Here is a 57275-nt window from a genome sequence, read left to right as displayed (position 1 = left end):
AACCTGCCGCACGTGCTCGGTGGCCTGGGTGTCGCAATCCTGTCCACCTCTTCCGGCCTCTTGACTGACAAGCAGGCCGGCAAGAAGGGCGTGGGCGGCGAAGTCCTCGCTTACGTCTGGTAACGGGAAAGGAAGAGAATAATGTCACGTATTGGACGTCTCCCCATCACCGTTCCTGCCGGCGTTGAGGTCAAGGTTGACGGCTCTGTCGTCAGCGTCAAGGGTTCCAAAGGCGAGCTGAGCCACACTGTGGCCAGCCCGATCGAGGTCACCCTGGAAGAAGGCACCCTGACTGTCGCCCGCCCGAACGACGAGCGCGCCTCCCGTTCACTCCACGGCCTGACCCGCACCCTGATCTCCAACATGATCCAGGGTGTCACCGCAGGCTACGAGAAGAAGCTTGAAATCGTCGGTACCGGTTACCGCGTTCAGGCCAAGGGATCTGACCTTGAGTTCGCTCTCGGTTACAGCCACCCGGTCAACGTTTCGGCACCGGCCGGCATCACCTTTGCAGTAGAGGGGCCGACCAAGCTCTCTGTCTCAGGTATCAACAAGCAGCAGGTCGGCGAGGTCGCTGCCAACATTCGCAAGCTGCGTAAGCCGGACCCCTATAAGGGCAAGGGCATTCGCTACGCCGGCGAAGTCATCCGCCGCAAGGTCGGAAAGGCTGGTAAGTAACCATGGCCATCGCAATTAACAAGAAGCGTACGAACAAGAGCAAGTCTGCTTCGCGCAGCCGCCGCCAGCTTCGTATCCGCAAGCGCATCTCCGGAACGCCTGTACGTCCTCGTCTGGTCGTCAACCGCTCCGCACGCCACGTATTCGTCCAGGTTGTCGATGACACCAAGGGCCTGACCGTAGCTAGCGCGTCCACACTGGAAGCCGACCTTCGTGCATTCGACGGCGACAAGACCGCCAAGGCCAAGCGCGTTGGCGAGCTCGTAGCCGAGCGCGCCAAGGCTGCCGGGATCGAAGCTGTTGTCTTCGACCGTGGCGGTAACAAGTACCACGGCCGGATCGCCGCCGTCGCTGACGGTGCACGTGAAGGTGGGCTGTCACTGTGACGGAAGCAAACAAGGAAAAGGACACTGTGTCTGCAGATCAGAAGGCACCTGCTGCCGTAGCTGCTGAGGCCACTGAGACCACTGCCCCCGCAGCTGCCGACGACCGCCGTGGTGGCGCCCGTCGCGGCGAGCGTGGCGACCGTGGCCAGGGCCGCGGCGACCGTGGTGGCCGTGGCGGCCGCGACGGCGGCCGTGAAGCCGAGAAGAGCCAGTTCGTAGAGCGCGTTGTTACCATCAACCGCGTTTCCAAGGTCGTCAAGGGTGGTCGTCGCTTCAGCTTCACCGCACTCGTCGTCGTTGGTGACGGTAACGGTATGGTCGGCGTCGGCTACGGCAAGGCGAAGGAAGTTCCTGCCGCAATCGCGAAGGGCGTTGAAGAGGCCAAGAAGTCCTTCTTCCGCGTTCCCCGTATCGGCAGCACCATCCCGCACCGCGTTCAGGGTGAGGCCGCCGCAGGCGTCGTCATGCTGCGTCCGGCTTCCGCCGGTACCGGTGTTATCGCCGGTGGCCCGGTCCGTGCAGTACTGGAGTGCGTGGGCATCCACGACATCCTCTCCAAGTCGCTCGGTTCCTCCAACGCCATCAACATCGTTCACGCGACCGTTGATGCCCTGAAGCGCCTCGAAGAGCCGGCAGCAGTGGCAGCACGCCGCGGCCTCCCGCTCGATGAGATCGCTCCGCCGGCAATGGTGAAGGCGCTCATGAACCAGAAGGCAGGTGTCTGAGAGTCATGGCTAAGAACCTGATTCCGTCCGACGCTCAGTTGGAGATCACTCAGATCAAGTCCGCCATTGGCGGCAAGCAGAACCAGCGCGACACCCTGCGGTCCCTCGGCCTGAAGCGGATCGGACACACCGTTGTCCGCACCGCCGACGCCGTGACCGTTGGAATGCTCAACACGGTTCCGCACCTGGTAAAGGTAGAGGAGGCGAAGTAAATGGCAGAGAAGAAAACCGCTGAGGCCGCAGCTGCTGAGAAGCAGAGCGCGCTGAAGGTTCACCACCTGCGTCCCGCCCCGGGTGCCAAGACCGCCAAGACCCGTGTTGGTCGTGGTGAAGGTTCCAAGGGTAAGACCGCTGGTCGCGGTACCAAGGGTACGAAGGCCCGCTACCAGATCAAGGCTGGCTTTGCCGGCGGCCAGCTGCCGCTGCACATGCGCCTGCCGAAGCTGCGCGGCTTCAAGAACCCGTTCCGGGTTGAGTTCCAGGTTGTAAACCTGGACAAGCTCAACGAGCTGTTCCCGGAAGGTGGCGCTGTCACCGTGGAGAACCTGGTTGCAAAGGGTGCCGTTCGCAAGAACCAGCCCGTGAAGGTGCTTGGCACCGGCGACATCACCGTCAAGGTTGACGTCACCGTCCACGCCTTCTCAGCCAGTGCCGCTGAAAAGATCGCTGCAGCCGGCGGAACCACCACCGCCCTCTAAGGGATTTATCCCTCAGGGCGATGGGGCAGCTGCCCGTTGCACAAACTCCCGGCACGGGGGCCGAGGCCCCTGTGCCGGGAGTTTCCCGTATCCGCAGGTCGTCCGGATTGTTCGCATGGCGCAATCAACCGTTAGACTCGGTTGTTGGGTTTATTGACCTGCATCACCAGACTTATTAACTACTGAGGAGGACGCTTGCTTAGCGCATTCGGCCGGGCTTTTCGAACGCCTGATCTGCGACGCAAGTTGTTGTTCACGCTGGGAATCATCACAATCTTCCGCTTGGGAGCCTTCATCCCCTCGCCTGGTGTGAACTACCAGAATGTCCAGCAATGCTTGTCGACCGGGCAGACCCAGGGCGGGATCTACCAGCTCGTCAATCTTTTCAGCGGCGGTGCATTGCTGCAGGTCTCCATCTTCGCTTTGGGAATCATGCCGTACATTACGGCCAGCATCATTGTGCAGCTGCTCCGGGTGGTCATTCCCCGTTTCCAGCAGCTGTATGAAGAAGGCGCTTCGGGCCAGTCAAAGCTGACGCAGTACACGCGTTACCTGACAATCGCCCTGGGCCTGCTGAACGCCACCACGCTGGTTTCCCTGGCACGCTCCGGGCAGCTGCTGCCCGGCTGCAACCTGCCCATCATCCCGGACGCCAGCGTCATCACCACGATCCTGATCATCATCACGCTGACGGCCGGCACCGGCCTCATCATGTGGATGGGCGAGCTCGTGACCGAGAAGGGCGTGGGCAACGGCATGTCGCTGCTCATCTTCACCGCCATCGCAGCCGGCTTCCCCACATCGCTGGGCGCCATCTGGACCGCGCAGGGCCCGGGCACGTTCTTCCTCGTCCTCGCCATCGGCCTGCTGACCGTCGCGCTGGTTGTCTTCGTTGAGCAGTCCCAGCGACGCATTCCGGTCCAGTACGCCAAGCGGATGATCGGACGCCGCACGGTCGGCGGCACCAGCACCTACCTTCCCATCAAGGTGAACATGGCCGGCGTTATCCCCGTCATCTTCGCCTCGTCCATGCTTTACCTCCCGGCGTTGATCTCCCAGTTCAACCAGCCGAAGGCCGGGGAGCAGATGCAGCCGTGGGTTGAATGGATCAACAACAACCTGACCCGCGGGGACCACCCCATCTACATGGCGCTTTACTTCGCCATGATTGTTTTCTTTACCTACTTCTATGTCGCGATCACCTTCAACCCTGAAGAGGTCTCGGACAACATGAAGAAATACGGCGGCTTCATTCCGGGTATCCGTGCCGGCAAGCCGACCGCGGATTACCTGCAGTACGTCCTGTCGCGGATCACGCTGCCCGGCGCCTTCTACCTTGGCTTCGTGGCACTGATCCCGCTGGTGGCGCTCGTGCTGATCAACGCAAACCAGAACTTCCCGTTCGGTGGCACCTCGATCCTGATCATGGTGGGCGTTGGCTTGGAAACCGTCAAGCAAATTGACGCGCAGCTACAGCAGCGTCACTACGAAGGGCTATTGCGATGACCAGAATGTTGATTATCGGACCTCCGGGCTCCGGCAAGGGTACTCAGGCGGAACGCATCTCGGAGCGCCTCGGCGTCGTTGCGATCTCCACCGGCGACATCTTCCGCGCCAACGTGCGGGGCGAGACGCCGCTGGGCGTCGAGGCCAAGAAGTACATGGATGCCGGAGACTTTGTTCCGGACAGCGTGACCAACAAGATGGTCCGCGACCGCCTCAGCGAGGCCGACGTCGAGGACGGCTTCCTGTTGGACGGCTACCCGCGCACCACGGCACAGGTTGACTACCTCGACGAGATCCTGGCCAACGGTGACCAGAAGCTCGACGTCGTCCTCCAGCTGACCGCGGACGACGAGGAACTGGTCTCCCGCCTCTTGGGCCGCGCCAAGGAAACCGGGCGCAGCGACGACAACGAGGGCGTCATCCGCCACCGCCTGGATCTCTACCACGAGCAGACCGAGGCCGTTGTGGCTAAGTATGCCGAGCGCGGCATCCTGACCCAGGTTGACGGCATCGGCGGCATCGACGAAGTCACCGACCGCGTCATGCAGGCCATCAAAGAGGCTCAGGCAGCCTGATTTGTCCTAACGCTACGAGGCTCCTCCCGGTTCATTGGGAGGGGCCTCCGGCTTTTAGCCCCGAAGGGGGCCAGCGCCGCACGGCAGTTAAGCCGGCGGCCGCAATTTGAGAGGAAAAACCGCTGATGGCATTCGGCCAGCCCCGGATTGAATACAAGACGAACGCGCAGATGCGGACCATGCACGAGGCCGGACTGGTCCTGAGCCGCGCTCTGGACGCGGCTGTCGCCGCCGCAGCGCCTGGGGTCACCACGAAGCAGCTCGACGAGGCGTTCGCGGCTGTGCTCCTGGAAGCCGGAGCCAAGTCCAACTTCCTGGGCTACCACGGCTTCCCGGCCACGATCTGCACGTCGGTCAACGAGGAAGTGGTCCACGGCATCCCGGGGTCCAAGGTCCTGCAGGACGGCGACATCATCTCGATCGACGGCGGCGCGATCGTGGACGGATGGCACTCCGATTCCGCCCGCACGGTGATTGTGGGTACCCCTGACCCCGAGGACCAGCGGCTGTCCGATGTCACCGAGGCTGCCATGTGGCGGGGGATCGCTGCCCTCGCCACGGGCAAGTTCGTGGGCGACGTCGGCTGCGCCGTGGACGACTACGTGTCCTCAGTGCCCGGCAAGGCGCTGGGCATCCTGGAGGACTATGTGGGGCACGGCATCGGCTCCGAGATGCACATGGCCCCGGATGTGCTGAACTACCGCACCAGCCACCGCGGCCCGAAGATCCGCCCGGGCCTGTGCCTCGCGATCGAGCCCATGCTGGTGCGCGGCAGCATCGAGACGGCGGTGCTGGACGACGACTGGACTGTGGTCACCACCGACGGCAAGCGTTCCTGCCAGTGGGAGCACTCCGTGGCAGTCCACGAGAAGGGCATCTGGGTGCTTTCGGCGCCCGACGGCGGGGCCGCCCAGCTGGCGCCGCTAGGCGTGGTCCCGGTCCCGATCCCCTAACTCTCCCAAGTGACTCGCAGTTGTGGTCGTTTTGAGGGCTCAAAACGACGTTAACTGCGAGCTAGTTGGGTGGGGCGGGCTGTGTTGGCGGGTATGGGGGAGTCGTCAGGGGGCAGAATGGTGGCCATGGGAGCGATGGGATCCATCACTGATGTGCCGGGCCTGCGGGTCGGGCACCGGCAGAAGAACGACGGCGGCTGGCTGAGCGGCGTGACGGTGGTCCTGCCGCCGCCGGGGACGGTCGGCTCGGTGGACGTCCGCGGGGGAGGTCCCGGCACGCACGAGACCGATGCCCTCGACCCCACGACGCTCGTTTCCACCGTGGACGCCGTGGTGCTCACCGGCGGCAGCGCCTACGGGCTGGTTTCCGCCCACGGCGCCCAGCGCTGGTGCGAGGAGCAGGGCCGGGGCTTCGAAGTCCAGGGCGGCGTGGTGCCTATCGTCCCGGGCGCAGCCATCTTCGATCTCGGCCGCGGAGGCGACTTCAGCGCCCGCCCGGACGCCGGGATGGGCTACGCGGCAGCAGCCGCCGCCGGTGCTGAGGAGGACGGGCACGACGTCGAACGCGGCAACGTGGGAGCCGGCACCGGAGCGGTGATCGGGCGGGGCAAATTCAAGGGCGGAGTGGGGACGGCTTCGGTCACGCTGGAGAACGGCGTGGTGGTTGGAGCGCTGGCAGTAGTGAATGCGCTGGGCCTGCCGTTCGGCGAAGCTGTCGGTGACCCTGGCACATCGGAGCAGCGGGTGGAACCCGGCAGCGTGCGTCTAAGCGAGGAACGAGCGAGCACGCCGAGGGTTTCGGCCGCTGGGACGGAACCCGGCCCCGGTACCCAGCTCAACACCACCCTCGTGGTCGTCGCCACGAATGCCGCGCTCGACCCTGCCGAGTGCAAGCGCACCGCTTCCGCTGCCCACGCCGGGCTGGCCCGGGCCTTGAACCCTAGCCATACCCTTGCCGACGGGGACACGGTGTTCTGCCTGGCCACCGGAGCGGCCACCCTGGACCGGAGGACGGAAGCTGCCCGGCAGGTGAGTCTCATCACGCTGCAGAGTGCGGCAGCCGACGTCGTACGCCTGGCGATCCGGGACGGGATCGGCAGTGCAGAGGCCGTGACCACGGCGGCTGGCACTTTTGATGCGTATAGATTCTGATGCACGCGGATTTGATGCGTACGGCGGCGATCTGCGCTACCATGGCTGGATTTAACATTCCGGGCCAAATGCCGTAATGTTGCTTGTTGGTTGTCTGCCCTGCCACGCCCATTTGCGGCCGGAGGGCGACGGTCAATCAAATCAAAAAACGTCCGTAGTCATGCCCGGTGCAATCCGGAGGGCTGCGGCAAACAACAGTTAGCGGAGGATATGGCCAAGAAGGACGGGGTCATAGAGATCGAGGGCGTAGTGACTGAGGCGCTGCCCAACGCGATGTTTCGTGTTGAGCTCACCAACAAGCACGTCGTTCTGGCACACATCTCTGGAAAAATGCGTCAGCACTACATCAGGATTCTCCCTGAGGACCGGGTAGTGGTGGAGCTGAGCCCTTACGACCTCACACGTGGTCGTATCGTCTACCGCTACAAGTAAACGTTGGGCGGCCAGAGCAACTGCCGAAGGCCGGACCAACTGCTATCACGCAAAGGAACGCCATGAAGGTCAAGCCGAGCGTCAAGCAGATCTGCGAAAAGTGCAAAGTGATCCGCCGTAATGGCCGGGTCATGGTGATCTGCGAGAACCCGCGCCACAAGCAGCGCCAGGGCTAATTCCCTTCCGGGAACCCCTGGGTTGCTAACCCACGCAAGTAAATAAAAGGCAGCACAAGCTGAACTGGGACGTATGAGCCCGGACAGCTAACCCCCGGTCGGAGGCTGGGGCCGCACTGAAAGTGCGGGTGTACTGCCTACGACCTCCGGTTTATTCAAGGAGCACTGCCACTATGGCTCGTCTCGCTGGCGTAGACATTCCCCGCGAAAAGCGGCTGGAAATTGCGCTTACTTACATCTACGGCGTGGGCAAGACCCGTGCACACGAAACCCTGGCTGCCACCGGCATCAGCGCTGACGTTCGGGTCAAGGACCTGACGGATGCGCAGCTGGTAGAGCTGCGTGACTACATTGAAGGCAACTACAAGGTTGAGGGTGACCTTCGCCGCGAAGTAGCAGCAGATATCCGCCGCAAGGTTGAGATCGGCAGCTACGAAGGCCTGCGTCACCGCAAGGGCCTGCCCGTACGCGGACAGCGTACGAAGACCAACGCCCGTACCCGCAAGGGCCCGAAGCGTACCGTCGCCGGCAAGAAGAAGGCCCGTTAATCCCTGAGGGATTAACGGAGCGTTCCCCAATAACTTTCTGTAGGAGAAAAAATGCCCCCGAAGACTCGTGGCGCGGTTCGCAAGCCGCGTAAGAAGGACAAGAAGAATATCGCGCTTGGCCAGGCGCACATCAAGAGCACCTTTAACAACACCATCGTTTCCATCACGGATCCGAACGGTGCTGTCATCTCCTGGGCTTCCGCCGGTGAGGTTGGATTCAAGGGCTCACGCAAGTCCACCCCGTTCGCTGCACAGATGGCTGCCGAAGCTGCTGCCAAGCGTGCACAGGAGCACGGCCTGAAGAAGGTTGACGTGTTCGTGAAGGGACCGGGATCCGGACGCGAGACCGCCATCCGTTCGCTGCAGGCCGCTGGCCTCGAGGTTGGCTCGATCCAGGACGTCACCCCCGCCGCGCACAACGGCTGCCGTCCGCCGAAGCGCCGCCGCGTCTAAGGCCTTTCCGCAGTCGGAGCTTGCCCGGACCCTTGCCGGGTCCGGGCAAGCCCGCCGCGTTAAGTCTTCAGACCGATTTTCCACCACCTGTGTTGCGTCATATAGCGGATGCTCGCCGAAAGGAAACCTAAGTGCTCATTGCACAGCGCCCCACCCTCTCCGAAGAGGTCGTCTCCGATAACCGCTCCCGTTTCATCATTGAACCGCTGGAGCCGGGCTTCGGTTACACCCTCGGAAACTCCCTCCGCCGTACCCTGCTCTCCTCCATCCCCGGTGCCGCTGTAACCAGCATCCGGATCGATGGCGTGCTGCACGAGTTCACCACGGTTCCGGGTGTCAAGGAAGATGTCACCGAGATCATCCTGAACATCAAGAACCTGTCCGTGTCCTCCGAGCACGACGAGCCGGTTGTTGCTTACCTGCGCAAGCAGGGCCCCGGAGTCGTCACCGCCGCGGACATCGCTCCGCCGGCCGGCGTCGAGTTCCACAACCCGGATCTGCACATTGCCACGCTGAACTCGAAGGGCAAGTTCGAGCTCGAACTGACCATTGAGCGCGGCCGCGGCTACGTTTCGGCAGCTCAGAACAAGTCTGGCGACGCCGAGATCGGCCGTATTCCGGTTGACTCGATCTACTCGCCGGTGCTGAAGGTTACTTTCCGCGTGGAAGCCACCCGTGTTGAGCAGCGCACCGACTTCGACAAGCTCATTGTCGACGTCGAGACCAAGCAGGCCATCGCCCCGCGCGATGCCGTTGCTTCGGCAGGTACCACCCTGGTGGAACTGTTCGGTCTGGCCCGCGAGCTGAACACCGCAGCTGAAGGTATCGAGATCGGCCCGTCGCCGACGGATGCTGCCCTGGCAGCAGACATGGCCCTGCCGATCGAGGATCTGGACCTCACCGTCCGTTCCTACAACTGCCTCAAGCGTGAGGGCATCCACACCGTGGGTGAACTCGTTGCCCGCTCCGAGGCTGACCTGATGGACATCCGTAACTTCGGTGCGAAGTCCATTGATGAGGTCAAGGCAAAGCTGGTTGAACTGGGCCTGTCCCTCAAGGACTCGCCTCCCGGTTTCGACCTGGCCGCCCGCGCCGCAGCCATCGAAGAGGACGACGCCGCGTTCAGCGACGACGAGCTCTAACAAGCAGATCTTGGCCGGCGGGCTGGATGCACCATGTTGTGCGCAGCCCACCGGCTTCCATATGAGGAGAAACAATTATGCCTACCCCCACTAAGGGTCCGCGCCTCGGAGGCGGCCCGGCTCACGAGCGTCTCATGCTCGCGAACCTGGCAGCAGCACTGTTCGAGCACAAGCGGATCACCACCACGGTCACCAAGGCCAAGCGCCTGAAGCCGTACGCAGAGCGTCTGGTCACCTTCGCCAAGCGCGGCGACCTCGCTTCCCGCCGCCGCGTGCTCGGCCTGATCAGCAACAAGGGCGTCGTCCACGAGCTGTTCACCGACATTGCACAGGCAGTGGAGAACCGCGACGGCGGCTACACGCGCATCACCAAGATCGGCAACCGTAAGGGCGACAACGCTCCCATGGCTGTCATCGAGCTGGTCCTCGAGCCGGTTTCCGCCAAGCAGGCCGTCGTAGCCGAGGCTACGCAGGCTGCTGCCAAGGCTGCTCCGGCCGCCGAGGAAGCTCCCGCCGAGGCTGAGGTTGCTGAGACCGAAGCTGCTCCGGAAGCTGAAGCTGCTGAGACCGAAGCTGCTGCAACCGAAGAGGCTCCGGCCGCTGAGGCAGCTGCTGACGAGTCCGAAAAGGACGCGAAGTAATTCGCTGATTCCTTCGCATAGACTTAAGTCTATGAACGACCAAAAACCCGCGGCCCCCGTTTTGGGGGGCGGCGGGTTTTTGCGTATCCGGCTTGATTTGGCGTACGACGGCGGCCCCTTCAGCGGGTGGGCCCTGCAGCCGGGCCTCCGCACAGTCCAGGGAACCTTAGAGGCGGCGCTGGAGCTGCTCATCCGGCGTCCGGTCCGGGTCACGGTCGCGGGGCGGACGGATGCCGGCGTGCACGCACGGGGCCAGGTGGTCCATCTCGACCTCACGGAAGCCGAGTGGCTGGGACTGAACCGCGGTGCGGAACTCGATCCAGCCGTCGCGCTCTTGCGCAGGATCCGCGGCGCGCTCAGCCGGGGGCTGGGGGACCTGACGGGTGCGATCGTGGTTCACCAGGTCTCCATCGCCCCGGAGGGCTTCGACGCCCGGTTCTCGGCCTTGTGGAGGCGCTACAGCTACCGCATCGCCGACGGCCCTGCGCTCTGGGACCCGCTGGGCCGCTACGACACGCTGTGGCACAAGACCCCCCTGGATGTTGACCTCCTGAATGAGGGGTCGGTGCAGCTGCTGGGCCTGCAGAACTTCCTGTCCTACTGCAAACCGCGCGAAGGCTCCACCACCATCCGCGAACTGCAGCGCTTCGAGTTTGCCCGCGGCGAGGACGGCGTCATTGTGGCCACGGTCCAGGCGGACGCATTCTGCCACAACATGGTGCGTGCGCTGGTGGGGTCGGCGCTGTACGTGGGGGAGGGCGTGGAACCGCCGGGCTGGCTGCACGAGCGGCTGCTGGCCAGGAAACGCGACGCCCGTTCGGTGCTCGCGTCGCCGCACCCGCTGGTGCTGGAAGAGGTGGCCTATCCGTCCGACGACGAGCTGCTGGCCCGGGCCGAGCTGACGCGGGCCCTGCGGGAGTAAGTCCAAGTTAGCGCCTTCTGAGGGTCATGACTCAATTTCGCGAACGCAGATAGTAGGCTGAGGCGCAGTCTTTAGTCATGCGGTCCTTACAGGGGTAAGGGATGAATGATCGTCGCGTCGTCGTCGTTATTGAACAGGATGAGCAAGTCCGGGCCCTTTTGCGGGCCACGCTGGGGGATGCCGGTTTCGAGGTGCACTTTGCCGCCACCGGGGAGTCCGGGGTTGAGCTGGTGCGTGCCAAACAGCCGGATACCGTCACGCTGGATGTGGTGCTGCCGGATATGAACGGGTATGAGGTGGCGCGGCGCATCCGGGAATTCAGTCATACCTACATCATCATTCTCACGGCCCGCAGCGACCTCCGCGCCACCATCCGGGGCTTTGATGCCGGGGCGGACGACTACATCGTCAAGCCGATCCGTCCGCGCGAACTGCGTGCCCGCATTGACGGGATGCTGCGCCGGCCCCGCAAGTTGCGAACCGTTGCGCCGGTCCGGACGGCGACGGCCGGCTCCAGTTACGAGCACAACGGCCTGCGGATCGACAGCGCCACACGCGCCGCCAGCATCGGCGGCAGGTCCCTGGCGCTCACCCGGACCGAGTTCGATCTCCTGCGCATCCTGCTGGAAAGGGGCACGGGCGTGGTCACCAAGGCGGAACTGGCCGCTCTGCTGGGGCTGATGCAGCAGGAAGCCGTGCAACCCGGGGCGGCCGATGCCAGCACCCGCGACCCCGGACGAATCATCGAGGCCCACGTGGGTAACCTGCGGCGCAAACTGGGGGATGACGCCCGGCGGCCCCGTTGGCTCAAGACAGTGCGCGGGTCCGGCTACACGCTGGCCTGACGGGGCCGCGTGTCCGGACGCTCCGGATGCGCCCCTGCAAACGGGGGAGTGCCTGGGAAAAGCCTAAGAAAATGCCAAGGGCGCAGGCGCACCGTTGGAACATGAAATCACTATCAGGCGACGAAGTTGTCGCGGTCCGAGGCGTTCTTACCGATACGCATCCGGTCGATTTCTATGCGCTTGGCGTCGCGGGGGCGATTGACCGTTTGACCCTTCCGTTGCGCGAACGCGGGATCGCGGTGCATCTGGAAACACCCCACCATGGGATGGAAGTGGACCGGCGGTCCGCCACACTCCTGTACCGGGCGGCGCAGGAGCTTTTGAGCAATGTCCACAAATTCGCTGAGGCCTCCGCCGTGACCGTTCGGTTGGGCTGCGTCAGCCTTCCCGCTGAGAGCCACGCCGTTCAGCTCAAGGTGTTCGACGACGGCACGGGGTTTGATGTGCACGCAGCCACTCACGGCAGGCATTCCGGGATGGGGCTGCGGCTCATGCGGCTGGCCGTGGGCTCGGCGGGCGGTCAGATGGTCATCGACTCGTCCGCGGACGAGGGCACGTGCGTGACCATAACGCTGCCGCTGGACTGAGCATTCAGCCGGACTGAGCATTTAGCTGGACAGGCACCAAACCGGACTCGGCGCCTGGAGTGCAGCCCTCAGAGTGCAGCGGCGCCTTCCACCGGAAGGGTAACCGTGAACGTGGTGCCGGCACCGGGTGTGCTGGTGCAGGAAATTTTCCCGCCATGCCGCTCCACGATGGTCTTGGTGATGGAGAGTCCGAGGCCCACGCCGGGGATCTCCGCCTTCCGGGCGGCCTGGGTGCGGAAGAACCGCGTGAAGATCCGGGCGGACTCCTCTTCGCTGATGCCCATCCCGGTGTCCTGAACCTGCAGCTGCACCCAGCGATCATTGCTGCTGGCACGGACGGTCACCGCACCGCCGTCCGGCGAGTACTTGATGGCATTCGATACCAGGTTGTCGAGTGCCTGGGCTATGCGGAGCGGGTCCGCGTGCGCCCACAGGGGAACCGGAACATCGGCGCTGAGCGAGACGTTGGTGGCATCGGCCTGCGCTTGGGCGGACCCGATGGTGGTCTCGATCAACCCGGCTAAGTCAGTCCGCCGGGGATGGACGGCAAGCACGGTTGAGGCCGACACCAGCAGGTCCGACACAAGGGAGAGGAGCCGCTCGGCGTTGCGCTGCACCACCTCGAGCCGATGCACACCGTCGGAGGACAGGCCGTCCGCTTCTTCGAGCACCAGGTCCACGTTGCCGAGGACGGACATCAACGGGCTGCGGAACTCGTGGGAGACGTTGGAGATCAGCTCCTCCTTGGCCGTCAACGCTTCCACGAGGCCTGTTACATCGCTGTAGACGACGACGGCGCCACTGGACCCGCCGTCGTCGTTCTTGATAATCCGCGCAGCCGTTGAGACGGCGCGCTGCGCCGATCCCTCGCCGATCCACACCAGGTAGTCCGCGAACGTTTCGCCCGCCACCGCCCGGCGTATGGGCCGCTTATCGGCAGGAAGCGGCGTCACCTTGTCCTGACCGAACAGAAGCTGCTCGGATTCCGGGACTGGGACTGATGCGCCAGTGGATGCTGCCTGCTGGAAATCTTTCTGCTGTCCGTTGACCAGCACTTTCTGGCCGTCGGCGTCAACGGCGACAATGCCGACGTCGATCGTGTCCAGCACCGTTTTGAGCAGCCGCTCGCGGTTCCTGCTTTCGACGAGGAGTTCGCGGAGTTCGGCGTCTTTTTTCTCCAGCCGCTGGCGCTGCATCCGGACATTGGCGCTGGCGAAGCGGATTGCGAGGGATACTGCCAGCATCATGAGCGGAAGCAGAATTGCCGTGGCGATGTCCGAAGGTGAAATTTTGGGAAACTTTTGCACCACCGTGGGCATCGCGATGAGTAATGGCCCAAAGAAACTCAGGAAAATTGTCGTCCTTGCGTAGGCGCCCGATGCCGACAACCAGATCACGGGGAATATGGCCAGCACAGCGAGCCCGGCAACTGCCGGAACCGCTCCGTTGCGGGCGAGCCCGATCAACACAAGGTCAAGAATTGGTATTACGAGGTAAGCATTGGCTGGCAGCCGTTCCCAGGGAACCAGAAAACAGGAAAGGAACAATGCGCCCATCAGGATGATGGACGCGATAAACACGCCGTTGTCTATCAAGGTGGGCCAGACCGCCGGGGCCGCAATCGCCAGCGCGCCGAGAATGACTGTCACCGGGAGCTGGCAAAGAGCCACCTGCAAACGCGGCCCAAGGCGCCTGAAAAAACGGTCGGTGCCGTGGACCAGTAGCTGCTCACCCATTGCGCCGGCACCTTCTGTTCTGTTTTTTCGCATCACAGGACCACGCCTGCATAAACCATGACATGAAGCCCATTATGCACGGCAATTCTTCAGCGATTGTAGAGCTCGTTGCTTCCGAGGGGTATCCGGCTAAAAGTTATCGCGAATAAAGGGTGTCCGGGCCCCTGCAGGTTGTAGCCTGATATTGCTTCCCGCGTTGCGCTGGGCAATGCGGTGGTGTTATTGGATATGGGGATGGTCTTGGGCGATCTTGGTGTGGCCGTTGTGATTGAGGATGATGATGACGTTCGCAACCTCCTTGACGCGGTACTTCAGCAGGCCGGCTTCGAGGTGCACTCTGCAGCCACGGGCCGCGACGGCGTGGACGTGGCCCGGCTGCGCCAAGCCAATGTGATCACGCTCGACGTCGGTCTTCCGGACATCGACGGCTTCGAGGTGCTTCGCCGGATCCGGCAGTTCAGTGACGCCTACGTGGTGATGCTGACGGGCAGGAACGAGGAACTGGACACCATCACGGCGCTTCAGGGCGGCGCGGACGATTACATCGTCAAACCGTTCCGGCCGCGCGAACTGCGGGCGCGCATTTCAGCCATGATGCGCCGGCCGCGGCAGGGCGCAGTTGGTGAGCCTGAGGCATCGGTCGGGCCGCCGTCGGAGCCGGGCTCCGCTGCCGCAGGCGGTGCCCGCCGTGGGGGAACAGTGCTGCATCACAACGGACTTGCCCTGGACACTGAAACCCGGACCGTGGCCCTCCGCGGGACGCCGCTGGGGCTGACCCGGAGCGAATTCGACCTTCTGCATGAACTGCTGCGCGGCACGGGGGCCGTGCGCACGCGGGCGGACCTGGTGCGTGTGGTGCGCGGCGAGTACTACCGCGAGGACACCTACATCAGTGAGGCCGATGAGCGGGCGGTCGAAGTGCATATCGGTAATTTGCGCCGCAAGCTCCGCGAGGATCCGCAGGACCCCCGGTGGCTGGTCACCGTACGCGGGGTCGGGTACCGGCTGGCGCCGAAGCGGGCGGAGTAGCTCACTTAAGAGGACCTAGCTATCCGGCGGAAGGTAACCCAGCTTCAGCTCCCTGACCGTTAGCGCGCCAGCTCGTGCAACCGCCGGCAGCAACTGCTGCACGCCAGCTAGGTCTCCGCATTTGACGAGGCGCTGCACCTCGATGGCCAGCTTGGCCAGGCGGGTGGCACCCACCATCAGGGCGGAATTCTTCAGGCTCAGGGCAGCATCCATCGCAGCGTCGGGATCGTTGTCTTCAACAGACCGCTCCAGGTAGCGGAACCGCTTTTCCCAGATGCTGATGTAATCCCGGGCGAAATTGTGCGCCACACCGGAGCCACCCAATTCCTCTTCCAGCTCGCGAAGGACGCTGAGGTCCAGGACGGTTTCCCGGGAGTCGTCCTGCTGCTCGTCCTCAGGGTCCCCGGACGCAGGGAGGCAGACGCCGTTGGCGCTGCCGTCACCCGCACTGGAACCTGAAATGGACATGACTTAAGGCTACTTTCTGACCTTGGGAAAAGCCTGATGAAGCTTGGATCCTGTGGAAACCCTGCGGGTTCCTTGTGGTGCGCAGAAAAACTGCGTTATCTCGACCCTAATGGCCGCTGAACGTCTCGATGGCGTTGAGGACGGCTGGGCCCAGGATCGCGATGAAGAGGACAGGGAAGATGAAGAACAGCAGCGGGAAGAGGACCATGACGGGAAGCTTCATCGCCTTTTCTTCGGCCCGTTGACGCCGCTTAACGCGCATAACCTTTGCCTGTACCCGAAGGACGCGGCTGATGGCGATGCCGTACGTATCTGCCTGTACAACCGCCTGAACGAAGCTCCGCAGCTCAGGGATGTTGGTGCGCTCGGCCAGGGCAAGGTACGACTCGCGGCGGCTCCGGCCCACCTGCATGTCCTGCAGGGTGCGGACCAGTTCCTCCGCCAGCGGGCCTTTTCCGTTTTCGCCGGCACGGGCCATGGCACCCTCGAAGCCGAGGCCGGCCTCTACGGAAATGAGCATCTGGTCCAGGGTGTTCGCGAGCTCCAGCTGCATGGCCTTCTGTCGCTCCATGCCCTTGCTGTAGAGCAGCAGATCGGGAATGAAGTAGCCAAGGAACAGGATGAACAGCCCCACGAGCTTGATGATCGGTGTCGTCCCGATGGAGCTCAGCCACAGGCCAATGAGGCCACCCACAAGACCCAAGGCCGGCTTGGCGGCAAGCACGCGGCCCAGCGGAAGGCTTGCCGGGCGGCCGGCGAGGGAGAGCAGGTGATCTAGCTTGAGGACGTAGGCAGCCGGTGTGAGCCGATAGCCGATTTTCTCGACGACACCTGAGCTAGCCTTCTTCTCAACATCGGCACGGTAGCTGCCCCTGGAAAGAATGGCCCGGGCCGTCGATTGTCCCTTCCGGTCAACGGACAGTACGGACCAAGCGAGGTAGCCGATTGGCAGGCAGATCAGGAGGAGGGCGAGGAGAACTAAGGGATCCATTGCGAGCTCAGAACTTCAGGTCGACGATCTTGCGCATCCACAGACCACCGACGGTCATCAAGATGATGGAGGCAACGATCATGATCCAGCCCAGGACGGTGGAAACCATTTTGTCCATGTAGCCCGGGCTGACCAGCATCAGCATGGCGACGATGCCCACCGGCAGCGCCATGAGGATGTAGGCGGAAAATTTCCCTTCGGCGGCTAGGGACTTGATATGGCCCTTGATCTCGTTGCGCTCGCGGATGGTCTCGTTCACCTGGTCCAGGACTTCGGCCAAGTTGCCTCCCACCTCCCGGTTGATCTGGATGGCTTGTGAGATCCAGACAAAGTCCTCGTTCTGCATGCGCTCCGCGGTGTCGTTGAGTGACACGAGAAGGTCCCGGCCCAGGCTCGTTTCCGAGACGACACGGCGCATTTCCTCGGACGTCGGCGCCTGCGATTCGTTGGCGGCTGCGTCGATAGCGCGAAGAATACTGTGGCCGGCGCGGAGGCTGCCGGACAGCAATTGCAGAGTATCGCCCAACTGGTCACCGAATTGTGTGCGCCGCTTGCCAGCGAGGAAACCCAGGACAACGTGCCCGACGAACGGCGCGGCGACCACCAGGAGAATCGCCAGCAACGGACCCGCCACCACGAGGCCCACGAGCGCCCCCACGAAAGCGCCGATGATCACCAGCAGCACAAAGTCGGCCTGGCTCAGTCGTAATCCCGCGTTCTCAAGGGCCTCCCTGTTGAAGAACCGGATATTCCGCCGGGTGAGGAAGCGCTCAATGGTTTGCACGGCTGTGCCGGCAACGCGCGTCAGTTGAGAGTCCGGCTCGGTCCGGAAAGGCCGACGGCGGTCCAGCGGCACGGTGGGCGTGCGTGGAATGAGCACAGCCACACCTCCCAACAGGGCGGCGGCAACGACAAGGACAATTCCCATGGTCAGAATCATGAGCGTCAGTGCTTTCCGGTCGAGGCAAGGGGGGCTCCGAAGACACCGGCCGAAACGTGGATTCCCATGTCTTCAAAGCGGTCGATGAACCTCGGGCGGATGCCGGTGGGAACAGGGCTGCCGAGGAAACGGCCGTGCTGGTCGACACCTGCCGAGTAGTCGAACACAAACGCGTCCTGGAGAGTGACTATGTCACCTTCCATGCCCTGGACCTCGGTCACATGCGTAATGCGCCGTGTGCCGTCCCGGAGGCGGGAAATCTGAATGATCAGGTTGACGGCGGAGGCGATCTGCTCGCGGATGGCCCGCAGAGGCAGGTCCATTCCCGCCATGAGGACCAGCGTTTCAAGTCGGGCGACGGCGTCGCGGGGCGAGTTCGAGTGGACGGTCGACAGGGAGCCATCGTGGCCGGTGTTCATGGCCTGGAGCATATCCAGGGATTCCCCGCCACGGACCTCACCCACCACGATGCGGTCCGGACGCATGCGGAGGGAGTTTCGGAGCAGTTCGCGGATGGTGACTTCTCCCTTGCCCTCGGTGTTCGGTGGGCGGCTCTCCAGCCGGACCACGTGCTCCTGCTGGATTTGAAGTTCCACGGCGTCCTCGATGGTCACGATGCGTTCGTTGGCCGGCAGGAATGACGAGAGGACGTTAAGGAGCGTGGTCTTGCCCGTACCGGTACCGCCGGACACGATGATGTTCAGTTTGGCTTTCACGCAGGCGTTGAGCAGCTCGGCCATTTCCGGAGTAAGCGTGCCGAAGTCGATGAGGTTCCGGACGGTCAGGGGCACCTTGCTGAACTTACGGATGGTCAGCGAAGAGCCGCCTACCGCTAGCGGGGGAATAACGGCGTTTACCCGGGAACCGTCTTCCAGGCGCGCGTCAACAAGCGGCGAGGATTCATCGATGCGCCGCCCGACTTTAGACACAATTCGCTCGATGACCTTGCGCAAGTGGTCCTCGGAGCTGAACCTGGATTCGGTCAGCGTCAACTGGCCCTTGCGTTCCACATAGATCTGGTCCATGCGGTTCACCATGATTTCGGTGACGGCGGGATCGTCCAAGAGCCGCTGCAGGGGCCCGTAGCCGAGCACGTCGTCAGCGACGTCCGCCACCAGCCGGGAGCGCTCGTCCGCGGTCAGTGGAACCTGCTCCGCATCGATGATGCGGATGAGCTCTTCTCTCGCGGAGCTGCGCAGTTCACTCTCGGTGAGGGCGGAGTCGTTGAAGCGAGCCCCCATGCGTTCGAACAGGGCTGTCGCTGCCCGCTGCTTCAGGGCAGCGAAGACGTCCACTGGCTGCTGGGCTTTGGGCTTTGAGACCTCGTTCTGCGCCGCAGGCTGCTGCGAAGGCTTCGCAGGTACTGACTCCTGCTGCGCTGGTTTAGCACGCACGGATTCACGGCGCGTCGGAGGTGCAGTTGTGGTGGCGTCCGCGTGCCCTGCCGGGACGTTCCTTGCCGTCCTAGGCCGGAGAGCTGGTGCGGCCACGGCGGCAGAGGACGCGGCCGTCACGGAAGCCACTGCTGTGGCCGGGGTAGCCGAAAGCTGGGACTTCGCCTGAGCCACCTGGATGCGTTCGGATAGCTTCACCTAGACCACCACCCGGCGGTGGCTCTTCCGCTGGCCCTTTGCCTGCACAGCCGGGCTGAACCTGTCCACAAGCTGGTTGAGTCCTTTGACCGCCGGATCCTTCTTGGCTTCCTGTAGTACCGGTACGCCGCGGTTGGTGGAGAACGCAACGGCGCGAGACCGCGGCACGCTGACATCCACTGGGGCGCCGATCGTGGATTCGACATCTTGGACCGACAGCCCGCATTTGGCGTCGGCCATGTTGAGCAGCACGTGCCGTCCGTCGGGCAGAATGTCCAGCTGGCGGAGAATGTCCAGGCCCGAACGGAGGCCGCGGACGCTGGGAATGTCCATGGCGCTCACCCAGACAACGTCGGTGCAGGCTTCCATGGCAGCCAGTCCTATCTCCGGCAGCCCCGGGGCAGTGTCTACAACTACGTATTGGAACTCGTCCGCCAGCTGCTCCAGAAGGCGCGTTACCTGTTCCGGCGTGATGTGGTCGGCCTCGACGGGGCTGACGGGCGCGCACAGGGCGTAGATGCTGGCCGGGTGGACGGTGAGAAATGCCTTCAGCACAAGTGTGTCCTGGCTGGCGGCGGGGGAGACAGCGTCTGTGACCGTGTGCTCCGGATTCAGGTAGAGGCCGGACGCGACATCGCCGAACTGCAGATCCAAGTCCACGATCACCACGCTCATGGGGGCGATTTTGCCCAGCCCGACAGCGAGATTCGTGGCGATGGTGGTCTTACCGACGCCCCCTTTGGGCGAGAAGACGCCGATCACCGCACCCTGGCTGCTTTCAGCCTGCTTGGGCAGTTCCGTCCGGTGCCGGTTGGCGAAGGATTGGCAGGCGCGCTCCAGCAGTACCCGCATCTGAGCGGGATCGGCGGAGGGGCTGAGTATGTCACGAACGCCGGCACGCATTGCCTGCAGGATGAATTCGGGATCAGGCTCGCTGACGAGGAGAACCGTAAGGTCCGGCACCTGGACGTCGAGCACGGTCGCGAGGCGTAGGGCCTCATCGACGGGAACGTCTGGGCCGAGGATCAGGACCTCAGGCTGTTCTTGGTTCAGTTGGGCGAAGAGGTCGTACGGGCCGGCGGGCAGAACATTAGTGAAGAACGTCTGCACGCCGCCCTGAAGGCCGCCCGCGACAGCCTGCCGCAAGCGGCTGTCAAATTCCGCGTTCGGAGTGATCAGGACGAAGCGGCTCACTTGTAGACCTCACTCCGCTGAATGATCCGGGGGCCGCTGTTCTTTGCGTTGGTGGGCTCCTTGCTAAGCCACATCTTGCCGTACTCTGCGGCGAAGATGATCTTAGCGGCGTCCACATCGCTGACAGCCACTGTCAACATGAGTGAGCCGACCGGAAGAGTGGTGTCCTGAGGATTGGCAGCGTTCGGATCGGCGCTCGCCGAGGGCGCAGGCACCGCCGTCGGGGCCGCTTCGGGCGAACGCTGGACGGCAGTGACAAGCGCCTTGTGAACGGTCAGCTTAGTGGTTTCCTTGTCTGCCTTGTCTTCCAGGCCGCCTTTGTCCATGGAAACGAAAACGCCCACATGGTCGCCAGGGGCCAGTCGTCCGCCTACTACACGGTCCGGCTCTAGCTGGAAGGAGACTTCCTGGAGCCCGGCAGGTATTTCAACGGACCCCTGGACCTTCAGTTCGTCAGGAGCAACGAGGCGTTCGGCCACGAGTTGTTCGCCGGGAACAAGATCTACGGCTGCAACCTTGCCTTTGGACTCGTCAAGCGACTTCAACGAGGATTCGCTCACTGCCGCTGCAGGCAGCTGCTTAGTGGCCAGCGAGGCGGTCATTGATTCGACCGGTGTTCCGGCAGGGATCGCTGTCTTCACCACGAGCACATCCACGGGTTCCATGTTCTTGACGGCACGCTGGTCCGCGCCTTGGGCGTAGGAAACCACCAGCATGGCGCCGAGGATGGCGAGGATTACCGCTGCCGCTCCTGCCAACAACCGAGACTTCACTAACTGCTCCTGGGGGATTTTGATTCACTGAAATGCATTGAACTAACTGGTCAATTCGACGACCGTGGCGCCATCTGGGTTAACTGGGCCCAGGGTGTAGCCATCGGCCAAGGAAACATACTCGACGAACGTTCCAATGATGCCGCGGCATGGTTCCTTGCATTCCAAGGTGGAGGGCACGTCGGGCGATCGGTTGTGGAAGGTATAGGGCAGCCCGGTCGATCCAACTTTCCATCCCTCGACTTCGAAAGCTGCGAACGTTGTCAATCCAAAGACTGCGTTAGTACCCGTGCCAGTCACGGCATTGAAAATTGGCAACAACAGGATGACGTCTTTGCCCGCGTTGATGTCCGCGGCCCAGCTGTTCAGCGTCGCCTCGCAGTGCTGCGGAGGATTGTTGCCGGTGTCTCCGCCGGCTTTGCTCGTGGCAATGTCAATGGTGGCTCCACAAACTGCAGCATCCTGCTGAAGACCCCCGAATCCGCCTTCGACCGCCGCGCCGGACGGGCCATAAAAGCAGTCAGCATTGGCATTCTTGCCATGCAACTGAAGAAGCTGCATGACACCGGTCTGGCCCCGGACCTGGCAAATTGAAACTGTGATCGGAAATGGGGTCGTTCCCTTCACGGGGCTGCCCCACCTCACATTTGAGCTGGCAACCACTTCGGCGCTTGGAATGCCAAAGACCCGTGCGAAGAATAGGGATACGCTGTTCGGAGCGTTTCCGGTTTCGTTCGCGCCGGCCGTGACCTTGACGGTTCGGTTCGCCTTATCCAGAGCGATGGACTCAACGTTGCTCAGGCCATCAACGGCGTTATTGTTGACGAGGTCTGCAGCCAGGGGAGCGGTGACGGCACAATTTTCATCGGCATCGTTTCTGGCGCATCTCTGCGCCATCATCAGGGCAACCGCATCCGAACCGTTCTGCAATTGGGCCCGCTCGGAGTAGAGCATCGCGACGTCAATCGAGATGGCGGCGAAGCCGAGCAGCACCACCATCAGGATGGCGACAATCACACTGATCGCGCCGCGTTCGCCATCATCCGCTGCTAACCGCCGCACAGCATGGTTCCTATTCCAGTCATGGCAAAGGGGCCGGCGATGCCGGTCATGGTGCTGAGTGAGTAGCTGATGGTCACCGTCATCTGGGAGCCTACAGCGCAGTTCGCCGCACTGAAGGCGATGTTGCCGTCCGCCAGGGCCGGTCTTATCTGAGTTGCGGCATTTTTGGCCGCCGCCCGGGCCGTGGTTTGGCTGTTGTTGATTGCCATGGCGCGTACTCCCTCGCGGGCAGCATTTGTTAGCGTTACTTGAACGTTGTATGCGCGTCCGAACTCCATGATTCCGAGCAGCAGCATGATGAGGATGGGTGCCAAGAGTGCGAACTCAACCGCGACTGCGCCACGCTCCAATGACTTCGACACTTGACTGCCTTCCAGATATGCCGATCGTCGTATGCACGAGGTGGCGGCGGCCTGACGGCCACCACCACCTCGTGGATAGGGGCATGAGATGGGCTCAGCAGAGCCCTAAATCACCGCATTAGGCGCAGGTCGCGGTGCCGGCTGCGGTGGCAGCAGTGAAAGTGCCGCCATTGATGGAGCACTGTACCTGCGTGAACGTGTCTTTCATGCCGCCACCCAGAAGCGTGACTGCTGCGATAATGACGACGGCGATGAGGGCGACCATGATGCCGTATTCGACGGCAGTGGCGCCCTTCTCTTCGCGGCGGATACGAGCTGCGGCGTTTGAGAAGAAAGCAAACATTTTGATACTCCTGAGCGAGTGAGGGAGAAGCTGGCCCTACACCAGCTCTATAAAAAAGTTAGCAACGTAAGACGCCCGGGGTTACGGTTCTTGCATCATCCTGTGCCAACCCTGACCAACCTGCGCGTTTCCTGCGCTCCCGCTGTGCCAACCCTGCATTTTGCGGGCAATTCGCAGCACTCGCGGGCGCACAAAGGGACCCCCTCGGCTCTGGGATCCGAGGGGGTCCGGTCTTTGGAGCGCCAGAAGGCGCTGTGTCGTGCTATTCGGGTTTACGGAATTCCGAGAGCAGCCTTGAGGCTGGCAGTCATACCCATGTAGTGGAGGTTGAGGGCCTGTCCGAAGGCTGTCACGCCTAGGACGAGCGCAAGTGCCAGGAACGAGACCAGGATCCCGTACTCCGTGGCCGTCGCCCCACGTTGGTCATGAACGAGGGCCCTCAGGGCGCTGGCGAGGCGCATTAGCCGGCTTGAAAGTTGATGAAACATGGTTCCCCCTAGGAAAATACGGCCAGGATCTGGAGCACGGCCGGCCCCAGCAACACGATGAACAGCGTGGGAAGGATGAAGAAGATCAGTGGGAAGAGCATCTTTACCGGCATCTTCATTGCATGCTCTTCTGCTCGCTGCCGCCGCTTGATCCTCATGTCCTTGGCTTGCATCTTCAGTACGCCCACGATGGCAATGCCATAGGTGTCCGCCTGGACTACGGCCCGAACGAAGCTGCGCACGTCAGGAACATCCACCCGCTCGGAGAGGGACAGGTAGGCTTCCTTCCGGGACCGGCCCACCTGGATGTCCTGCAACGTCCTGATCAGCTCATCGGCGAGCGGTCCGCGGCCGTTTTCACCAGCACGGCCCATAGCGGTCTCGAAGCCGAGGCCGGCCTGAACGGATATCAACATCTGGTCAAGCGCATTGGGAAGCTCCAGCCGGATTTCCTCACGGCGCTTCTGCGCCCGGTTGCGAAGGAGGATGTCCGGGAGGAAGTAGCATAATGCCGCGATACCTAAGCAAAGCATGAACCTTCCGGCAGAAGGCGCTCCGAGAAACACGAGAAGTCCAAGGACCGCCCCGCCGAACGCGAGCAGGGGCTTGATCATGATGATTCTGGCCAGCGGCCACTTCTTGGGCCGCCCCACTCCGGCCAACTGCTTGTCCAGCCACGCTTCATAGCTGTGAGGCGTCAATCGACGGGACAGTTTAGCGAACTGCTCATTGACGTTTAGCGACTGGGTGGCTTGGTTTGACAGGAGGCCGAGGTTTGCCTGAATATTGCGGAGTCCGGCCCGGTCTGCCGTGAACGCCAGCCAGATCATGCCGGACATTGGAAGGACAATTGCCAAGATGGCTGCGAGTGCAATGGGTTGCATTTCTTCTGCCCCCTAGTACTTCGGCTTGATGATGCGGCTGAGCCAAAGCCCACCGATGGACATTAGGACAATGGCTGCACCCACCATGACGAATCCGATAACCGTGGTGGTGAAAACTCGAGCGTAAGTCGGATTGAAGATCACTAGGCCGACAAACATCAGGATCGGCAATGCCATCAGGACAAGGGCCGAGATGCGGCCTTCCGCGCTCAAGGCGCGCACCTGTCCTCTCACCTGATTTCTGTCCCGGATTGTTTCACCCACGTGATCCAGGACTTCAGCAAGGTCGCCACCTACCTCGCGATGGATTTCAATGGCCTGAGCAATCCCCTGAAAGTCCTCGCTGGCTGTTCTGTTGGCCACGTCCTCCAAAGATTCACCCAGGTCGCGGCCGATTCTCGTTTCGTTGACAATACGGCTCAGCTCCTCAGCCATAGGTGCCTCGTTCTCTTGAGCCGCAGCATCGATTGCTCTCAGGAGGCTGTGGCCGGCTCGGAGCCCGCCGGAAAACATCTGGAGAGTATCCGGCACCTGGCTATCGAACTTCCGGCGACGCCGTGCGATGAGCATGTTCAAGAGAAGGTAGAGCAGGAACGGTGCCAGCAGAAATGACAGGATACTGATCCCCAGACCACCGAGGACGTATCCCAGCACGGCCGCAGCCAGCGTTATCGCTCCGGCCATTAGCAGGTAGTCGCCCGGCTCCTTGTTGAGCCCTGCCTGTTCCAGCTTTTGGCGGTTGAGGAACCCGGCAGGCCTCTTCTTGAGGCCGCGGTTGAGTGCCCCCACGGCATGGTCGGTCAGTCGGGTCAGACCGGTGGATTGAGAAACGGCATCAGGGCGTCTCCGCGAGAGGGGGACCCCCGCTCGGCCCTTCAGAACTACTCCGAATACCAGGCCGAGTGAGAGGTAGACCAGGAACAGCCCACCCACGAACAGGCCGACCGGCAAGTCGGCGGCGGCCATGGCTACCGGCTCCTGACTGGCTGGGCCCCGAAGACGTGGGGCGAGATGGGGATACCGAGTTCAGCGAACCTGTCGGTGAAGCGTGGCCTCACGCCCGTCGGGACCGGTTTGCCCAAGAAGCGGCCATTGGCATCTACCCCGGCCGAATAGTCGAAGACAAAGGCATCCTGAAGGGTGACGATCTCCCCTTCCATTCCTTGGACCTCCGTGATGTGCGTAACCCGACGTGTTCCGTCCCGGAGCCTCGAAATGTGAACGATGAGGTTCACGGCCGAGGCCACCTGTTCCCGCACTGCCCGGAGCGGGATGTCCATGCCAGCCATCAGCACAAGAGTCTCCAGGCGGGCAATGGCGTCCCTGGGAGAGTTGGCGTGAACAGTGGAAAGAGATCCGTCGTGGCCAGTGTTCATGGCCTGCAACATGTCTAGACATTCCCCTCCACGTACTTCGCCGACGACGATGCGGTCAGGACGCATTCGAAGGGAGTTCCGGACGAGGTCGCGGATTGCAACCTCGCCTTTGCCTTCAATGTTGGGCGGCCTGCTCTCCAGCCTGACCACGTGGTCCTGCTGTAGTTGGAGTTCAACGGCGTCCTCAATCGTTACGATGCGGTCCGAAACCGGAATAAAGGAAGAGAGCGCATTGAGGAGTGTGGTCTTGCCAGTTCCGGTACCTCCCGAGACGATGATGTTCAAGCGGGCCAGGACACAGGCGTGGAGCAGTTCAGCCATCTCCGGGGACAGACTGCCAAAGGCGATGAGTTTTTGGACCGTCAGCGCATCGCGCCCGAACTTACGGATAGTAAGGGCAGGTCCGTTGACTGCCAATGGCGGGATGATGGCGTTGACGCGGGAACCGTCTGCAAGGCGTGCATCCACCAGCGGCGATGATTCATCAATCCGTCGGCCGACCTTCGACACAATCCGTTCGATGACCCTCCGCAGAGCATCGTCGGAAGCAAACTTAGTGTCCGTCATGGAGAGCTTGCCGTCACGCTCCACGTACACCTGGTCATAGCGGTTGACCATAACTTCGGTAACTGATGGGTCGTCGAGGAACCGCTGGATTGGTCCGTGGCCCAACACGTCGTCAATGATCTCTCGAGTCAGCCTCTGACGCTCCGACGAGGTGAGCGGAACTTGCTCCTCATCGACGACGATTTTGAGTTCGTCCTTGACGTATTGATGGAGCTCGGCCTCCTCGAGTGAGGAGTCAGTGATGCGCGCTCCAAGGCGTTCGTAGAGCGCCTGGCTGGCCCGCTCCTTGAGGGCGCCGAGTGCCCCGCTGGCAACGGCACCCGTCTGCGTCAGTTCCACCAGGTCCACGGCGCTGGCGGTCTCGGCCGACTTGGCTTCGTGTATACGGCCAAGGGTCACTGGCTCATTGGATCCATTCGAAGCCGTGAAGGAATTTGGTGGTGCTCCTTCGGTGATGGCTGACGGCGACTCGTTGCCGCGCACTTTCTCGAGCCTACGTGAGAGGTTCACTGCACTACCGCCCTTCGATGCAACTTCTTATGAGGTCTGGCTTCCCAATTGGGTTTGAAACGGTCTACGAGGTGCTGGAGGCCCTTTGCCGCGGGGTCTCGGCCGCCGTCCTGGAGAACCGGCACACCCTTGTTGGTGGAAAACGGAAGGCTGCGTGACCGCGGCAGCACCACGTCCACCGGTGCGCCGATAGTCGCTTCCACGTCGCGCAACGTCAAACCAGTCCGGCGATCGGCCATGTTTAGCACAACGTGCCGGCATTCTGGGAGGAGATTCAGCTCGGCCAGGATCTGGCTCCCGGTGCGCAGGCCCCGGATGCTTGGAATATCCATGCCGCAGATCCACACGGCGTCCGAAGCCAGGTCCAACGTTGCAAGAACGTGTTCACCCAGTCCCGGGGCCGTGTCAACAACGACGTATTGGAATTCCTGCCGCAACTGATTGAGGAGGTGGGTGACGTTCTCAGCAGTGATACGGTCCATTTCCACTGGATTCCTCGGAGCACACAGGGCGTAGAGTCCCGCCGAATGCACGGTGAGGTACGTCTTGAGGACCATCGAATCCTGGCTCGCGGCGCCCACCACAGCGTCAGTGATGGTGTGCTGCGGCTCCAGCATGAGACCGCTGGCCACATCGCCGAACTGGAGGTCAAGGTCCACAATAACTACACCCATGGGTGCGATTTTGCCGAGGCCGACGGCGAGGTTGGTCGCCACGGTAGTCTTGCCCACGCCCCCTTTGGGGGAGATGACGGCAATTATGCGTCCGCCTTCGGCGTGTTCGTGGTGCTCGGAGCTGCTGGGGGCAAGACCGCGACGTCGACCAGCCGCTGCGAGGCTTGCCCGCTCCACGATGATGCGGATGTGATCCGCCTCAGCTGAGGGGTCAAGAAGATCCCGCACTCCGGCCCGCATTGCCTGGACGGCGATATCGGAGGATTCGCTAGCGACCAGAATCATGCTGATCTCGGGGTACTGGAGATCCATAACTGACGCAAACTTCAGGGAGTCACACTCCGGCAATCCGGGACCAAGGATGAAGACTTCCGGAGGCTCCCCAAGGAGCTGTTTGAGAACTTCCTCGGGACCCTGGGGAAGATAGTCGGCCGGGAAGTACTGCAGGGACCCTGGCATTCCGATGGTGGCCATCCGGACGCGGCGTTCGAAATCGGAGTTCGGTGTGATGAGAACGAAGCGGCTCATCGGAACACCCTCGTCTTGTCCACTACGACGGTATTTCCTTCGGTTGCTTTAGCCGGTTCCTTGGACAGGTAGATTTTGCCGAATTCGACGGCGTACACGAGTCGCTCGGCGTCGACTGAGTTGCGGGCCAAAGTAATGAGGTAGGTGCCGTCGCTTTGGTTGCTGTTGCCGGAACTCAGTGCGCCTGTAGTCTGACCCTCTTTGGCTGTGTCGGGCTGAGCGGCGCTGCCGTTGCTGAACTGGGCCGCCGTGACCAGCACCTTGTGGAAGGTGAGTTGGGTGCCTGCGGACTGAGTTGCAGTGTCTCCTGCGCGGTTGGTAGAGGCTTCCTGGAGTGAAATGAAGACACCAACGGAGTCGCCGGCGGTGATCTTTCCACCAACCACGCGCTCTATGGGGAGTTTGATCGAAATCTCCTGCATCCCGTCCGGCACTGCAACCCTTGAAGGTCCGAGGAACGCATCGGCGTCCACCATCCGGCTGGACAGGAGCTGCTCGCCCGGCACGAGCGAAACGGCGGTTACTTTAGTGCCTAGGTCGGCCAGGTCGGTAACGGTCCCCTCGGTCAGGGTGGACTTCGGGAGCGGCTTCATAGCGACGGAGTCGCTGAGTTGGCTGGCGGGTGTCCCGGCGGGAATGGCTTTCTGTACCACGAAGACCTCGGAGGTCTCTGTACCTGCCATTGCCCGTTGATCTGCGCTTTGAACATATGTGATGAGAAGGACCGTGCCGATTATTGCAACGACAAGCGCGGCGATGCCTCCCAGTAGGCGTGTTTTCAATTTCTCCCCTTAGATAATTGCTTACTTGATCAGCCCGATGACAATGACATTGCCGTTGGGTGTAGTTGAGCCTCCGGTGAAGAGGTTCGGATCTGCGGAATATCCCATAAAGGTCCCGTAGAGGCCTTTCTCACTGCCGCTGAAGACGTGGGTCGGGTCATACTTGGCCTGACCGGTGAGGTTCCATGCCTGAATCTTGAAGCCCGCCCACTGCTCTATGTAGTACTGGACGCTGCTGCCGTTGCATGAGCCGAACTGTGCGGCCGGCAGTCCATCGCAGGTGTACTTGTAAACGGGCAGTGCAACTGTGGAGCCCGCCAGCGACGGGTTGATTGATGGGTTGAAGAGATCGATGCAGCCTGCGGGTACTCCTTCGCCTGCGCTGGTGGGGCTCCATTGGCCCACTTCGGCAGTCACTTTGCATCCAGTGTTGCCGTCAGGGTCAAGCCAGGCGAATCCGCCGGGAATGATCTGGTTCGACGGATTGCGTCCGTTGCAGTCCTCTGCACCTCCCTGAGTGAGGACCTTGTGGGGCATGCCGTCGTCCTCGAATTCGCATGTGGCGAAGGTCAGAGGGAGGATAGAGATGCCCTTGGTGGGGTAGAGCCATTTGGCTGTTGCGGTGGCCCCTACGGTTGCCGCCGGAGCGTTCAGGACACTCGCGAACATCTTGCTGAGGAACCCGGCGTTTGTGGTGCCGTCCTTTGTGGACGTAGTGACCGAAACCTGACCGGCTACCGAGAGGTCCACGGACTGTACCGTCGATTTTGTGTCGTTGGAGTTGCTGTTGGCCAGTGCAGCTGCCATGGCATTTGCGTCAGCCTGCGTGCAACCCGACTCCGCGCAAAGATCAACTCCTGCCAGGGCGGCGGCGTCTGCCCCGTTCTGGAGTTGGGCGCGTTCGGCGTAGATCTGCCCCGCATCTACCGCCAGTGCACCTGCTCCGATCATCACCAGCATCATGAGGGCCACCAGGATGCCAGCCGCTCCACGTTCGCGCGATTCAGGGTCAGCAACTATCCGCCGCATTGCATTGCTCCTACTCCGGTGAGGGTTACTGAACTGCCAAACAGCCCGGTCATTGTTGCCGAGTTGTAGGAGATCGTTACTTTCATGGTGGTGTCCGGGGCGCAGGCGGCAGGTGTGAATGTGTACCCGAACGAGCCAGTTGTCAGTCCCGGTGCCCCAGCCACGGCCGCAGCTTTGGCGTCCGTTTGGCTGTTCTTGACGGCCATCGTCCGGGCTGCTTCGCGGGCGGCCTGCGTCACAGAGATCTGGGCGTTGTAGGCGTGTGCGAATTCGACGATTCCGGTGATGAGAGCCAGCAGCAGCGGCGCAACCAGGGCGAACTCGACGGCCACAGCGCCACGGCTCTTGCTGTCCGTGCTTTCCTTGCAGGTGTTCTTCAACGGATCCCCCGAGGTTGGTTGGAAGTTTCGAAGTGTGCCGTGCCCTCAGGCACGGCACACTCGCCGAAGGTTGTGGCTACCAGGTACCAACCGTGGAGCCGAGGGTTGAGAACCAGTTGTTGAGCGCGGTGCCGAAGGCTGTCACGCCAAGGATGATGAGCAGAGCGATGAATGCAACGAGGAGTGAGTACTCCGTCGCGGTTGCGCCCTTTTCCGATGCGAGGCGGTCCTTGATGCCGGCAACGAAGGCAACAACGGAGACCATTAGTGATGTCATTTTGAGTTCCTTTTCGGTGGAAGTGGTGACGGTGCGTAGCGACGCATATTCGCCCCAGTCGATAATTGGTTGCAGGCTTCCGCTTGTTGGTCATGACCGCTGCGTTGGCCGGCCGTGTGCCGCGTCCTGCCCCAAAGACTGGCGCGGCACACGTGGGAAGGATGTTCCTACCAGGTGCCGACTCGAGACCCCAGGGTTGAGAACCAGTTGTTGAGTGCGGTGCCGAAGGCGGTGACGCCAATGATGATGAGCAATGCGATGAACGCAACGAGCAGTGAGTACTCCGTCGCAGTTGCGCCCTTCTCTGAGCTGAGGCGGTCCTTGACTCCGGCAACAAAGGCAAGAACGGAGACCATGAGTGCAGTCATTTTGGATTCCTTAATTCGGTGAAATTTATGTGGATTATTTCAACGAATTTCCAGCGGCATCCACAATTCTTTAGCAGCTGGACTTTCGCTAGCTAAAGAATTGCACTGCGCCAGATCGGCAACAATGCGTACCAATACCCGACTTTCCGGGGGGACTCGTATATACCCCCCAGAAACGGTACTCGCATTAGAAATTCATAGGCTGGAAACTACTTGGATCGCTAAGCCTGGCTTAGCTTTATTTCCCGAGATTCGGCCCAGAGTCAGGCCTCGCCGTTGGCTAGGAGGCGAACAAAACGAGCCCCAGGGCGGCGGCCAGCATGGAGGGTCCAAAGGCGACTTCGGACGTCTTTTCCGCGCGGTTGAGCCTAATCAAAACGAAGGAGTAAATACCGCCCACTACAAACCCGAGGGCTCCGCCGTAGAACAGGTGGCTCCAGCCCAAGTAGCCCAAGTACAGGCCCACGGGTGCGGCCAGCTTCACGTCGCCCATTCCGATGCCGCTGGGCGAAATAATCGCCAGAATCAGGTAAACGACGAACAGGATGGCGGCGCCGGCGGCTGCGCGAAGCAGCTCGCCCCAGCCCGCCGTGGCCGTGCTGCTGACGGCGAAGAGCGCCAGGCCGGCCGACAGCAAGGCCAGTACAAGGGGATTCGGCAATAAATGGTGGGCGATATCAATGCGGGCCAGTTGCACGCCGAGCACGCCAAGGACCAGAAATGCCGGCAACGACCAGTCCATTCCGAACCGCACCGCCAAGGCGGCGCAGAGAGCGCCGGTGAGGGCCGCCGTCGTAATTCTGGTCCTACTACCCGGGAGTCCGCCGAGGCGGGGGAGAGCGCGGGCGATGAGCCGTTCAGTGAGCATCCCAAGGAGCGTGCCGAGCAGTCCGATGGCGAGGACAAAGAGCGTAGCGGCGCTGCTGGTGATGCCTACTAAGGACACAAAGACTCCTGGCGTGGAACGGCCCGGCGCCGGCGCGGGCATCCAAGCCCCCGCCACCGGATACCCCATTTTGACCCTGACGCCCGGTTCGCGCTATTCTTGGTAGTCGTTGTGCGTGTCCTTTCTCGATGATGCGTGCCCGCTGAGAATCCGGTTGCAGGATAACTACTCCTCGGGCACATTCGAGACTCCGGGACCACTGGATTCATAGAGCCCTCACCTCTGTTCCGGTAGCGCATAGATAGTAGGTGCACACCCTTACGTGACACCTAAACAAGAACGCCAGAACAAGAACGAGGCAAACACCGTGCGTACGTACACCCCGAAGCCCGGCGATATCAACCGCCAGTGGCACGTCATTGACGCCACAGACGTTGTCCTTGGTCGTCTTGCCAGCCAGACCGCAATCCTGCTGCGCGGCAAGCACAAGGCCACTTTTGCGCCCCACATGGACATGGGCGACTTCGTCATCATCATCAACGCTGAGAAGGTTGCCCTTACCGGCGCCAAGCTCGAGCAGAAGCGCGCTTACCGCCACTCCGGCTACCCGGGCGGCCTGACCTCCGTCAACTACGCGGAGCTGCTGGAATCCAACCCGGTCCGCGCCGTGGAGAAGGCCATCAAGGGCATGCTCCCCAAGAACTCCCTTGCTGCACAGCAGCTGGGCAAGCTGAAGGTTTACCGCGGTGCAGAGCACCCGCACGCCGCCCAGCAGCCCAAGACTTTCGAAATTTCCCAGGTCGCCCAGTAGTCCTGGCCACCAAACAACTTATCTATACAAGGAGAACCGTGGCTCAGAACGAAGAGACCACCGAAGCCGTTGAGGCAGAGGAAACCCTGACCAGCTACACCTCGGAAAGCGGTCCTGCGGAAGCAGAAGCGCCGAAGAAGGAGCGCCCGGCACTGACCGTAGCCGGCGCAGCAGTTGGCCGCCGCAAGGAAGCCGTTGCACGCGTCCGCATCGTGCCCGGCACCGGCAAGTGGACTATCAACGGCCGCGAGCTGGCGAACTACTTCCCGAACAAGCTGCACCAGCAGGACGTCAACGAGCCCTTCAAGATCCTCGATCTTGACGGGGCCTACGACGTCATTGCCCGCATCCACGGTGGAGGCATTTCCGGCCAGGCCGGCGCACTGCGCCTCGGCATCGCCCGTTCACTGAACGAGATCGACACCGAGAACAACCGCGCCACCCTGAAGAAGGCCGGTTACCTGCGCCGTGACGCACGCGTCATCGAGCGCAAGAAGGCCGGGCTCAAGAAGGCCCGTAAGGCTCAGCAGTACTCGAAGCGCTAAATCCGCTTTCGAAGCGTTCAATCGCTTCCCAGAAGCCCGTCCCGCCATTCGGCGGGGCGGGCTTCTGCGTTGGTAGATCCAGTCCAGCGGACGAGCGAGATCGATTTGATGAATGCCATCTTCAGTAGCGAACCTGGCCTCGATCCAAGACTCGACTACCTCTGTGTGCGGCTTGGGTTCCGCAGCATGGCTCAGCTGGCTATAGCTCGTGTCAAGCAACGCCCGGGGCATGGCGGAGGGTGCTCCGTGGGTCGGAGCGCTCGGAAGTTCTCTGTTGTGGCCGGGGAGGGTTGGCTGCTGTACCGGCATGGTTCCGGCTGCGCCCACGCTGACTTATGCGACCTCGGCAGTGGCCGGGTCATCTGGCGTCGTTCGGGCTGCTGCGGCGGGGCGAAGGGCCGGGCGCCATGCTAGATGCGGCGTAACGCGTGGAGCGTCCGCCATAGCGGGAGTCGGCGTCTGATCCGGCCCTTCGTCGGTTTCAGCGTCTCACTGCCAGACCGGGGTTGTGAAGGGTTGCCGTGGCACCTCCGTTGCTCAGGAAACGCGGGGCCCTTCCGGTGGTCACGGCCAAGCGTATTCCGCGGCTTGTCGCTGTCAACGTCGTTCGTCCTCGCTGCGCTGCGTGCGCTCCGCGTTGACAGCCGCCTGACGCCGCGGCAGAGGCCGCCGGTATCCCGGAAGGCCGGGTGGTCACTGCCAGCGAGTGGGGTTGTATGGCGCCGGATCCCGGACCATGGCGTATGCGATCCGGGCGGCGCGGTGGGCCATCGCGCAGGCGATCACGCCGCCTTTCTTGCCCCGGGCCTTGAGCGAAACCGCGTACATGCGGCTGGATGCGTCGCAGAGCCATAGACCCACGCCCAGGTCCACAAGTGCCCGGCGCAACGCCACGCTGCCTTCCCGGCTGATCGATCCGTCGCGTCGCTTGCCAGCGGACTCGTACTGAGTCGGCGACAGTCCCGATGCCCGGCAGATCTGCGACGGTCCGGGCCAGCGGCGCGGGTCGCCCAGTGCGCGGCTCCGTAGTTGCCGGCCCTGACCACGCCCCAGCCAGGGGTCGTGGTGAGGGGCGCAAACGGGCTCAGCGGCAGCAACCGGGCGTACTCGGCCTCGGCTGCGTGAATCTGTGCGTTCAATGCCGCCAACAGCGCCAGGTCCGCAGCCAGAACCTGCCGGGCCACGGTCGCATCAACCGTGGTAAGCGCATTTCGCGCAGCTTCAACGAGTCGTTCGGCTATCGGCAGGCGCACCACGAGGCCGCGCGCGGCCGCGAACCGGATGAAACGGCTCGTTCCCAGTGCCGCGTGCCGTTTCGGGTCGGCAAATTCCGCCGCGACGAGCCTGCCGACCTTTGTCCCGGGCACGTCGGGCGGGGGCCAGCGTCAAGCCGGGAAAAGCCCGGTCCAGCAGGCCCAGCAACTGGTTCTTGGTCGCTGTCCGGGACCCTGCGGGTCCGGTGGGCGGCCCACGCGGACAGCTCACCGATCACCGCCGCCCGCGCCGTGACCGGATTGCCACGACCGCTCAGCACGAGCTCGGTGATCGCTTCCAGGTCCAAGGCATCGGTCTTGGACCTGGAAGCGTCCCTGGGCCCTGCGCTGTTCGGCCACATGCGCCGGATTAAGCTCCAGCACCTGCCAACCCGCTGGCCACGCCGACGGCTCCAGCGCGGCAGATGGTAGTGCCCGGCAGTGTCGATACCGACTTTGACGGGGGTATCCACCCCGGCCGGGGTGCTCCTAACCAGGGCAAGCACGCCGACAAGACCTCGACCCGTCAGTTCGAAGTCCACAGGACCCAGCAACCGGCGCCTGCCGGCGTCAGTAACCGTCAACGGAACCATCGCTTTGCCCACATCGACGGCCACCACGACAGGAGAATCAACAGCAGCAACGGCATGAAGAGACATCGTCACCACCTCCGCAAGGCGTCAGGAGGATCCCGGCGAACAAACGCCAGATCCCCAGAGAATCTGATACGTCCCGCCCGACATCTCCGGAGGTGTTAGTGAAGGACTAACTCAACTCAGATCAGCGGGTGAGCTTGTAGACGGTGACGCCATCTATTTTCTCGGCTCTGAACGTATTGGCGACCCACTCGTGAATGGCCAGTAGCTCTGCACCGTTGCCTGGAACCTTGAGCTGTTCGGGTTGTTCCACCAGATAGCAGAGTCGTCCCGCCTGGACCCATTCTTTGAATTGGACAAGGGTTGGGCTGGGGTCGATGGCAGCGAACCCCCCAAGGGGCATCACGGGCCGGCCGATCTCCAGCTGGAAGCGAGCCGCGGTCTGCCCGGGATAGGTCGCGGCGGCCCACGTGCACTCCGCGGATGCGTTTCGCAAATACTCCGCGAGAACCGGACTGGGCGTCACGCCGATTGCCAGCCCAGAGGCCCACGCCGGGTCACCTTGCTTGACCCCGTATAGGAAACGGCTAAGCGTGTTGGGACTCCGGGAGAGACCGCCTGATAGCGGATTCGAGCCTTCCTGGGGAGTGGCCAGCGCTATGGTTGAGCAAAACGCGGGTCCGACGAGCAGGCTGCCGATTGCCAGCCAGGCAGCCAATCGGGGCACCCATTTCCAGGGCGCTGGCACGGATAGCAATGCGCCAGCCAGCAAACCAAGGAGGAGCAAGCCAATGCCCAGCAATTGCGGGTAAGCATCGCTCAGTTGCCACATCGCGTGCGAAAAAATACAGCTCGAAACCACGGCCGCGGCGATGCCGATCCGGCTCAGGTGCGACTGCCGGGGCGACGTAAGCAGTTCCGCACCCAAGCCAATACAGAGCGCCAGGGGCGCCACGATCGATGCAGTGTAGTAGGAATGGAAGCTGTTTCCCATGAAACTGAGCATGAGATAGGTGGTGAACATCCAAGCCACTGAAGCGACTGCAAGGATCGACTTGTTCCGGCTATACCTGCCTCGGAGGACTTTGACCACTATGGCGATGCATGCCAGTAATGCTGGAAGTAAGAGCCAGCCAATCTCCTGGCCGTAGTTGGAATTAAACAGGCGAAACAGTCCGGCGTCCGTCTCGATGCTCCGCAGTTCTTGGGGAATGAGTGCAACTGAAGGGTCATCCTTGTGTTGGACGACTCGATTAATTCCGTTGTAACCAACAGTCAGCTCGAACATGCTGTTGGTAGCCGAACCGCCTACATACGGACGGGAGCTAGGGGGAGTGAGGTCGACAGCCAGCGGCCACGCCAAAGATCCGACAGCCAAAACCAGACCCGCCAGAAATAGTGAGGCAACCTTTGTCCGCCAGGCCTTCTGCGCGTAAAAGCAGAACACGAGGCCTATTGCAGGCAATACGAGGAATGCCTGAAGCTGTTTCGTAAGAAACCCCAACGCCAGAATGAAGGCTGCCAGGTACAGAAACCTTGTCCGGCCGGACTCCGTTGCCCGAATCCCTGCATAGAGGGCCGAAAGCATCAGCAACACCATGAGGGGATCGGGATTGTTATAGCGGGCTAGCAGCACGGTGATGGGAGTGCTCGCGAAGACAGCGGCGGAAAGTAGAGCTGCAGACGTGGGCAAATGCCTCCGTGCCAGACGATAGATCAGCAGAGTGCTCGCCATTGTCATCGCGGCCTGGGGAAGCAACAGAGCCCACGTGTTCAATCCAAAGAGCCGAACGGACAAGCCCATGACCCACAGGCTCAAAGGTGGTTTGTCCACGGTTATGGAGTTGCCCCAATCCGAAGATCCGAAGAAAAATGAGACCGGATCATACTGACCAGCCTGTACTGCCGCCGAATAGTAGGCATTGGCCCAGCCGTTTCCAGCTATTCCCCAGACGTAAAGGACTGCCGCCGAAGCCAAGATGCAAGCGAGGGCCCATGGCTCCCACACTGGCCTGCCGCGTGGAGGGGAATCATCGCTCGGTCTGGTGCTGCCGTCAGCGCCTAAGGTCGTAGATTCTGACACCGTCAATGTTCTCCCCTTTGAACGTGGACTGAACCCAATCCGTGATGGCAACAGCATCCTTTCCCAGCGGGATGCCGTCCACTATCGGCTGTTGCCAGATGAAGTATGCGATCCTGCGGTCAGCGACGAGTGCCTTGAACTGATCGAACGCTGGAGCCGGGTCGTTTCCCAGCCACCCCCCAATCGCGATGACCGGACGTTGGGATGCTAGTTGATACTGGGCGGCGTTTTGCGCGGTGTACGTGGCCGCCGCCCATTCAGTGCCTTCGGATTCTCTCAGCAGCGCAGACACATCTGCGGACGGCTCGACGCCGAATCCGAGGTGGCGGGCCAGCGGGGGTTCCCCGCGTCGGGCAGCTTCAAGATGGGCGGACAGGGCCTGAGGGTTATTGGCCACCGGGCCGGAGAGCGGATTTGTGCCCGCATGCGGTTTGGCGAGAGTAATGATGTCGGTTGCCACGGGTGCCATCACAAGTGCCACCGCGACGATGGCGAGAGTCCCCAGTCGCTGGCTCGGACTTCGGGCCAACAGCCACCCCGCCGTCGCAACAACAGTTGCACAGACCACAGCTGGCGGCCAGAATCCCCAATCATCGCTGTACTGGAAGATTCGGAAACCAACGTAGCCTGTCCCGATCAGCAGCACCGCACCGAGCACCCGAGGAATCGCCCTGTTCCTTTGGGTCCACAGAAGGAACAGGCCCAAGGGCACCACGATTGCCATCGGGCCGCCCAGGGAAAAGACATAGTAGGTGTGCGTCATGGTGCCCATGAAGCTCAACACGGCGTAGACGGTGACCAGCCACACGACGCCCACCGTCATCAGGCCGGAGGCGGCCCTGTCCCTGGCCGTCTGCCGCCACAGCACAACCAACGCAAGGGCACAGATCAGTGCGGTAAACAGCAGCCAAGCGCCTTCGGGCGCAAAGTTTGCGTTGAACAGCCGGGCCAGGCCGCCGTCCTGGTTCTCTGATGTGGTCGGGACAGCTTGCCCGGACTGAGGGTCGGCACTGAATCGGAGGAACCTTGCCAGACCGTTATAGTCCAGAGTCAGTTCAAGAACACTGTTCGATGCCGATCCACCCACATAGGGCCTGTTCTCCGGTAGCGTCAGATCCACCAACGCCATCCACCAGCCGCCGCTGATGATCAACACCGAAAGGGCACCCAAGAGCCTCACGAGACGTGACGCCACGGTGCCGGCGCCGAACAGGAGCACCGCCAGCACCAGGGCCGGGATGGGAAGAAATGCCTGGATCTGTTTCGCCATGAATGCTAGGCCGAGGGCGGTCCCTGCCAACAGATACCAGGACCAGCGGTTGTCCTCAAACGTCCTGATAATGAAATAGACGGCGGCCACTGTCAGGAGCCCCATTAGCGGCTCGGGGTTGTTGAACCGCGACATGAGCACCACGACGGGCGTGGTTGCATAAATCAAGCCGCCCAGCAAGGCCGGAGCGGCTGGGTGGCTGCGTCTGATGATCTTGTAGATGAGCCAGGTGGTGGTTAGCCCCATGAGGGCCTGGGGCACCAGGATGGCCCATGAATTGAGCCCGAAGAGCCGTACTGAGAGTGACATGATCCAGATGCTGAGTGGCGGCTTGTCGATGGTGATTAGGTTGCCGGCGTCGAGGGAACCGAAGAAGAAAGCCTTCCAGTCTTGGGACCCGGCCTGCGCCGCTGCCGAGTAGTAGGGATTCGCCCATCCGTTACGGTCGAGGCCCCAAAGGAACGATGCAGCAGTTGCCCCGAGGAGGACTACCAGCCCGATCCGTTCCCAAGGTAAAGGCATTGTCCGCCTGTGCCTGCTTTGAGGAGCAGTCGACCGGCTCGCCTCGGTGACGCTCAACGGACGGATCCGGCGGTCCGCAGTGCCAGGACGGCGGATCGTTCGTCCCAGTGACGGACCCGGAAGACCCAGATCCGGAGAAGTACGAACCGCATCAAAGTTGCAAAGACGTTGGCCGCTGTCAGGGTGAGCAGCTCCATGCTGGCCGTGGCGTCCACGTTCACTGAGTGAAGCACCCAAAGAGACGATGAAGTAATGCCCCAGGCCAGCAGAAAAACGATCAGACCTTGGAATTGCTGGGTAAACAGTTTCTCTGGTCCGCTGATGCCAAACGTGAACCTGCGGTTGGCCGCGGTGTTGCCGACAGCCGTCAGGAGCAGGGACAGGAAATTGGCCTGCTGTGCACCGAAAGGACCCTGGAGAACCAGGTAGAGCAGCGCAAATGCCAGCGTTGAAACAGCACCCACAAGGCCAAAGCGAACCACCTGGCCAAAAAAGCTTGGCCGACCGGGCGGTGCGATCGGGCGCCGGCCCAGCTCCGCGTAGATGGCCTGGACCGGAATCGACCCTTTGACCAGGGAACCGGCCACACGGACCATGCCTCGTATGTCGTCCAACGCGGTTTGCCTGATGTCGACGCGGCTGTCCGGGTCATCCACCCAGTCCACGGGAATCTCGTGGATGCGCAGGCCGGACCGTTCCGCAATTATCAGCAGTTCGGTGTCAAAGAACCAGCCGTTGTCTTCCACGTGCGGAAGCAGCCGCTGGGCAACGTCCGCGCGAATTGCCTTGAATCCGCACTGGGCATCGGAAAAGCGCACCTGCATTGTCCGGCGAAGCAAAAAGTTGTAGGACCTGGAAATGAATTCGCGCTTCGGTCCTCGGCTCACCCGTGAACTTTGTCCGAGCCTCGTTCCGATGGAAATATCCGAGTGCCCTGAAAGGAGGGGCGCCACCAGCGGCGGCAGCGCGGCCAGGTCGGTGGAAAGATCGACGTCCAGGTAGGCGAGGACTTTTGCCTCTGAAGCACCCCACGCATCACGGAGAGCGTATCCTCGTCCCTTGACTTCAAGGCGGCGATAATCCACATTCGGTAATTGCTCGCTGAGTCGAGCTGCAATTACAGGAGTTCTGTCAGTGCTTGCATTGTCCGCAATGGTTATTTTCCATGTCGAAGGCATTTCAAGCGTCAAGTATTCGGCGAGCCTTATGATGCTGTTCTCGAGTACCGCTTCCTCATTGAAGACCGGTACTACAATTTCGAGCGCCAAGCCCCCATTGCTAGGTGTCATGCATCGAATAGTAGAAGCGGCTCAAGATCGATAGCGAGGCTTTTACGCAAAGAGAGGTACCGCCGAAAAAAACCAAGTAGTCCACGTGATCGTCTCGGTGCAGAGGTAGGTAGCCGGGGCCGTGAGAACAGGTAGCCAGGTCCGTAAGGAAGCGACGTCGCCAGTCCTCCCTACCCGCATCGTCTAAACTTGACCCGATGTCTACATTATTTGGAACAGACGGTGTCCGTGGCCTGGCGAACGGCCTCCTGACTGCCGAGCTCGCATTGCAGCTGGCCCAGGCCGCCGCCGTCGTGCTTGGCCATGAACGCACCAGCGACGGTGCACGGCCGCGGGCCGTGGTGGCGAGGGACCCCCGCGCCAGCGGCGAGTTCATCGCCGCCGCCGTGGAAGCGGGGCTTTCCAGCTCCGGCATTGACGTCTACGACGCCGGTGTTCTCCCCACCCCCGCGGCGGCCTACCTCGTGGCCGACCTGAATGCCGACTTTGGCGTGATGATCTCCGCGTCCCACAATCCGGCACCGGACAACGGGATCAAGTTCTTTGCCCGCGGCGGCCAGAAGCTCCCTGACGAGGTTGAGAACGCCATCGAGGAACAGATGGGCAAGGAGCCCTTCCGGCCCGTGGGCGGCGAAGTAGGCCGCATCCAGCGGTTCTCCGACGCCGAGGACCGCTACATCGTCCACCTCCTGGGAACCCTTCCGCACAACCTGCACGGCCTGAAGGTTGTCCTCGACTGCGCGCACGGCGCGGCCAGCGGCTGTTCCCCGCAGGTCTTCAAAGACGCCGGCGCCGATGTTGTGGTGATCGGTGCGGAGCCGGACGGCCTCAACATCAACGAAGGCGTGGGTTCCACGCACCTCGGCCCCCTGAAAGCTGCCGTAGTTGCCCACGGCGCGGACCTCGGAATTGCGCACGACGGCGACGCCGACCGCTGCCTCGCCGTGGACCACGAAGGCAATGAGGTGGATGGGGACCAGATCATGGCCATCATCGCCGTCGCACTCAAGGACGCCGGCAAGCTCACGGACAACGTCCTCGTGGCCACCGTGATGAGCAACCTCGGCCTCAAGATCGCCCTCCGCAAAGCCGGCATCGCCATCCGCGAAACGGGCGTTGGCGACCGCTACGTCCTCGAGGAAATGCGCGCCGGTGGCTTCAACCTCGGCGGAGAACAGTCCGGCCACGTGATCCTCGCCGACTACGCCACCACGGGCGACGGCGTCCTGACCGGCCTGCAGCTTGCGGCGCAGGTTGCCCTCACCGGCCGCCCGCTCAAGGAGCTCGCGACGATCATGACCAAGCTCCCGCAGGTCCTCATCAACGTGAAGGGCGTGGACCGGTCCCGCGTCAGCGGCGACAAGGCCCTTGCAGCCGCTGTGAAGCTTGCCGAGGAGGAACTCGGCGACACCGGACGCGTGCTCCTGCGCCCGTCGGGCACCGAGCCGGTTGTGCGCGTCATGGTGGAGGCCGGCGATCAGCACACGGCCCAGGTCATCGCCGAGCGCCTGGCACAGGTGGTTAAGACGGAGCTGGCCTTGGAGCGCGTGCCGACTGAGCTGGTTCCCTAGGAAAGCTCCGTTCCGGAACCCAACTCAGGGGTTCAAGCAGTCAGCAAAAAGCGGTCCGCCTTCCTCGGGAGGCGGACCGCTTTGTTCGTCCCGGCGGCTACCTGGCGGTCTGGTTGCGCAGTTCGTCCCGGATTTCCTTGAGCAGAGCGATCTGCGGGTCTTCGGCGGCTTCCTTCTTCACTTCCTGGCCAATGCCCAGCTTGCGGTTCCGGTGCTCGATCAGCCGGTTCATCGGCGTGATGATGACGAAGTAAATCGCGGAGGCGACCAACAGGAAGTTGACCACTGCCGTCAGCAGGACGCCGATCCGGACGTCGCCGAAGGCCAGGAAATCGTCGAAGTTTGGCTGTCCCACCAGCAACGAAATCAACGGCATCATGACGCTCTTGACCAACGCGTCCACCACCGAGCTGAATGCCGCGCCGATGACGACTGCCACAGCCAGGTCAATGACATTGCCTTTGAGAATGAACTTCTTGAATCCAGTAAGCATGGCACCAAAACTACCGCATCGCCCCGGCACCCGAACCGGCCGTCAGGGGTAGCCCGGCGCGGCCTTCAGCCCGAAATACTCTTCCAGCGTGCCGATGCCGCGCTTCTTCATGTCCGTGGCCGCCTCGGTCCCGATGTAGCGCAGGTGCCAGGACTCGTAGTAGTAACCGGTGATGGAATGCAGCATCCATGGGTACCGCACGACGAAGCCGAAATGGTGGGCATTGGCTTTGGCCCACACCGCGGCCGGCTGCTCGGCAAAGCATGGCTGGAAGCTGCACGCGCCTCCGCCGTCGCCGATGTCGAACGCCCAGCCCGTCTGGTGCTCGGAATAGCCCGGCCGCGCGGAGGCGGTGTCCGCGGCGGCCCGTCCCCGGGCACTGACATAGCCGTTGTACGTGGCGGTCTGCGTGGCATAGGAGCGGTATCCGCTTGCCAGCGTCATGGTCACGCCCGCCGCCGCTGCTGCCGCGAACATCCGTTCTGCGGCAGCCGCCGTCGTGCGGTTCAGCAGTGCTGCCTCGCCGGAAACGGCAAGCGCGACGCGCGGCTGGACCAGATCCGCCGGGACGTAGTTGGCCGGCTTCAGCGGGCGGTGCTTGTTGACCACCAGCCAGGGGCTGGCGGGGTTGGTCAGTGAGTACTGCTTAGAAAGCCTGGAAGCGGCCGACGGCGGCGCTGGCGCTGCCGTCGCCGGGGAGGTTGCCGGGGGCGCGGACGCCGCCCCCGTGGGGGACGCGGACGCCGAGGCTGACGGCGGACCTGACGCGGCGCGCGCGGAGCCGGAGGTGGAAGCCGGGGCCGTGCCGGCTGGCGCGGAGGATGCCGGGCTGGGGCCCTCCGGGGTGCACGCGGCCAGGGCGGACAGCCCGGCGCCGGCGACCAGCAGCCTCGCGACGGACCGGCGGCTGGGCGGCGGCTGTGGGGGCGCCTCTGCGGAGCAGTCGTGGCACACGTGTGCTAGACCTTCCTCAGCAGCATCCTGCGGATGGAATGATCTGCATCCTTGGTGAGAACCAGCTGGGCCCGTCCCCTCGTGGGCAGCACGTTCTCTTCCAGGTTCGGTTCGTTGATCCGCTTCCAGATGTCGCGGGCCGTGACTTCGGCCTCGTCGTCGGAGAGCGTCGCGTAGCGGTGGAAATATGACTCCGGTTGCGCGAAGGCGGTGGAGCGGAGCTTCCGGAAGCGGTCCACGTACCACTCCTCGATGTAGGAGGTCTTGGCGTCCACGTAGATGGAGAAGTCAAAGAAGTCGCTCACCGCCAGTCCCTGGCGGCCGTCGTGCCGGGGCCGCGCGGGGGCCAGGACGTTCAGCCCCTCGACGATCAGGACGTCCGGGCGGCGGACCACCACTTCCTTGCCGGGGACGATGTCATATGTGACGTGCGAGTACCACGGGGCGCGGACTTCCTCGGCGCCGCCCTTGATCTCGCTTACAAAACGCAGCAGCGCCCGCCGGTCGTAGGATTCCGGGAAGCCTTTGCGTTCGAGCAGCTGGCGGCGCTTGAGTTCAGCCAGCGGGTACAGGAAACCGTCGGTGGTGATCAGTTCAACGTTGGGGGTGCCTGGCCAGCGCCGGAGCATCTCGCGGAGCACACGGGCAATGGTGGACTTGCCCACGGCGACCGAACCCGCCACGCCGATGACGAACGGCGTGCGCTGGGTCTGTTCGCCCAGGAACGTGGTGGTGGCCGAGTGAAGCTGGTGTGATGCCTCCACGTATAGGTGCAGCAGGCGGGACAGAGGCAGGTAGACCTCCCGGACCTCCTTCAAGTCCAAGGGGTCACCGAGCCCACGAAGGCGCAGCACATCCTCTTCATTAAGGGGCTGTTCCATCTGGGCTGCGAGCCGGGACCAGGTTTGCCTGTCCAGCTCTACGAACGGCGAGACACCCTCCCCGTTCGCTTCATTGCGTTGCGAAGTCACCTTAGAGATTCTGCCCCTCGCAAGGCTGAGAGCGAAATGCAGGCCGGAAGCAAAGTGCCTGATGACGGGCGGGTTCGCGGGCCGCCGCGGCCTTTAAGGGCCCGGCGCGGGCTTCGCAGAGCGCCGTTGGAGCGTGTACGTCCGACGTCCCTTCTCCTCAAAGCCGGTTAGGCTTATACCCATGTGTGGAATCGTGGGTTATGTAGGGCGTACGTCGGGCCGGGCTGATGCCGGGCACACTGCGCTGGATGTTGTTCTTGAGGGTCTGCGCCGCCTGGAGTACCGGGGCTATGACTCGGCGGGTGTCGCGGTCGTGGCGGACGGGGAGATTTTCTCGCGGAAGAAGTCCGGGAAGCTGAGCAATCTGCTCGCTGAGCTGGAGGCGAGGCCGTTGCCGGAGTCGATGACCGGGATCGGTCACACGCGCTGGGCCACGCACGGCGGTCCCACGGATCAGAACGCGCACCCGCACCTGTCTGACGGCGGGAAGCTGGCGCTGATCCATAACGGCATCATTGAAAACTTCGCGGAGCTCAAGCTTGAGCTGGTGGCCAAGGGCGTGGAGTTCGCCTCCGAGACCGACACCGAGGTCGCCGCGGCGCTGCTGGGCGACATTTTCCGGAACAAGCTCGGCGGTGACGTGTCCGACGGCGGCCTGACCCGGGCGATGGAGCTGGCCTGCCAGCGGCTCGACGGCGCGTTCACGCTGCTCGCGGTGCACGCGGACCAGCCCGACGTCGTGGTGGCGGCCCGCCGGAACTCACCGCTGGTGGTGGGCCTGGGCGAGGGCGAGAACTTCCTGGGCTCGGATGTGTCCGGGTTCATCGACTACACCCGCCGCGCGGTGGAGCTGGGCCAGGACCAGATCGTGACGATTACCGCGGATTCGGTGGCGATCACCGATTTCTTCGGCGCTCCCGCGGAGGGCAAGGAATACCACGTGGACTGGGACCCGGAATCGGCGGAGAAGGGCGGCTTCCCGTCCTTCATGGAGAAGGAAATCCATGACCAGCCCGACGCCGTGGCCCAGACCCTGCTGGGCCGGTCGGATATCCACGGGAAGCTGACCCTGGATGAGCTGCGGATCGACCCGGCGCTGCTCAAGAGCGTGGACAAGATCATCGTCCTGGCCTGCGGCACGTCCGCGTACGCCGGGCAGGTCGCGAAGTACGCGATCGAGCACTGGTGCCGGATCCCCACCGAGGTGGAGCTGTCCCACGAGTTCCGCTACCGCGACCCGATCGTGGACGCGAACACCCTGATCGTGTCGATCTCCCAGTCCGGAGAGACCATGGACACGCTGATGGCGGTCCGCTACGCGAAGGAACAGGGCGCCAAGACGGTGTCCATCTGCAACACCAACGGTTCCACGATCCCGCGGGAGTCCGACGCCGTGCTGTACACGCACGCCGGTCCGGAGATCGCGGTGGCGTCCACGAAGGCGTTCCTGGCCCAGATCACGGCCGCGTACCTGCTGGGCCTGTACCTGGCGCAGCTGCGCGGGAACAAGTTCCAGGGCGAGATCAAGGACATCCTGGCGGACCTGGCCAAGATCCCGGCCAAGATCCAGCGGATCCTGGACAACGAGGGCCAGATCAAGGAGCTGGGCCGGGCCATGGCGGACGCGAAGTCCGTGCTGTTCCTGGGCCGGCACGTCGGGTTCCCGGTGGCCATGGAAGGGGCGCTGAAGCTCAAGGAGCTGGCGTACATCCACGCCGAGGGCTTCGCCGCCGGCGAGCTCAAGCACGGCCCGATCGCGCTGATCGAGGAAGGCCAGCCGGTGTTCGTTGTAGTCCCGTCCCCGCGCGGACGCGACTCGCTGCACTCCAAGGTCGTCTCGAACATCCAGGAAGTCCGGGCCCGCGGCGCGAAGACCATCGTGATCGCCGAGGAAGGCGACGAGGCCGTGAAGGCCTACGCCGAGCACGTCTTCTACATCCCGGAGACCCCCACCCTCCTGGCGCCCCTGCTGGCCACCGTGCCGCTGCAGATCTTCGCCCTCGCACTCGCCACGGCCAAGGGATACGACGTGGACCAGCCACGCAACCTGGCCAAGAGCGTCACAGTAGAGTAAGCCCATGATTGTTGGCATTGGCGTAGACGTTGTGGACATTGAGCGCTTCGGCAGGCAGCTGGAGCGAACCCCCGGGCTGCGCGACCGGCTGTTCGTCCCGGCCGAGCGCGAACTGAACACCCGCTCCCTGGCCGCGCGGTTTGCCGCCAAGGAGGCGGTTGCCAAGGTTCTTGGCGCCCCCGCCGGCATGAACTGGCAGGACTGCTGGATCGGACTGGACCAGAACGGCCCCACCATTCAGGTCAAGGGGACGGTGCTGGCCGTGGCCGAGGCCAAAGGCGTCAAACGCTGGCACCTGTCCATGAGCCACGACGGCGGCATCGCCACCGCCACCGTCCTGGCCGAGGGCTGATACCGAACGGACTGCACTGAATGATCAGCGCCTATACCGGAACCCAGATACGCGAAGCTGAAAAGCCTCTACTGGATTCAGGTATGGGCGCTGTTCTCATGCAGCGGGCGGCCCATGGCCTCGCCAACGCAGTCATCGCGGAGCTGCGCTCCCGCGGCCGGCGCCTCTACGGCTCCAGCGTCGCGGTCCTTGCCGGCAAGGGGAACAACGGCGGGGACGGCCTCTTCGCGGCCGCGCACCTCGCCGGACGGGGCATGCGTACGACGGCGGTCCTCGCCTCGGGCGGCGCCCACCCCGACGCACTCGCGGCCTTTGAACGGGCCGGCGGCCGCGTGCGCACCCTGACCGAGGCGAACGCCGGTGAGCTGGCCGCGCTGGCCGGGAGGGCCGACGTCGTCATTGATGCCCTGCTGGGAACCGGCGCGCAGGGCGGGCTCCGCGGAGCCGCCGCCGAACTCGTTGCCGGTCTTGCCCGCGGGAATCGCGGCCTCGTGGTGGCCTGCGATGTTCCGAGCGGCGTGAACTCCGATACGGGCGAGGCATCGGACCCGGTGCTCCCGGCCGATCTCACTGTCACGTTTGGCGGCGCCAAGGCCGGCCTGCTGGCAGACCCGGGCGCCGACTTCGCCGGACGGGTCCACATTGTCCCGATCGGGATCGAGGAAGGGCTTCCCTGGCCGGCGCTGCGGCGGCTGGAAGCTTCGGACCTCGCCACCCTCCTGCCCAAACCCGGGCGCCGCTCGCACAAGTATTCCCGCGGCGTCCTCGGCATCGTGGCGGGATCCCCGGAGTACCCCGGCGCCGCCGTGCTCGCCTGCCGCGGTGCATTGGCCGCGGGCGTGGGCATGGTGCGCTACCTCGGGCCGCCCGACGTTGCCGACCTCATCCGGCAGAGCTGTCCCGAAGTGGTGTGCAGCTCGGGGACGGTGGCCGAGACGCACGTGCAGGCGTGGCTCGTGGGCTCCGGCATGGACGGCTCGGACGGCGACCAGATGCAGCGGGTCCGCGACGCCGCGGATTCAGGCCTGCCCACCGTGGCAGACGCCGGCGCGCTGCCCGTGCTGCCGGATGTGCTGGCCCCGCAGGTCATCCTGACCCCGCATGCCGGCGAGCTCGCAACACTGCTGACGCGCCTCGGAGCCGGCCTGGACCGCGCCGCGGTGGAGGCGTCCACCCTCGCGGCGGCCCGGCAGGCCGCGGGCCTCACGGAGGCCACCGTGCTGCTCAAGGGCGCCACCACCTTGGTGGCATCGCCCTACCAGGACTTCTACAGCCAGGCTGAAGGCACGCCCTGGCTGGCCACCGCCGGCAGCGGCGACGTGCTGGCCGGCGTCATCGGCGCGCTGCTCGCCCAGGTGGGGTCCGACGTCGCGCGTTTCGGTGCGGCGGGCATCGACCCGGACGAGCGGTGGGCGGCCATTGCCGCCATGGCGGCGAGCCTTCATGCCCGCGCCGGAGCCGCAGCGTCGGGCGGCGCGCCGCTGACCGCGGGGCGGATTGCGGACGCGATACCCGGAATCTGGGATAAAGTCAGCATGCTTAGTAATCAGCGGCTGGAAAATCGTAATAGTCACACCCACCCGCTACGGTAAGACCAAGTTCCTCGCGGGTGGTGTAGGAGTGCCTGCCGGACTATCTGTTGGACAACGTAATAGGAGCACGAATGGAAATCTGGCCCGGATCGGCGTACCCCCTTGGCGCCACCTTCGACGGAACCGGAACCAATTTCGCATTGTTCAGCGAAAGGGCAGACAAAATTGAACTGTGCCTCTTCGAGGAGGACGGCACCGAAACCAGGGTCCCCGTAGAGGAAGTGGACGGGTACGTGTGGCACTGCTACCTGCCGCAGGTCCAGCCCGGCCAGAAGTACGGCTACCGCGTGCACGGACCCTACGACCCCGACTCCGGCAACCGCTTCAACCCGAACAAGCTCCTCCTGGACCCGTACGCCAAGGCAGTGCACGGCCAGATTGACTGGGATCCCGCCCTGTTCTCCTACAACATGGGCGACCCCGACTCCCGCAATGACAAAGACTCCGCGCCCCACATGATGATGGGCGTGGTCATCAACCCGTTCTTCGACTGGGACGGCGACCACCTCCCGCGGATCCCGTACCACCAGTCGGTGATCTACGAAGCCCACGTCAAGGGCCTGACGCAGCTCCACCCCGAGATCCCCGAGGAACAGCGCGGCACGTACGCCGGCGTTGCCCACCCCGCGGTCATCTCCCACCTGCAGAAGCTCGGCGTCACCGCGATCGAGCTCATGCCGGTGCACCAGTTCGTCAACGACGGCATCCTGGAGGACAAGGGGCTGAACAACTACTGGGGCTACAACACCATCGGGTTCTTCGCCCCGCACAACAGCTACAGCTCCACCGGCGACACCGGCCAGCAGGTCCAGGACTTCAAGGCCATGGTCCGCTCGCTGCACCGCGCCGGCATAGAGGTCATCCTTGACGTGGTCTACAACCACACGGCGGAGGGTAACCACCTCGGGCCCACGCTGTCCTTCAAGGGCATCGACAACGCCGCCTACTACCGGCTCATGGAGGGCGATGAGAAGCACTACATGGACTACACCGGCACCGGCAACTCGCTGAACGTCCGCCAGCCGCACTCCCTGCAGCTGCTCATGGACTCCCTGCGCTACTGGGTCACCGAGATGCACGTGGACGGGTTCCGCTTTGACCTCGCCTCCACGCTGGCCCGCGAGTTCTATGACGTCGACAAGCTGTCCACCTTCTTCGAGCTTATCCAGCAGGACCCGGTGGTCTCCCAGGTCAAGCTGATCGCCGAGCCGTGGGACGTCGGCCCCGGCGGCTACCAGGTGGGCAACTTCCCGCCGCAGTGGACCGAATGGAACGGCAAATACCGCGACACAGTCCGCGACTTCTGGCGGGGCGAACCGGCCACGCTGGGCGAATTCGCCTCCAGGATTACCGGCTCCGCCGACCTCTATGAGCACTCCGGGCGCCGTCCGGTGGCGTCGATCAACTTCGTCACGGCCCATGACGGCTTCACACTGGCGGACCTGGTCTCCTATAACGAGAAGCACAACGAGGCCAACGGCGAAGGCAACAACGACGGCGAATCGCATAACCGATCCTGGAACTGCGGCGCCGAAGGGCCCACCGACGATCCCAAGGTCCTGGGTCTCCGCGCCCGCCAGCAGCGCAACTTCATCGCCTCGCTGCTGCTGTCCCAGGGTGTCCCCATGCTGCTGCACGGCGACGAACTGGGCCGCACCCAGCAGGGCAACAACAACGGCTACTGCCAGGACTCCGAACTGACCTGGATCAACTGGGACAATGTGGACCAGCCGCTCGTGGAGTTTACCGCCGCCGTCAACGCGCTCAGACACAAGCACCCAACGTTCCGCCGCAGCAAATTCTTCGACGGCAGGCCGGTGCTCCGTGGCGAAGGGGAGAGACTTCCGGACATCGAATGGCTGGACGTCGACGCCTCCACCATGACGCCGGCAGACTGGGACAGCGGCCTGGGTCGGTCCGTGGGCGTATTCCTCAACGGTGACGGCATCCAGGGCAAGGACAACCGCGGGCGCCGGATCACAGACGTCAACTTCGTCCTGTACTTCAATGCGGACGACGACGAAGTTAAGTTCACGCTGCCATCCGACGAACACGCCCCCGCATGGGACATCATCATCGACACCGCGGGCCACCACGCGGATACGGAACCGGTTGCGGCCGGCGGTGTCCTACCGGTGGCCGCCAAATCGCTGGTGGTACTGCGTGCGTACAGCGCACCGGAAGTGGAGCCCGACCACTCGGTGGCAGCCTCGCTTGCAGCGTTGTCGCAGACGGCGGCGACCGAAACCGCGGCGCCCACGATAACCGCGGTTCCGGAGCCGAAGAAGACCAAGACGGCCGCGGCGCAGCCCGAAGAGAAGGCCGCGGCGCAGCCGGAGGAGAAGGCGCCCGAAGAGAAGGCCGCGGCGAAGCCCGAAGGGAAGGCAGCGGCGAAGCCCGAAGGGAAGGCAGCGGCCAAGACCGCGGGCAGGCGGCGGCCAGGCAAGCAGGGCGGGACGGGCTCATGAGGACACCCGCCTCGACGTACCGGCTGCAGATCAGGCGGGGATTCACGCTGTTTGACGCCGCCGAGACCGTGCCCTACCTGAAGTCGCTCGGGGCGGACTGGATCTACCTTTCGCCCATCCTGAAGGCAGAGAGCGGCTCCGACCACGGCTATGACGTCACCGATCCCTCCGTGGTGGACCCGGAGCGCGGCGGCCCGGAAGGGCTGGCGGCTGTCTCCAGGGCCGCCCGCGCTGCGGGCATGGGCGTGCTGATCGACATCGTGCCGAACCACGTGGGTGTGGCGTCGCCGCCGCAGAACCCGTGGTGGTGGTCGCTGCTCAAGGAAGGGCGCGGCTCCCGCTACGCCGAGGCGTTCGACGTCGACTGGGACCTTGCCGGCGGCCGCATCCGGATCCCTGTCCTGGGTAGCGACGACGATCTGGACGAGCTCGAGATCAAGGACGGCGAGCTGCGGTACTACGACCACCGCTTCCCGCTGGCCGAGGGCAGCTACCGGGACGGCGACTCCCCGCGGGACGTCCACGGCCGGCAGCATTACGAACTTGTGGGCTGGCGGCGCGCCGACAACGAGCTGAACTACCGCCGGTTCTTCGCGGTGAACACGCTCGCCGGCATCCGGGTGGAGGTGCCCTCGGTCTTCGATGAAGCGCACCAGGAAGTGGTGCGCTGGTTCCGCGAGGGGCTGGCCGAAGGGCTGCGGATCGACCACCCGGACGGCCTGGCCGATCCCGAGGGGTACCTGAAACGGCTCCGCGGCGCCACCGACGGCGCGTACCTGCTCATCGAAAAGATCCTCGAACCGGGCGAGCAGCTGCCGGCGAGCTTCGAGTGTGAAGGCACCACCGGCTATGACGCCCTCGCGGACGTCGACAGGGTCTTCGTGGACCCGCGGGGTCAGGAGCTGCTGGACCGTCTGGACGCACGGCTGCGCGGCGGCGAGCCGGCCGACTACGAGGACATGATCCGGGGGACCAAGCGCCGGATCACCGACGGCATCCTGCACTCTGAAATCCTGCGCCTGGCCAGGCTCGTGCCTGAGCGGGCCGGGATTTCCCGTGATGCGGCCGCGGACGCGATCGCGGAGATCATCGCGGCGTTCCCCGTGTACCGAAGCTACCTTCCGGAGGGCGCGGAGATCCTGAAGGAAGCCTGCGAGCTCGCCGTGCGCAGGCGTCCCGAGCTGGACCAGGCCGTCCACCTCCTGCAGCCCCTGCTGATGGACACCGACCTCGAGATCTCCCGCAGGTTCCAGCAGACGTCGGGCATGGTCATGGCCAAAGGCGTGGAGGACACCGCGTTCTTCCGCTACAACCGGCTGGGTACGCTCACCGAGGTGGGCGCCGACCCCACCGAGTTTTCGCTGGAGCCGGCGGAGTTCCACGCCCGGATGGCCCGCCGGCAGGCCGAACTCCCGCTATCCATGACCACTTTGGGCACGCACGACACCAAGCGCAGCGAGGACACCCGTGCCCGGATCTCGGTCATCGCCGAAGCCGCGCCGGAATGGGAAAAGGCCTTGGACAGGCTGAATGCCCACGCTCCGCTGCCGGACGGTCCGCTGTCCACCCTGCTCTGGCAGGCCATCGCCGGGGCATGGCCGGCCAGCCGGAAACGCCTTCAGTCATACGCCCTGAAAGCGGCGCGCGAAGCCGGGAACTCGACCAGCTGGACCGATCCGGATCCGGCATTCGAGGAGGCCCTCGCCGCCGTCGTCGACTCCGCCTTCGATAATCCGGAGGTACGTGCGGAAGTTGAGGCCCTGGTGGGGCTCCTGGCGCCGCACGGTGCGTCGAACTCGCTTTCGGCAAAGCTTGTCCAGCTGACCATGCCTGGAGTCCCGGACGTGTACCAGGGCACCGAGTTCTGGGACAGGTCGCTGACCGATCCGGACAACCGGCGCCCCTTCAGATTCGATGAGCGGATACGGGCCTTGGAGCACCTGGACGCCGGCCACCGGCCGGACTCCTTCCAGGACGAGGCGGCCAAGCTGCTGGTCACCTCGAGGGCGCTCCGGCTGCGCCGGGACCGGCCGGAGCTCTTCACCGGCTACCGCCCTGTGCAGGCCAGCGGCCCCGCTGCCGGGCACGTGGTGGCGTTCGACCGCGGCGCCGGGGGAGTGCTGACGCTTGCCACACGGCTTCCCTACGGGCTGGAGCAGTCGGGCGGCTGGCGGGAAACCGCCGTCGAACTGGAGACCGCCATGACGGACGAACTGACCGGCACCACCTTCGGACCGGGGCCGGCGGCGCTGTCAGAGGTCTTCCGGGCCTATCCGGTGGCTTTGTTGGTCCCCGCGACAGGAGGCAAGTCATGACGCAGCCCAACGATGCGGCCAGGCCGGTGCAGGGAGCGGGGCGCTTCGATGTCTGGGCGCCCGAGCCAGGCGCCGTGACTCTGCTGGCCGGCGGCGAGCGGTACGAGATGGGCCGCCGTCCCGGCAACGCGCCGGCGGACGAAGGCTGGTGGACGGCCGCGGACGCACCGGCCGGCGCCGACGTGGATTACGGATACCTGCTCGACGGCGACGAAATCCCGCTGCCGGACCCCCGGACCCGCCGGCAGCCCGAAGGCGTCCATGCCCTGTCCCGGACCTTCGACCCCGGCGCCCACCGCTGGCAGGACGCGGAGTGGCAGGGCAAGGAGCTCCAGGGCGCCGTCATTTACGAACTCCACATCGGAACGTTCACGCCCGAAGGGACGCTGGACGCCGCGGCAGGCAAGCTGGACTACCTCGCCGGCCTGGGCATCGACTTCATTGAGCTGCTGCCGGTGAATGCCTTCAACGGCACGCACAACTGGGGCTATGACGGCGTCCAGTGGTTCGCCGTGCATGAAGGCTACGGCGGCCCGGCGGCGTATCAGCGGTTCGTGGACGCTGCCCACGCGGCCGGCCTTGGCGTCATACAGGACGTGGTCTACAACCACCTCGGGCCGAGCGGGAACTACCTCCCCAGGTACGGCCCGTACCTCAAGTACGGCGAAGGCAACACGTGGGGCGACTCCGTCAATTTGGACGGGCCGGGGTCCGACCACGTCCGCCAGTACATCCTGGACAACGTGGCCATGTGGCTGCGCGACTATCGGGTGGACGGACTCCGCCTGGACGCGGTGCACGCCCTGAAGGATGAGCGGGCCGTTCACATCCTGGAGGAGTTCGGCGCGCTGGCGGACGCCCTGTCGTCCGAGGCGGGCCGCCCGCTGACGCTCATCGCGGAGTCCGACCTCAACAATCCGCGGCTGCTGTATCCCCGGGATGTCAACGGCTACGGACTGGCAGGCCAGTGGAGCGACGACTTCCACCATGCCGTCCACGTCAACGTCAGCGGCGAAACCACCGGCTACTACAGTGACTTCGACTCGCTCGGGGCACTCGCCAAGGTGCTGCGTGACGGGTTCTTCCACGACGGCAGCTACTCCAGCTTCCGCGGCCGCCACCACGGCCGGCCGATCAATTTCAGCGCCGTCCATCCGGCCGCGCTGGTGGTCTGCTCACAGAACCATGACCAGATCGGGAACAGGGCCACCGGGGACCGGCTGTCCCAGTCACTGCCGTACGGCAGCCTGGCCCTGGCCGCCGTGCTGACCCTGACCGGCCCGTTCACGCCCATGCTGTTCATGGGGGAGGAGTACGGGGCCACCACCCCGTGGCAGTTCTTCACCTCGCATCCGGAGCCCGAGCTGGGCAAGGCCACCGCCGAGGGCAGGATCAGGGAGTTCGAGCGCATGGGGTGGGATCCCGCCGTCGTGCCCGATCCGCAGGATCCGGAGACCTTCACCCGCTCCAAACTGGACTGGGCGGAAGCGTCCGCCGGCCACCACGCCCGCCTCCTGGAGCTGTACCGCTCGCTGATTGCGCTGCGGCGGTCAACTCCGGAACTCGCGGGCCTGGGCTTTGCGGACACCGCCGTCGAGTTCGACGACGACGCCCGCTGGCTCCGGTACCGGCGCGGCGGCGTGCAGGTTGTGCTGAACTTCGCAGACCGTCCCGTCAGCCTGGACCGTCCGGGCACCACGCTGCTGCTCGCCACCGACGACGCCGTACGGACGGACGGCGTCCAGGTGGAGCTGCCGCCGCTGAGCGCCGCCGTCCTCCGCGACTGAGCGCCTTCGCGACTGAGCGGGCGGGGCGGGCGTCCTTCCGGTGACCGGATGCTGGACGCCCGCCCCGCAGCTCCGCAGGCGCTGGCAGGATGGAACGCATGACTTTTCTGGCTGCGGATAACCGCTACGAAACCATGCCATACCGCCGAGTCGGACGCAGCGGGCTGAAGCTTCCGGCCATCTCGCTGGGCCTCTGGCACAACTTCGGCGACGACAAGCGATTTGATGAGCAGCGTGCCATCCTGCGCCGCGCGTTCGACCTCGGCGTCAACCATTTCGACCTCGCCAACAACTACGGGCCGCCGGACGGCTCGGCCGAGACCAACTTCGGCCGGCACCTGCAGGACGACTTCAAGCCGTACCGCGACGAGCTGGTCATCTCCACCAAGGCCGGCTACTACATGTGGCCCGGACCGTACGGCGAGTGGGGCTCGCGCAAGTACCTGCTCTCCAGCCTGGACCAGTCGCTCCAGCGCATGGGCCTGGACTACGTGGACATCTTCTACAGCCACCGGCCGGACCCCGAGACGCCGCTCGAGGAAACCATGGGCGCACTGGACCACGCCGTGCGTTCCGGCAAGGCCCTGTACGCCGGCATCTCCTCCTACACGCCGGAGCAGACCATCGAGGCGGCCCGGATCCTGAAGGAACTCGGCACTCCGCTGCTCATCCACCAGCCCAGCTACTCCATGCTGAACCGCTGGACCGAGAACGGCTCGCCCAACCTCTACGAGGCGCTGGACCAGGTGGGCGCAGGCTCCATCGCGTTCTCCCCGCTGGCGCAGGGCATGCTCACGGACCGCTACCTCAGCGGCGTCCCGGCCGATTCCCGTGCGGCCAAGGAGCGGTTCCTCTCCGAATCCGCCCTGACCGAGGACAAGCTGGACCGGGTCCGCGGGCTGAACAAGATCGCCGCCGGCCGAGGCCAGTCACTGGCACAGATGGCCATCGCCTGGATCCTCCGGGACCAGCCCAAGGGCTCACCCGTCGCGTCGGCCCTGGTTGGCGCGTCCAGCGTGAAGCAGCTCGAAGACACCCTCCAGGCCATCAACAACCTGGAGTTCAGCTCCGACGAGCTGACCGCGATTGACGAGTTCGCCGTCGAATCGGACATCAACCTGTGGGCGCAGAGCCGGCACGGCGCCTGAGCCGGGCGGCATCGTAATGAACTGCGCCGGAGCATGCGGGAACAAAGCGGGCTCCGGCGCAGTTAGTTAGACTGTTAGGGCGCCGCGTGGCGCTGTGTCCGTCAGACGCCGTCGTACAGCAGGGTCCGACGCGCAGGGCACCTGAAGTTTGTTCTCAAAGGAGTTCCGTGTCTTCAAATCCGATTCGTGTCGCAATCGTCGGTGTGGGTAACTGCGCCGCCTCGCTGGTCCAGGGTGTCCACTATTACCGGGATGCCGACCCCCAGGCAACGATCCCGGGTCTGATGCACGTGGAGTTCGGCAAGTACCACGTCAACGACGTCCAGTTCGTCGCTGCCTTCGACGTCGACGGCAAGAAGGTCGGCGTCGACCTGGCCGACGCCATCCTCGCCAGCGAGAACAACACCATCAAGATCGCCGACGTTCCGCCCACCGGCGTGACCGTGCAGCGCGGCCACACCCTTGACGGCCTCGGCCGGTACTACCTCGAAACCATTGAGCAGTCCCCTGCTGAGCCGGTCGACGTTGTCCAGGCCCTCAAGGACGCCCAGGTTGACGTCATGGTCTGCTACCTTCCGGTCGGGTCTCAGGAAGCCGCCGAGTTCTACGCGCAGTGCGCCATCGACGCCGGCGTCGCCTTCGTCAACGCCCTGCCCGTGTTCCTCGCCGGCACCAAGGAGTGGGCCGACAAGTTCACCGCTGCCGGCGTTCCGATCGTGGGCGACGACATCAAGAGCCAGATCGGCGCGACCATCACGCACCGCGTCATGGCCAAGCTCTTCGAAGACCGCGGCGTCACGCTGGACCGTACCTACCAGCTGAACGTCGGCGGCAACATGGACTTCAAGAACATGCTCGAGCGCGACCGCCTCGAATCCAAGAAGATCTCCAAGACCCAGGCCGTCACGTCCAACGTGGAAGCCGAACTGGCCGCCAAGGACGTCCACATCGGCCCGTCCGACTACGTCCAGTGGCTGGATGACCGCAAGTGGGCCTTCGTCCGCCTTGAAGGCCGCAACTTCGGCGACGCCCCGGTGTCGCTCGAATACAAGCTGGAGGTCTGGGACTCGCCCAACTCCGCCGGCGTGATCATCGACGCCGTCCGCGCGGCCAAGATCGGCCTGGACCGCGGCATCGGCGGCCCGCTGCTCTCCGCCTCGAGCTACTTCATGAAGTCCCCGCCGGAGCAGTTCAACGACGACCTCGCCCGTGAGAAGGTTGAAGCCTTCATCCGCGGCGACGTCGAGCGCTAAACCCTCCCTCCCTTCACGACGCTCTCTCACTTTTGGTGGGTTTGGGCTCGACGCTCTCTCACTTGTGGTGGGTTTTCGCGCGACGCTCTCTCACTTTTGGTGGGGGAGCGTCGTGCTTTAAGCCGAAGTTACGTGGGGCCGTGGCCCGGGGATCGTTGAGTTTCCGGGCCGTGGCCCTTCTTTTGTATCACCATTTGTAGCCACTAAATTATTGGCGTGCCTTACGCTGTTCCCCTCTATTTCCTTCTAGACTGGTGCCATGGCGAAGAC

General features: G+C 63.6%; 59 protein-coding genes (1 of these 59 running past the window's edge). 31 read left to right on the top strand and 28 right to left on the bottom strand.

Annotation, left to right across the window (positions count from 1 at the left end; genetic code table 11):
* The 19 genes from rpsH to ASG92_RS07835 form a co-directional block, all read left to right on the top strand.
* On the top strand, positions 1 to 123 hold the final stretch of the coding sequence (gene rpsH, locus ASG92_RS07925; RefSeq protein ID WP_056626622.1) for a 30S ribosomal protein S8. The gene continues 276 nt to the left of window position 1, outside the view; 123 of the gene's 399 nt are visible here — the last part of the coding sequence; the start codon falls outside the window, past its left edge; its stop codon occupies positions 121 to 123.
* A gap of 18 nt (positions 124 to 141) precedes the next feature.
* The gene (rplF, locus tag ASG92_RS07920) at positions 142 to 678 is read left to right on the top strand and encodes a 50S ribosomal protein L6 (RefSeq protein ID WP_056626620.1); all 537 of its coding nucleotides are present in this window, start codon (positions 142 to 144) and stop codon (positions 676 to 678) included.
* Positions 679 to 680: 2 nt separating this feature from the next.
* Positions 681 to 1064: a 50S ribosomal protein L18 gene (gene rplR / locus ASG92_RS07915; protein WP_056626619.1), complete on the top strand. Its 384-nt coding sequence runs from the start codon at positions 681 to 683 to the stop codon at positions 1062 to 1064.
* On the top strand, positions 1061 to 1789 hold the full coding sequence (gene rpsE, locus ASG92_RS07910) for a 30S ribosomal protein S5 (protein ID WP_056626617.1): 729 nt from the start codon (positions 1061 to 1063) through the stop codon (positions 1787 to 1789). The genes rplR and rpsE overlap by 4 nt, the downstream gene beginning before the upstream one ends.
* A 5-nt stretch (positions 1790 to 1794) precedes the next feature.
* Positions 1795 to 2001, top strand: a complete 207-nt coding sequence (gene rpmD, locus ASG92_RS07905) for a 50S ribosomal protein L30 (RefSeq protein WP_056626615.1) — start codon at positions 1795 to 1797, stop codon at positions 1999 to 2001.
* Positions 2002 to 2487 carry a 50S ribosomal protein L15 gene (gene rplO, locus ASG92_RS07900; RefSeq protein WP_056626613.1) on the top strand — a complete coding sequence of 162 codons (486 nt, stop codon included), beginning with the start codon at positions 2002 to 2004 and terminating at the stop codon, positions 2485 to 2487.
* A 195-nt stretch (positions 2488 to 2682) separates the two neighbouring features.
* Positions 2683 to 3993 (top strand): preprotein translocase subunit SecY, encoded by a 1311-nt coding sequence (secY, locus tag ASG92_RS07895; protein ID WP_056626611.1) that lies wholly within the window; start codon positions 2683 to 2685, stop codon positions 3991 to 3993.
* Between the two features lie 5 nt (positions 3994 to 3998).
* On the top strand, positions 3999 to 4568 hold the full coding sequence (locus ASG92_RS07890; protein WP_200951914.1) for an adenylate kinase: 570 nt from the start codon (positions 3999 to 4001) through the stop codon (positions 4566 to 4568).
* Positions 4569 to 4693: 125 nt separating this feature from the next.
* Entirely contained in the window at positions 4694 to 5521 is an 828-nt protein-coding gene (map, locus tag ASG92_RS07885) for a type I methionyl aminopeptidase (protein WP_056626608.1), read from the top strand.
* A gap of 135 nt (positions 5522 to 5656) precedes the next feature.
* Positions 5657 to 6673 (top strand): P1 family peptidase, encoded by a 1017-nt coding sequence (locus ASG92_RS07880; RefSeq protein WP_082579377.1) that lies wholly within the window; start codon positions 5657 to 5659, stop codon positions 6671 to 6673.
* Positions 6674 to 6883: 210 nt separating this feature from the next.
* Entirely contained in the window at positions 6884 to 7105 is a 222-nt protein-coding gene (infA, locus tag ASG92_RS07875; protein ID WP_011775571.1) for a translation initiation factor IF-1, read from the top strand.
* Between the two features lie 62 nt (positions 7106 to 7167).
* Positions 7168 to 7281 (top strand): 50S ribosomal protein L36, encoded by a 114-nt coding sequence (gene rpmJ, locus ASG92_RS07870; RefSeq protein ID WP_009358722.1) that lies wholly within the window; start codon positions 7168 to 7170, stop codon positions 7279 to 7281.
* A 173-nt stretch (positions 7282 to 7454) separates the two neighbouring features.
* The gene (gene rpsM, locus ASG92_RS07865) at positions 7455 to 7829 is read left to right on the top strand and encodes a 30S ribosomal protein S13 (RefSeq protein ID WP_003803743.1); all 375 of its coding nucleotides are present in this window, start codon (positions 7455 to 7457) and stop codon (positions 7827 to 7829) included.
* 51 nt (positions 7830 to 7880) lie between these two features.
* Entirely contained in the window at positions 7881 to 8282 is a 402-nt protein-coding gene (gene rpsK, locus ASG92_RS07860; protein WP_011692779.1) for a 30S ribosomal protein S11, read from the top strand.
* Positions 8283 to 8413: 131 nt separating this feature from the next.
* A complete protein-coding gene (locus tag ASG92_RS07855; protein ID WP_056626606.1) occupies positions 8414 to 9424 on the top strand; it encodes a DNA-directed RNA polymerase subunit alpha in 1011 nt (336 codons plus the stop codon).
* Positions 9425 to 9501: 77 nt separating this feature from the next.
* Positions 9502 to 10065, top strand: a complete 564-nt coding sequence (gene rplQ, locus ASG92_RS07850; RefSeq protein WP_056626605.1) for a 50S ribosomal protein L17 — start codon at positions 9502 to 9504, stop codon at positions 10063 to 10065.
* Between the two features lie 31 nt (positions 10066 to 10096).
* Positions 10097 to 10987 carry a tRNA pseudouridine synthase A gene (locus tag ASG92_RS07845; protein WP_200951912.1) on the top strand — a complete coding sequence of 297 codons (891 nt, stop codon included), beginning with the start codon at positions 10097 to 10099 and terminating at the stop codon, positions 10985 to 10987.
* A gap of 101 nt (positions 10988 to 11088) precedes the next feature.
* Positions 11089 to 11832, top strand: a complete 744-nt coding sequence (locus ASG92_RS07840; RefSeq protein ID WP_056626603.1) for a response regulator transcription factor — start codon at positions 11089 to 11091, stop codon at positions 11830 to 11832.
* 101 nt (positions 11833 to 11933) lie between these two features.
* Positions 11934 to 12419 (top strand): ATP-binding protein, encoded by a 486-nt coding sequence (locus tag ASG92_RS07835; protein ID WP_056626602.1) that lies wholly within the window; start codon positions 11934 to 11936, stop codon positions 12417 to 12419.
* A gap of 68 nt (positions 12420 to 12487) precedes the next feature.
* On the opposite strand, the gene ASG92_RS07830 is transcribed toward ASG92_RS07835, so the two are convergent.
* A complete protein-coding gene (locus ASG92_RS07830; protein WP_056626601.1) occupies positions 12488 to 14155 on the bottom strand; it encodes a HAMP domain-containing sensor histidine kinase in 1668 nt (555 codons plus the stop codon).
* Between the two features lie 240 nt (positions 14156 to 14395).
* Here ASG92_RS07830 and ASG92_RS07825 point away from each other — a divergent pair, with 240 nt between their 5' ends.
* On the top strand, positions 14396 to 15184 hold the full coding sequence (locus ASG92_RS07825) for a response regulator transcription factor (protein WP_056626662.1): 789 nt from the start codon (positions 14396 to 14398) through the stop codon (positions 15182 to 15184).
* A gap of 15 nt (positions 15185 to 15199) precedes the next feature.
* On the opposite strand, the gene ASG92_RS07820 is transcribed toward ASG92_RS07825, so the two are convergent.
* The 20 genes from ASG92_RS07820 to ASG92_RS07725 all read right to left on the bottom strand — a co-directional run bounded on the left by ASG92_RS07820 (position 15200) and on the right by ASG92_RS07725 (position 31718).
* Positions 15200 to 15652: an Hpt domain-containing protein gene (locus tag ASG92_RS07820; RefSeq protein ID WP_056626600.1), complete on the bottom strand. Its 453-nt coding sequence runs from the start codon at positions 15650 to 15652 to the stop codon at positions 15200 to 15202.
* A gap of 106 nt (positions 15653 to 15758) precedes the next feature.
* Entirely contained in the window at positions 15759 to 16643 is an 885-nt protein-coding gene (locus ASG92_RS07815; protein WP_056626599.1) for a type II secretion system F family protein, read from the bottom strand.
* A 7-nt stretch (positions 16644 to 16650) separates the two neighbouring features.
* A complete protein-coding gene (locus tag ASG92_RS07810) occupies positions 16651 to 17583 on the bottom strand; it encodes a type II secretion system F family protein (RefSeq protein ID WP_056626598.1) in 933 nt (310 codons plus the stop codon).
* A 5-nt stretch (positions 17584 to 17588) separates the two neighbouring features.
* Positions 17589 to 18878: a CpaF family protein gene (locus ASG92_RS07805; protein WP_240987049.1), complete on the bottom strand. Its 1290-nt coding sequence runs from the start codon at positions 18876 to 18878 to the stop codon at positions 17589 to 17591.
* A gap of 297 nt (positions 18879 to 19175) precedes the next feature.
* The gene (locus tag ASG92_RS07800; protein WP_056626597.1) at positions 19176 to 20369 is read right to left on the bottom strand and encodes an AAA family ATPase; all 1194 of its coding nucleotides are present in this window, start codon (positions 20367 to 20369) and stop codon (positions 19176 to 19178) included.
* Entirely contained in the window at positions 20366 to 21142 is a 777-nt protein-coding gene (gene cpaB, locus ASG92_RS07795) for a Flp pilus assembly protein CpaB (protein ID WP_056626596.1), read from the bottom strand. The genes ASG92_RS07800 and cpaB overlap by 4 nt, the downstream gene beginning before the upstream one ends.
* A gap of 42 nt (positions 21143 to 21184) precedes the next feature.
* Positions 21185 to 22204: a TadE/TadG family type IV pilus assembly protein gene (locus ASG92_RS07790; RefSeq protein ID WP_056626595.1), complete on the bottom strand. Its 1020-nt coding sequence runs from the start codon at positions 22202 to 22204 to the stop codon at positions 21185 to 21187.
* The gene (locus ASG92_RS07785; protein WP_056626594.1) at positions 22192 to 22566 is read right to left on the bottom strand and encodes a TadE/TadG family type IV pilus assembly protein; all 375 of its coding nucleotides are present in this window, start codon (positions 22564 to 22566) and stop codon (positions 22192 to 22194) included. The genes ASG92_RS07790 and ASG92_RS07785 overlap by 13 nt, the downstream gene beginning before the upstream one ends.
* A 118-nt stretch (positions 22567 to 22684) precedes the next feature.
* On the bottom strand, positions 22685 to 22909 hold the full coding sequence (locus ASG92_RS07780; RefSeq protein ID WP_056626593.1) for a Flp family type IVb pilin: 225 nt from the start codon (positions 22907 to 22909) through the stop codon (positions 22685 to 22687).
* 272 nt (positions 22910 to 23181) lie between these two features.
* Positions 23182 to 23397 (bottom strand): Flp family type IVb pilin, encoded by a 216-nt coding sequence (locus ASG92_RS07775; protein ID WP_082579373.1) that lies wholly within the window; start codon positions 23395 to 23397, stop codon positions 23182 to 23184.
* An 8-nt stretch (positions 23398 to 23405) separates the two neighbouring features.
* The gene (locus ASG92_RS07770) at positions 23406 to 24281 is read right to left on the bottom strand and encodes a type II secretion system F family protein (RefSeq protein ID WP_056626591.1); all 876 of its coding nucleotides are present in this window, start codon (positions 24279 to 24281) and stop codon (positions 23406 to 23408) included.
* 12 nt (positions 24282 to 24293) lie between these two features.
* The gene (locus ASG92_RS07765) at positions 24294 to 25247 is read right to left on the bottom strand and encodes a type II secretion system F family protein (protein WP_056626590.1); all 954 of its coding nucleotides are present in this window, start codon (positions 25245 to 25247) and stop codon (positions 24294 to 24296) included.
* 2 nt (positions 25248 to 25249) lie between these two features.
* A complete protein-coding gene (locus ASG92_RS07760) occupies positions 25250 to 26572 on the bottom strand; it encodes a CpaF family protein (protein ID WP_240987048.1) in 1323 nt (440 codons plus the stop codon).
* Between the two features lie 158 nt (positions 26573 to 26730).
* The gene (locus tag ASG92_RS07755; RefSeq protein WP_056626587.1) at positions 26731 to 27936 is read right to left on the bottom strand and encodes an AAA family ATPase; all 1206 of its coding nucleotides are present in this window, start codon (positions 27934 to 27936) and stop codon (positions 26731 to 26733) included.
* On the bottom strand, positions 27933 to 28619 hold the full coding sequence (locus ASG92_RS07750) for an RcpC/CpaB family pilus assembly protein (protein ID WP_056626585.1): 687 nt from the start codon (positions 28617 to 28619) through the stop codon (positions 27933 to 27935). Before ASG92_RS07750 ends, ASG92_RS07755 begins: the two co-directional genes overlap by 4 nt.
* 120 nt (positions 28620 to 28739) lie before the next feature.
* Positions 28740 to 29747 carry a Tad domain-containing protein gene (locus ASG92_RS07745; protein ID WP_082579372.1) on the bottom strand — a complete coding sequence of 336 codons (1008 nt, stop codon included), beginning with the start codon at positions 29745 to 29747 and terminating at the stop codon, positions 28740 to 28742.
* Positions 29735 to 30127: a TadE/TadG family type IV pilus assembly protein gene (locus tag ASG92_RS07740; protein WP_056626583.1), complete on the bottom strand. Its 393-nt coding sequence runs from the start codon at positions 30125 to 30127 to the stop codon at positions 29735 to 29737. The genes ASG92_RS07745 and ASG92_RS07740 overlap by 13 nt, the downstream gene beginning before the upstream one ends.
* Before the next feature lie 76 nt (positions 30128 to 30203).
* The gene (locus ASG92_RS07735; RefSeq protein WP_056626581.1) at positions 30204 to 30404 is read right to left on the bottom strand and encodes a Flp family type IVb pilin; all 201 of its coding nucleotides are present in this window, start codon (positions 30402 to 30404) and stop codon (positions 30204 to 30206) included.
* A gap of 167 nt (positions 30405 to 30571) precedes the next feature.
* A complete protein-coding gene (locus ASG92_RS07730) occupies positions 30572 to 30772 on the bottom strand; it encodes a Flp family type IVb pilin (RefSeq protein ID WP_056626579.1) in 201 nt (66 codons plus the stop codon).
* A 280-nt stretch (positions 30773 to 31052) separates the two neighbouring features.
* On the bottom strand, positions 31053 to 31718 hold the full coding sequence (locus ASG92_RS07725) for an A24 family peptidase (RefSeq protein ID WP_240987047.1): 666 nt from the start codon (positions 31716 to 31718) through the stop codon (positions 31053 to 31055).
* Between the two features lie 307 nt (positions 31719 to 32025).
* Between ASG92_RS07725 and rplM the strand changes: the two genes are divergently transcribed.
* Together rplM and rpsI are read left to right on the top strand one after the other, a co-directional pair.
* On the top strand, positions 32026 to 32469 hold the full coding sequence (rplM, locus tag ASG92_RS07720) for a 50S ribosomal protein L13 (protein ID WP_011692756.1): 444 nt from the start codon (positions 32026 to 32028) through the stop codon (positions 32467 to 32469).
* Between the two features lie 38 nt (positions 32470 to 32507).
* A complete protein-coding gene (gene rpsI, locus ASG92_RS07715; RefSeq protein ID WP_056626577.1) occupies positions 32508 to 33014 on the top strand; it encodes a 30S ribosomal protein S9 in 507 nt (168 codons plus the stop codon).
* A gap of 693 nt (positions 33015 to 33707) precedes the next feature.
* Here rpsI and ASG92_RS30265 read toward each other — a convergent pair.
* From ASG92_RS30265 to ASG92_RS07695, 4 genes are all read right to left on the bottom strand, one after another.
* Positions 33708 to 34028, bottom strand: a complete 321-nt coding sequence (locus tag ASG92_RS30265) for a transposase (protein ID WP_277308477.1) — start codon at positions 34026 to 34028, stop codon at positions 33708 to 33710.
* A gap of 1019 nt (positions 34029 to 35047) precedes the next feature.
* A complete protein-coding gene (locus ASG92_RS07705) occupies positions 35048 to 36841 on the bottom strand; it encodes a glycosyltransferase family 39 protein (RefSeq protein WP_200951910.1) in 1794 nt (597 codons plus the stop codon).
* A gap of 76 nt (positions 36842 to 36917) precedes the next feature.
* Positions 36918 to 38738, bottom strand: coding sequence for a glycosyltransferase family 39 protein (locus ASG92_RS07700; protein WP_056626573.1), 1821 nt, complete (start codon positions 38736 to 38738; stop codon positions 36918 to 36920).
* A gap of 53 nt (positions 38739 to 38791) precedes the next feature.
* The gene (locus ASG92_RS07695; protein ID WP_240987045.1) at positions 38792 to 40006 is read right to left on the bottom strand and encodes a bifunctional glycosyltransferase family 2/GtrA family protein; all 1215 of its coding nucleotides are present in this window, start codon (positions 40004 to 40006) and stop codon (positions 38792 to 38794) included.
* Between the two features lie 218 nt (positions 40007 to 40224).
* Here ASG92_RS07695 and glmM point away from each other — a divergent pair, with 218 nt between their 5' ends.
* Positions 40225 to 41598 carry a phosphoglucosamine mutase gene (gene glmM / locus ASG92_RS07690; protein WP_056626568.1) on the top strand — a complete coding sequence of 458 codons (1374 nt, stop codon included), beginning with the start codon at positions 40225 to 40227 and terminating at the stop codon, positions 41596 to 41598.
* 97 nt (positions 41599 to 41695) lie between these two features.
* Here glmM and mscL read toward each other — a convergent pair whose 3' ends face one another.
* The 3 genes from mscL to coaA are packed head-to-tail and all read right to left on the bottom strand — an operon-like array spanning position 41696 to position 44016.
* Complete coding sequence (mscL, locus tag ASG92_RS07685; RefSeq protein ID WP_056626566.1) at positions 41696 to 42091, bottom strand: large conductance mechanosensitive channel protein MscL; 396 nt, start codon at positions 42089 to 42091, stop codon at positions 41696 to 41698.
* 42 nt (positions 42092 to 42133) lie between these two features.
* Complete coding sequence (locus tag ASG92_RS07680; RefSeq protein ID WP_056626565.1) at positions 42134 to 43045, bottom strand: M15 family metallopeptidase; 912 nt, start codon at positions 43043 to 43045, stop codon at positions 42134 to 42136.
* 5 nt (positions 43046 to 43050) lie between these two features.
* Positions 43051 to 44016, bottom strand: a complete 966-nt coding sequence (coaA, locus tag ASG92_RS07675; RefSeq protein ID WP_056626563.1) for a type I pantothenate kinase — start codon at positions 44014 to 44016, stop codon at positions 43051 to 43053.
* Between the two features lie 181 nt (positions 44017 to 44197).
* Here coaA and glmS point away from each other — a divergent pair, with 181 nt between their 5' ends.
* The 8 genes from glmS to ASG92_RS07635 all read left to right on the top strand — a co-directional run bounded on the left by glmS (position 44198) and on the right by ASG92_RS07635 (position 57005).
* Entirely contained in the window at positions 44198 to 46090 is a 1893-nt protein-coding gene (glmS, locus tag ASG92_RS07670; RefSeq protein WP_056626561.1) for a glutamine--fructose-6-phosphate transaminase (isomerizing), read from the top strand.
* Between the two features lie 4 nt (positions 46091 to 46094).
* On the top strand, positions 46095 to 46442 hold the full coding sequence (locus ASG92_RS07665; RefSeq protein ID WP_018776647.1) for a holo-ACP synthase: 348 nt from the start codon (positions 46095 to 46097) through the stop codon (positions 46440 to 46442).
* A 20-nt stretch (positions 46443 to 46462) separates the two neighbouring features.
* Positions 46463 to 48034 (top strand): NAD(P)H-hydrate epimerase, encoded by a 1572-nt coding sequence (locus ASG92_RS07660; RefSeq protein WP_056626560.1) that lies wholly within the window; start codon positions 46463 to 46465, stop codon positions 48032 to 48034.
* A gap of 71 nt (positions 48035 to 48105) precedes the next feature.
* Positions 48106 to 50502, top strand: coding sequence for a glycogen debranching protein GlgX (gene glgX, locus ASG92_RS07655; RefSeq protein WP_056626558.1), 2397 nt, complete (start codon positions 48106 to 48108; stop codon positions 50500 to 50502).
* Positions 50499 to 52817 (top strand): malto-oligosyltrehalose synthase, encoded by a 2319-nt coding sequence (gene treY, locus ASG92_RS07650; RefSeq protein ID WP_056626556.1) that lies wholly within the window; start codon positions 50499 to 50501, stop codon positions 52815 to 52817. Before glgX ends, treY begins: the two co-directional genes overlap by 4 nt.
* Positions 52814 to 54604, top strand: coding sequence for a malto-oligosyltrehalose trehalohydrolase (treZ, locus tag ASG92_RS07645; protein ID WP_056626554.1), 1791 nt, complete (start codon positions 52814 to 52816; stop codon positions 54602 to 54604). The genes treY and treZ overlap by 4 nt, the downstream gene beginning before the upstream one ends.
* 98 nt (positions 54605 to 54702) lie before the next feature.
* Positions 54703 to 55752, top strand: coding sequence for an L-glyceraldehyde 3-phosphate reductase (mgrA, locus tag ASG92_RS07640; protein ID WP_056626552.1), 1050 nt, complete (start codon positions 54703 to 54705; stop codon positions 55750 to 55752).
* 167 nt (positions 55753 to 55919) lie between these two features.
* The gene (locus ASG92_RS07635; RefSeq protein ID WP_056626550.1) at positions 55920 to 57005 is read left to right on the top strand and encodes an inositol-3-phosphate synthase; all 1086 of its coding nucleotides are present in this window, start codon (positions 55920 to 55922) and stop codon (positions 57003 to 57005) included.
* Positions 57006 to 57275: the final 270 nt, after the last annotated feature.

It is taken from the genome of Arthrobacter sp. Soil736 (genome assembly GCF_001428005.1).
Taxonomy (GTDB): domain Bacteria; phylum Actinomycetota; class Actinomycetes; order Actinomycetales; family Micrococcaceae; genus Arthrobacter.
This window is presented reverse-complemented; position numbering and strand designations above follow the sequence as displayed.

Bases quoted from the DNA above. Each gene is read 5' to 3' on its own strand.
- rplF (WP_056626620.1), top strand. From the start codon at position 142: ATGTCACGTATTGGACGTCTCCCCATCACCGTTCCTGCCGGCGTTGAG.
- rplR (WP_056626619.1), top strand. From the start codon at position 681: ATGGCCATCGCAATTAACAAGAAGCGTACGAACAAGAGCAAGTCTGCT.
- rpmD (WP_056626615.1), top strand. From the start codon at position 1,795: ATGGCTAAGAACCTGATTCCGTCCGACGCTCAGTTGGAGATCACTCAG.
- rplO (WP_056626613.1), top strand. From the start codon at position 2,002: ATGGCAGAGAAGAAAACCGCTGAGGCCGCAGCTGCTGAGAAGCAGAGC.
- ASG92_RS07890 (WP_200951914.1), top strand. From the start codon at position 3,999: ATGTTGATTATCGGACCTCCGGGCTCCGGCAAGGGTACTCAGGCGGAA.
- map (WP_056626608.1), top strand. From the start codon at position 4,694: ATGGCATTCGGCCAGCCCCGGATTGAATACAAGACGAACGCGCAGATG.
- ASG92_RS07880 (WP_082579377.1), top strand. From the start codon at position 5,657: ATGGGATCCATCACTGATGTGCCGGGCCTGCGGGTCGGGCACCGGCAG.
- infA (WP_011775571.1), top strand. From the start codon at position 6,884: ATGGCCAAGAAGGACGGGGTCATAGAGATCGAGGGCGTAGTGACTGAG.
- rpmJ (WP_009358722.1), top strand. From the start codon at position 7,168: ATGAAGGTCAAGCCGAGCGTCAAGCAGATCTGCGAAAAGTGCAAAGTG.
- rpsM (WP_003803743.1), top strand. From the start codon at position 7,455: ATGGCTCGTCTCGCTGGCGTAGACATTCCCCGCGAAAAGCGGCTGGAA.
- rpsK (WP_011692779.1), top strand. From the start codon at position 7,881: ATGCCCCCGAAGACTCGTGGCGCGGTTCGCAAGCCGCGTAAGAAGGAC.
- rplQ (WP_056626605.1), top strand. From the start codon at position 9,502: ATGCCTACCCCCACTAAGGGTCCGCGCCTCGGAGGCGGCCCGGCTCAC.
- ASG92_RS07845 (WP_200951912.1), top strand. From the start codon at position 10,097: ATGAACGACCAAAAACCCGCGGCCCCCGTTTTGGGGGGCGGCGGGTTT.
- ASG92_RS07840 (WP_056626603.1), top strand. From the start codon at position 11,089: ATGAATGATCGTCGCGTCGTCGTCGTTATTGAACAGGATGAGCAAGTC.
- ASG92_RS07835 (WP_056626602.1), top strand. From the start codon at position 11,934: ATGAAATCACTATCAGGCGACGAAGTTGTCGCGGTCCGAGGCGTTCTT.
- ASG92_RS07830 (WP_056626601.1), bottom strand. From the start codon at position 14,155: ATGGGTGAGCAGCTACTGGTCCACGGCACCGACCGTTTTTTCAGGCGC.
- ASG92_RS07820 (WP_056626600.1), bottom strand. From the start codon at position 15,652: ATGTCCATTTCAGGTTCCAGTGCGGGTGACGGCAGCGCCAACGGCGTC.
- ASG92_RS07815 (WP_056626599.1), bottom strand. From the start codon at position 16,643: ATGGATCCCTTAGTTCTCCTCGCCCTCCTCCTGATCTGCCTGCCAATC.
- ASG92_RS07810 (WP_056626598.1), bottom strand. From the start codon at position 17,583: ATGATTCTGACCATGGGAATTGTCCTTGTCGTTGCCGCCGCCCTGTTG.
- ASG92_RS07780 (WP_056626593.1), bottom strand. From the start codon at position 22,909: ATGTTTGCTTTCTTCTCAAACGCCGCAGCTCGTATCCGCCGCGAAGAG.
- ASG92_RS07775 (WP_082579373.1), bottom strand. From the start codon at position 23,397: ATGTTTCATCAACTTTCAAGCCGGCTAATGCGCCTCGCCAGCGCCCTG.
- ASG92_RS07770 (WP_056626591.1), bottom strand. From the start codon at position 24,281: ATGCAACCCATTGCACTCGCAGCCATCTTGGCAATTGTCCTTCCAATG.
- ASG92_RS07765 (WP_056626590.1), bottom strand. From the start codon at position 25,247: ATGGCCGCCGCCGACTTGCCGGTCGGCCTGTTCGTGGGTGGGCTGTTC.
- ASG92_RS07755 (WP_056626587.1), bottom strand. From the start codon at position 27,936: ATGAGCCGCTTCGTTCTCATCACACCGAACTCCGATTTCGAACGCCGC.
- ASG92_RS07750 (WP_056626585.1), bottom strand. From the start codon at position 28,619: ATGGCAGGTACAGAGACCTCCGAGGTCTTCGTGGTACAGAAAGCCATT.
- ASG92_RS07745 (WP_082579372.1), bottom strand. From the start codon at position 29,747: ATGCGGCGGATAGTTGCTGACCCTGAATCGCGCGAACGTGGAGCGGCT.
- ASG92_RS07735 (WP_056626581.1), bottom strand. From the start codon at position 30,404: ATGACATCACTAATGGTCTCCGTTGTTGCCTTCGTTGCCGGCATCAAG.
- ASG92_RS07730 (WP_056626579.1), bottom strand. From the start codon at position 30,772: ATGACTGCACTCATGGTCTCCGTTCTTGCCTTTGTTGCCGGAGTCAAG.
- ASG92_RS07700 (WP_056626573.1), bottom strand. From the start codon at position 38,738: ATGCCTTTACCTTGGGAACGGATCGGGCTGGTAGTCCTCCTCGGGGCA.
- glmM (WP_056626568.1), top strand. From the start codon at position 40,225: ATGTCTACATTATTTGGAACAGACGGTGTCCGTGGCCTGGCGAACGGC.
- mscL (WP_056626566.1), bottom strand. From the start codon at position 42,091: ATGCTTACTGGATTCAAGAAGTTCATTCTCAAAGGCAATGTCATTGAC.
- glmS (WP_056626561.1), top strand. From the start codon at position 44,198: ATGTGTGGAATCGTGGGTTATGTAGGGCGTACGTCGGGCCGGGCTGAT.
- ASG92_RS07665 (WP_018776647.1), top strand. From the start codon at position 46,095: ATGATTGTTGGCATTGGCGTAGACGTTGTGGACATTGAGCGCTTCGGC.
- ASG92_RS07660 (WP_056626560.1), top strand. From the start codon at position 46,463: ATGATCAGCGCCTATACCGGAACCCAGATACGCGAAGCTGAAAAGCCT.
- glgX (WP_056626558.1), top strand. From the start codon at position 48,106: ATGGAAATCTGGCCCGGATCGGCGTACCCCCTTGGCGCCACCTTCGAC.
- treY (WP_056626556.1), top strand. From the start codon at position 50,499: ATGAGGACACCCGCCTCGACGTACCGGCTGCAGATCAGGCGGGGATTC.
- treZ (WP_056626554.1), top strand. From the start codon at position 52,814: ATGACGCAGCCCAACGATGCGGCCAGGCCGGTGCAGGGAGCGGGGCGC.
- mgrA (WP_056626552.1), top strand. From the start codon at position 54,703: ATGACTTTTCTGGCTGCGGATAACCGCTACGAAACCATGCCATACCGC.